Raw genomic sequence first — 57671 nt, forward strand, 5'->3', positions numbered from 1 at the left:
CTACAACTGGCTGAGACCACATCAATTCAATGATGGTTTAGCACCTGCCAGGGCAGAGGAAAAACTTTATCCACTGTCCGGAATCAGTTGACCACTACAGCGGGAAGACGTGTTGGGATGGGGGAGATGCGTTCTTTCTGTCGTCATCCTCGCGAAGGCGGGGATCCATTGGGTTTTTCGTTTGGCGAGTGAGTCGAAGTCTGCCGCGAGGCCGTATGGATTCCCGCCTTCGCGGGAATGACGGGGTGGAGGCGGGAATGACGGGGTGGAGGAGGGAATGACGGGAGTGGAGGAGGGAATGATGAGAAGGGGGGCGAGAATGACCGGTGCGGGGCAAGAACGACGGGCTTGAGGTGGGCACGGTGCAGCTGAAATGACTGGCCGGCGGGACGATGAGGGTAGGCGGCTTTGGGATCCATGCCCCTGGGCCGCTTCCTCGTTCTTTCTCAGCGTTTGTTAAACCGCTCCACCAATGCCGCCTGCTGCGCAGCAGTACTTGCCAACTCATTGCTCAGCACCGCACTGCGTTGGGCTTGTGTCGCCGTGGTGTCGGCCAGGCCGGAGATGTTGTTGACGTTGCGGTTGATCTCCTCGGCAACGGCGCTCTGCTCTTCGGCTGCGCTGGCGATCTGGCCGGTCATGTCGTTGATGCGTTCGATTGCAGCGCGAATGCCGTCCAGCGCCTCGTCTGCTTCTATCACCTGAGCAACGCCGCGGTCAGCCTGTTCGTGACCGGCGCGCATGGTGTCGACCGCGCGTTTTGCCGCCGTCTGCAAGTTGCCTATCAGGCCGTGAATCTGTTCGGTGGAGTCTGCGGTGCGGCTGGCAAGGGCGCGGACTTCGTCGGCGACCACGGCAAACCCGCGGCCCTGTTCGCCGGCACGGGCGGCTTCAATGGCGGCGTTGAGGGCGAGCAGGTTGGTCTGGTCGGCGATGCTCTTGATCACATCGACAACCTTGCCGATTTCCTGTGCGTCGCTGGCCAATTGCGATGACACCGTGGCGGCGGAACTGACGGAGGCAGAAAGAATCTCGATGGCTTCGCGCGTTTTGCTGGCGACAGCTTTGCCGTGCGCGGAGAGCTGGTTGGCATCGCGGGTGGCTTCAGCGGTGCGCTGCACATTGCCGGCAACTTCCTGTGTGGCAGCGGCCATTTCGTTGATCGCGGTAGCGACCATGTCAGTTTCAATGCGCTGCTGGTTGAGGCCGTCATGGCTGCGGGTAGCCAGTTCACTGGCTTCAGTCGCTTGAGCCTTGAGCTGTTCGGCGCTGTCCAGTACGCGGGTCAGGCAGGTTTGCAGACGTGCTTGCTGGCTCAGAAGCGCCATTTCGATTTGGCCGGTTACCCCTTGCTGGGAGGTGTACATGGTCGCGAGCAGGGGATCATCGATGCTGTTATCCGCGACCGACAGGGCGCGCTGCAGACCCTGGTCATAAAAGGCTTTCAAGGCAAAGCCAGCCGGCAGTGCAATGGCCGCGGCCAGGGCAATGCCCCAACCCTCAAGGAACATGCCGACTGCAGCGCCGCCTGCGGCAATCGTGACGGCGGGCAATACACCGCGAATGATATTGCCCCAATCGATGACGACGGCTTTATTACCCTTGTTCAGGCGGTTATACAGCGCTTCCGCTCGGGCGACCTGTGCCTGATTGGTTTTCACCCGCACGGATTCATAGCCTACGGCCTTGCCGTTCTCCCAGATGGGAGTGACAAACGCATTTACCCAATAATGATCACCGTTTTTGCAACGATTCTTGACTATGCCCATCCAACTCTTACCGCTCTGCAAGTAACTCCACATGTGGGCAAAAACTGCGGCGGGGGTATCTGGATGGCGGACCATATTATGCGGACTGTTAATCAGCTCATGGCGGTCGTACCCGCTGACGGCGACGAAAGCATCATTGCAGTAGATGATTTTGCCTTTAAGGTCAGTAGTGGAGATCAGGCGTTGCTCGGCACTAAACGTCCGTTCCCGCTGTGTGACTGGCTGATTGTTGCGCATTAGGGTTCCGTATCTGGTTGTTCGGCTATGCTTTATATCGGCCTGTGCTCGTGCATCTTGAGCGAAGGTTGCGGTATCTGGCATGGCCATTTAGGGTGAAGCATAGCCAATATGATAAGCGGCACTCAGTCGCCGGCCGATAAAGGAGATAACTATGTCTGATGTAAATAGCCTGGGTACGCTCAGCACATTGAAAGTAGGCGAGCATGAGTATGCCTACCATTCGCTTCCCAAGGCAGCAGAACAGTTAGGCGACCTGAGCCGACTGCCGACCTCATTGAAGGTTTTGCTTGAGAATCTGTTGCGTCACGAGGACGGTAAAACGGTCACGCGCGATGATATTCAAGCGATGGCCGACTGGCTGAAGAACAAAAAGTCAGACCGTGAGATCCAGTATCGCCCAGCACGGGTGTTGATGCAGGACTTCACTGGCGTTCCCGCGGTAGTCGATCTGGCCGCCATGCGCGATGCGGTGGCGCGGGCCGGTGGTGATCCGCAGCAGATCAACCCCCTGTCGCCTGTAGATCTGGTGATCGACCACTCGGTGATGGTGGATCACTTTGCCGATGACAGCGCCTTCAACGACAACGTCGAGATGGAAATGCAGCGCAACGGCGAGCGCTATGAATTCCTGCGCTGGGGTCAGAAGGCGTTTAATAATTTTCGCGTCGTGCCGCCGGGCACGGGTATCTGCCATCAGGTGAATTTGGAATACCTGTCCCAGAGCGTCTGGGCTGAAGAAAAAAACGGTAAGCACTGGGCCTATCCGGACACGCTGGTGGGCACTGACTCGCATACCACCATGGTTAACGGCCTGGGCGTGCTGGGCTGGGGGGTCGGTGGTATCGAAGCCGAGGCAGCCATGCTCGGCCAACCTGTATCCATGCTGATTCCCGAGGTGGTCGGCTTCAAGCTGACCGGTAAACTGCGCGAAGGCATGACCGCTACCGATCTGGTACTGACCGTGACGCAGATGCTGCGCGGCAAGGGTGTAGTGGGCAAGTTTGTTGAATTTTATGGTGATGGGTTGGCGGAACTGCCACTGGCAGACCGCGCGACCATTGCCAATATGGCGCCGGAGTACGGTGCTACTTGCGGCTTCTTCCCGGTGGATGATGAAACCATGCGTTATCTGCGCCTGACCGGTCGCCCGGATGACGTGGTCGCGCGGGTAGAGGCTTACAGCAAGGCTCAAGGCATGTGGCGCGAAGCCGGGCATGAGCCCGAATTTACCGACAGCATGCACCTGGACATGAACGACGTCGAAGCCAGCCTTGCCGGCCCGCGTCGTCCGCAGGATCGCGTAGCGCTGGGCGATGTGCACAAGGCCTTTGATGAACTGCTGGGCCTGCAGATTCGGCCGGTGGATAACGAACAGTCGCGGCTGGAAGGCGAGGGCGGTGGTGGGACCGCAGTAGGTTCTACCAGCGAGGATGCCCTGGTGCAGCTCGACGGCGAAGAGCATGTGCTCAGCCACGGCGCTGTGGTCATTGCAGCGATTACGTCCTGCACCAATACATCCAACCCGACGGTCATGATGGCCGCTGGTCTGGTGGCGAAAAAGGCAGTGGAGCGTGGTTTGCAGCGCAAGCCTTGGGTCAAGTCTTCGCTGGCGCCCGGTTCGAAGGTGGTAACGGATTACCTGCTCAAGGCCGGTCTTACCGAATACCTGGATGAGCTAGGCTTCAATCTGGTCGGCTACGGCTGCACCACCTGTATTGGTAACTCCGGCCCGTTGCCAGAGAGCATTGCCAATGCGATTACCGAACATGATCTGGTGGTGTCTTCCGTGCTGTCGGGCAACCGCAACTTTGAAGGCCGGGTGCATCAGCATGTGAAAGCCAACTGGCTGGCCTCACCGCCACTGGTGGTGGCTTACGCGCTGGCGGGCAATACGCGGATGAATCTGACCGAAGAGCCGTTGGGCTTGGATAAGGACAACAAGCCGGTGTTCCTGCGCGATCTGTGGCCAAGCAATGCTGAGATTGCCGAGGCCGTGGCCCTGGTGGAAGACAGCATGTTCCGTGAGCGCTACGCCGATGTGTTCAGCGGCGACGAGCATTGGCAGTCTATTCCGGTAGCCGAGGGCAAGACTTACGCCTGGAAAGAGGACTCCACCTATGTGAAGAATCCGCCGTATTTCGAGCAGATCGACCAGCCGATCCAGGCGCTCAAGCCGGTGAACCAAGCGCGTGTCTTGGCCGTGTTCGGCGACTCGATCACTACAGACCATATCTCCCCTGCGGGCAATATCAAGGCCAGCTCACCTGCTGGTGAATATCTGCAAAGCCTGGGTGTGAATCCGGAAGACTTCAATTCCTATGGCTCGCGCCGTGGCAATCATGAAGTGATGATGCGCGGTACCTTCGCTAATATCCGTATTCGCAACCGCATGCTGGGGGGTGAAGAGGGCGGCGAGACCATCCATGCGCCAAGCGGCGAACGGATGTCCATCTATCATGCCGCGATGCGCTACCAGCAGGATGCGACGCCATTGGTGGTGTTTGCGGGCAAGGAGTACGGGACCGGCTCCAGCCGCGACTGGGCAGCCAAGGGTACCAATCTGCTAGGTATCAAGGCGGTGATTGCCGAGAGCTTCGAGCGTATTCACCGTTCCAACCTGGTAGGCATGGGCGTGCTGCCACTGCAATTTGTGGATGGGCAGAACGTTGGCGCGCTGATGCTTGATGGGCACGAAGTGGTTGATATCGAGGGTATTGATGACAACCTGCGGCCCGGCCAGACGCTGAACGTGACTGCCACGCGGCCTGACGGCGAGAAGGTCAGCTTCAAGGTGCTGTGCCGTATTGATACCGGCAATGAGATCGACTACTTCAAGGCCGGTGGCATTTTGCACTTTGTATTGCGCGAGTTGATTGCCGAGGGGTAAGGCGGTCATTCAGTTGGCCCGGCGGTTGGGTTCAGCCGCCGGGCCAAACAAAAAAGCCGAATGGATCCCCGCTTTCGCGAGGATGACGGGGCTTGGTGCGCGCGCCTCGTTGTTCCCATCCCCCACTGGCATCCCTAGCCCCCACACATTCCCGCATTCACCTCGTCATTCCCGCGCAGGCGGGAATCCATACGGCCTGGTGTTTTGGGTCAGTGGTTGTGCCAGACGGAAGTCCGCTTGGATCCCCGCCTTCGCGGGGAGGACGGGGAGTTGGCGCGCCCACCTCGTCGTTCCTGGATACTCAACTCGTCGTTCCCCGCATCTCACCTCGTCATTCCCGCGAAGGCGGGAATCCATTTTGACCTTGGCATGGTTCGCCAGCAAGCCAGCCTCAACTCCCGGCCGGCTCAAGCTCAATCTTATACAACCCATTATCCACATCAGATGTGAAATATACTGTGCCGTCAGCCGCCACCGCGACCCCAGTCGGAATCCCGCTGGGCGGCATGCCGGGGCCGGCGGGGAAGCCTATGGGTAGATTCTCCGCCAGGGTGCTACGTTCACCGGTTTCAACATTCAAACCTATCAGACGCTGCGCGGCGGTTTCCGCGATAACGAAATTCCCATCGGCGGTCTGTGCCAACCCCTCCGGCATCAGCAGGCGTTCGGCAACACGCTTTACTTCACCGCTGGCGGGATCCACTCGGGTCAGGAACCCCGCAGCTTCAGTCAGATAAATCTGTCCGTCCTGGCCCAGAATCATCTGTACCGGACCTTGTAGTCCGTCGGCTAGCGTACGTTTGTTATCCAACTCGGCACCACTGAGATGCACCAGTGATCCGCTTGCCAGCTCGCTAACCACGATGCTGCCATCGGGCAGTTCAATGGCATCGGAAGGGGCGTTCAAGCCGTGGATCAGTCGGATGGTGCTGTGACCATCCCGGTCGATAACCTGAAGGGTGCCGGTGGAGAAACTGGTCAGCAGTAGCCGCGTTTTACCCAGACCAACTGCGATGGGGTACTCGACGTCTGAACCATGTGCGCGACGAATATCATGCACCTCGCCGGTGGTTGTATCTACCGAGCGAAAGGCGAACACATCGCTGACGTAGAGGGTTTTGCCATCTTCCGCCAGCGCAATACCCGCAGGTACCGCCAGCTCGCCCTGAGTGATAACGCGCACTTCGCCGGTGCTCGGGTTGACCTGGGAAATGCCATTATCCGCCATGTTGGAAACGTATATGCGGTCCTGTGCATCGATGGCCAGGTTGTCCAGCGCGGTGTCGAGCTCAGCCACCAGCTCGGTGTCACCGGTGGCGATGTCTACACGCATCAACTGGCCGCTTAAGGTGTCGACCACATAGAGGTTGCCCTTGGAATCGAAGTTCACCGCAGCCGGGGTGCCGAAGCCGTCAGCCACCGTTTTCATCTCGCCATCTACCGGGTTGATCTTGACGACTTCCCCTTTGAACCATAGCGGGCCATACACCCAGTCATCCTTGCCTACTTCAAAACCATTGAAGCCGCCCATGTCTTTCTTGATCAAACGCGGTTCGGACTCACCCTTGACGTCAATCTCCCAAAGCGCGTCGCCGAGGAACACCTGGCTGGCGAACAGTTTGCCGGTTTGCTGGTTGAAAGCGATGGAGTTGATGCCTGGCTTGCCTTCAGCGAGGACGCGTACAGGTGCATCGTCATTTTCCCGATACAACACCTGGCCTGAATAAAAGCCGGTCCAGGCCATCTCGCCATTCGGGCCGATAGCGATGTCATCCGCCTGGCCCTGGTCTGGGCCGATAAAGGTGCTGACCTCGCCATTGTCCGGGTCTACCTGATAAATACTGTTGCCGACCACACTGCCTGCAAGGAGGCGACCCTGATGGTCCACCGCCAGGCCGTGCACGCCTTTGAATTCGGACGGGGCGACGAGGGGCTGAGGTGCTGAGTAGGAGGAGGCGAAGGCGCTGGCGGAGATCAGGCTGGCCAGAAGCGTAATGGAGAAAGTGGCTTTCATGGGGCGTCCTTGTTTTTAGTGTAATTGCTCTATCTTAGCTGGGAATTTTGCTAAGGGTGGGTTTTATGGGCGGGATTGATGATGGGGGATAGGGCGGGGTGAGTGATTGGGGAGGCCGTTCAAATGGATTTCCCTTTTCGCGGGAATGACGTTGGGCGGGAATGACCCGGGCGGGAATGGTCTGGGTGGGGAAGGAGTAACGTTGGGCGAGATGAAGGTGGGGTGGAAATGGCGGAGTGAGGGCTGCGGTTGCTTTTGGGGGGTATTGGAAGCGCGGTAGCTACGGGTTGATACCACGAGCTAACAGCACCGTCATCCTCGCGAAGGCGGGGATCCATTTGGCTTCTCGGCTGGCTGACATGGTGATGTGAGCTGCGAGACCGCTTGGATTACCGCCTGAGCGGGAATGACGGGGCGGAGCGGGAATGACAGTGGGCGGGAACGACGTAAGCGGAAATGACGGCGTGGGGCGGAGCTCGGGGGGGCGGAAGGGCGGGTTAAACATCCTCGCCCAAAAAGCCACCCGACTGCCGCGCCCACAACTGCGCATAAAGCCCGCCCTGGGCGAGCAATTCAGCATGGGTGCCGTCTTCGATAATCCGACCCTGGTCCATCACAATCAGCCGATCCATTGCCGCGATGGTAGACAGACGGTGAGCGATGGCGATGACGGTCTTGCCTTGCATCAGGGTATTGAGGCTGTCCTGAATTGCGGCTTCGACTTCTGAGTCCAATGCCGAGGTGGCCTCGTCAAGAATCAGAATAGGCGCGTCCTTGAGCATCACCCGGGCAATCGCGATACGCTGGCGCTGGCCGCCGGAGAGTTTGACGCCGCGCTCACCCACGTGCGCATCGAAGCCGGTGCGGCCCTTGGCGTCTTCCAGTTCGGCGATGAAGTGATCTGAGCGCGCCTGCCTGGCGGCCTTGATCAGCATGGCTTCGTCAGCATCGGGGCGGCCGTAGAGAATGTTGTCGCGTACCGAGCGGTGCAGCAGCGAGGTGTCCTGGGTGACCATGCCGATATGCTGGCGTAACGACTCCTGGTTGACCTCGGCGATGTTCTGACCGTCGATCAGAATGCGTCCGCCTTCGACATCATGAAAACGCAGCAGCAGATTGACCAGGGTTGATTTGCCGGCGCCTGAGCGGCCAACTAGACCGATCTTTTCGCCGGGTTTGATGGTCAGGTGTAGGTCGTCGAATACGCCCTGGTCCTTGCCGTAATGAAAGAGCACGTGATCAAAGCGAATCTCGCCGCGCTCGACCTTAAGCGCAGGGGCGTCTTCCACGTCCTGTACGATCTGCGGCTGGGAGATGGAGTTGATGCCGTCCTGCACGGTGCCGATATTTTCAAACAGCGCCGACAGCTCCCACATGATCCACTGCGACATGCCCCAGAGTCTCAACACTAGCCCGGTGGACACCGCGACCGCACCAATAGTGGCGGCTTCATTCAGCCACAGCCAGATCGCCAAGCTGGTCACGCTGACCAATAGCAGACCATTGAGCATATAGAGCAGGAAGTTGACCTGGGTGACCAGGCGCATTTGCCGGTACACCGTGACCATAAAACCGTCCATGCCTTCGCGGGCATAGGTCGATTCGCGCCGTGAGTGGGAGAACAGTTTTACTGTCTGGATATTGGTATAGCTGTCGACAATCCGACCGGTCATCACCGAACGCGCATCGGCCTGACGCTCGGCGACCTTGCCCATCTTCGGGATATACACGCGCATCAGCAGCACATAGCCGAGCATCCAGGCGATCATCGGCAGTGTCAGGCGCCAATCGGCGATGCCGACTACCAACAGCGTGCCGAGGAAGTAGACCACTACGTAGTTCAGCACGTCGATCAGCTTGATCACGCATTCACGCACGGCCAGCGCGGTCTGCATCAGCTTGGTCGCGATACGCCCGGCGAATTCATCTTGATAGAAAGCCATCGACTGCTTGAGCAGATAACGGTGCACCAGCCAGCGGATGCGCATGGGGTAGTTGCCCATCAGCGTCTGGTGGCTGACCAGCGAGTTGCTGAGAATCATCAGCGGCAACAGCAACAGCACTATCAGCCCCATGCCAACCAGCTTCCAGCCTTCGTTCTGAATAAAGGTCTCGCGGTTCTGTACCGAGAGCCAGTCGACGATGTTGCCAAGGAAGCTGAATAGCCACACTTCAGTAATCGCGATCCCGGCCATCAGCACCGCGGCAATGCTCAGATACAACCAGCTGCCGCGGGTGAAGTACATGCAGAACGCCAGCAGCGTGCGCGGCGGCTCCTGGGGTTCGTCCGAGGGGAAGGGGTTCAGTCGTTGTTCAAACCAGCGGAACATGAAATGGCCTGTGCGGGTGCGGCGAGGGGGCCGGTATTATGCGCGGTCGTGTTGGGCTGGCTCAAGAGTACAGATGGGTTCGCATGTGCAGGACTGTACTGGTTCACCTTCATTCTGTGAGGTGATTCCGGTCTTTGGCTGGGTGTGGGGGTAGGATTGGGTTTTGCTGACAGGGAGGTCGGGTATGAGGTTGCCTGCGGTTTATATGATGGCTTCGGGTATACAGGGCACGCTGTATATCGGGGTGACGTCGAATCTGGTGCAACGGGTTTGGCAGCATCGGGAGGGTGTTGCTGACGGATTCACTGAGCGTTTCGGGGTGAAGAGGTTGGTCTGGTATGAGATGCACGAGACGATGCAGGCGGCGATCGGTCGGGAAAAGAGTTTGAAGAAGTGGAATCGGGCGTGGAAGGTGCGGCTTATTGAGGAGCGGAATTTGGCTTGGCGGGATTTGTGGGAGGAGATTTGCGAGTAGGGGGTATTTGGATGTGATCCTCAGAGAGCTTGGCGGTCTACAGGGGTGGGAACATAAGTCTGTCTGATACACCGCTTGGATTCCCGCCTGCGCGGGAATGACGGGGTAACAGGAAAGTAGGGTGGTATGCCTGAGCATCTGGTGATTCCCGCAAATTCGCACAGCTCCAGTTCAAACAATCTCTGGCCATATCTCCAGCACCGTCATTCCCGCGCAGGCGGGAATCCAAGCGGACTGTGAGCTGACGCAATTGCCCCTGAGCCGCCTCGATCAACTTACCGCCGCGCGTTCTTCAACGTTTCCGCAATCATAAACGCCAACTCCAGCGACTGGTCCGCATTCAACCGCGGATCGCAGTGCGTGTGGTAGCGGTCCGACAGGCCGGCTTCGGTTACCGGGGTGGCGCCGCCTATGCATTCGGTGACGTTTTGGCCGGTCATCTCGATATGGATGCCACCCGCCCAGGTACCTTCGGCCTCGTGCACGGCGAAGAACTGTTCCACTTCCTTGAGAATGCTGGCGAAGTCGCGGGTTTTGTAGCCGCTGGAGGCTTTGATGGTGTTGCCGTGCATCGGGTCAGAGCTCCACAGCACCTGCTTGCCTTCGCGTTCGATGGCGCGCACCAGCTGCGGCATATGCGCTTCAACCTTGTCTGCACCCATACGCACAATCAGGTTCAGCCGGCCCGGATCGTTTTCCGGGTTGAGCACGTCGATCAGCCGCAGCAACTCTTCTGGATCCGTGCTGGGGCCGGTTTTGACTCCGATGGGGTTATTGATGCCACGCATGAATTCCACGTGGGCGCCGCCGGGCTGTCGCGTGCGGTCACCAATCCAGAGCATGTGCGCGGAGCAGTCATACCAGTCGCCGGTGAGGCTGTCCTGGCGGGTGAAGGCTTGTTCGTAGTTCAGCAGCAGCGCTTCATGCGCAGTGAAAAAGGAGGTCTCGCGCAGCTGTGCGCTGTGTTCCAGGTCGACGCCGCAGGCGCGCATAAAGGCCAGGCTTTCGTCGATGCGGCTGGCGAGGTTCTCGAAGCGGTGGCTGGTCGCGGAGTTGGCGATAAAATCCAGGTTCCACTGATGCACCTTGTCCAGGCTGGCAAAGCCGCCGGAAGCGAAGGCACGCAGAAGGTTCAAAGTGGCCGTGGCCTGGTGGTAGGCCATTAACAGCCGTTGCGGATCGGGGGCGCGGCCGCCGGCTTCGAAGGCTATATTGTTGATGATGTCGCCACGGTAGGCGGGCAGGGTCAGATCGCCCTGGGTTTCATCATCGGCCGAACGCGGTTTGGCAAACTGCCCGGCCATGCGCCCAACCTTGACTACCGGGCAGCTGGCGGCAAAGGTCATGACCACAGCCATCTGCAGCAGTACCTTGAAGGTATCGCGAATCTTCGGTGCGGAGAACTCGGCAAAGCTTTCGGCGCAGTCGCCGCCCTGCAACAGGAATGCGCGGCCCTGGGTGACTTCAGCAAACTGGCGGCGCAATTCACGCGCTTCCCCGGCAAATACCAGCGGCGGATAACTCGCCAGCGTGCTTTCAACCTGCGCCAAAGCATCGGCATCGGCATACGTGGGTTGCTGAATGATCGGTTTGCTGCGCCAGCTGTCGGGGGTCCAGGGTGCGGTCATGTGGTCTCTTGAATTGGGTATTGAAGTGCTGCAATGGTACTCTGAGTCATGACATTCAGACAGCCCATCCCTTTTTTCAAGCGTGTTTTCAACGCTTTGAGGCCTTTTTCGATGAGTAATGAAGAGAGCCTGCTCGAAGCCATTCGTGACGATTACGGTGTGCTGCGTGTAACCGAATCGGAAGGTTACCGCTTTCTGTATTTTGGCGAACAGACCGAGCAAAGCTGCTGCTTTGAGGCGGATCCCGCCTGGTTGGAGTACGACTACACGCGGGCCATGTTGCTTGCGCTGTATTGGCAGAACCGGCCGCAGCAAGTGACCTTGCTCGGACTGGGCGGTGGCAGCCTGGCTAATTGCCTGCTCAAGCATTTTCAGCCGCAACAGGTGACTGCTGTGGAGTTGCGCCCGGCGGTGGTAGATGCGGGTCGCAAGTGGCTGGGCTTGAGCGAAGATCCGCGGCTCGAAATCAAGATTGGCTGCGCGGAGCAGTACATCAACGAATCACCGGCCAGCTGCGATCTGCTGTTTGTTGATCTGTATATGGAAGGGGGTATTTCGCGCTTGCAGCTGCAGGCCGAATTCTTCCAACGCTGTCACCGGGCACTGCGGCCCGGCGGGTTGCTGGTCATCAATCAATGGCAGCTGGGCAACACTGGTAACCCCTATGCCGGGCGCATGCTGGAGCAGCTGTTTGGCGACAAGTATCTGCAGGTGCCGGTCGAGGAGGGCAACATCCTGTTATTCATACCCGCCAGTGGGCAGTTGTTTCTGGAAAAGCTGGCATTACGCAGCTGGGCGGATGATTTGGAGGCGCAGCTGGGTTATTCGCTGCGCCCGTATATCGAGGCGCTACGCCGCGCGAGCGATGCGCCGGTTATCGACTAATCCGGCTCAGCCCCGAGCGACAGGGCGCTGTGGGTCGGTAATCCATTCACTCCAGGAGCCCGAGTACAATTTGGGTTCTGGCAGTCCGGCCTCGACGGCGGCGAGGATGTTGTGGCAGGCGGTTACGCCGGACCCACAGTAACTTACCAGTTCTTTTCCGCTGTCGTGCCAGGGCGCAAAGCGGGTTTTGAGTTGTTCCGGCGTTAACCAGCGTCCATCGGCGAGTGTGTTCTCGGCGCACGGCAGATTGGCCGCACCAGGAATATGCCCGGCGACCGGGTCCAGCGGTTCCACCTCGCCGCGATAGCGTGCTGGACCGCGGGCGTCGAGCAACTGCAGCGATGAGTCCTCCAGGCGCTGGGCAATTTCCGCTGCATCAATCAGCTTGCTGTTATCCGCTTGGCCTTGAAAATTGCCTTCTGCCGCCGGGCGCGGCGTTTCCTGGCTTACCGGCAGGCCAGCGGTAGTCCAGGCCTGAAACCCACCGTCCAGGACCTTGACTCTTGTATGGCCAAGCCAGCGCAACGACCACCACAGACGAGCAGCAAACAAACCGGCGCCGTCGTCATAGACCACCACCTGATCAGCATTATTCAGGCCGATGCGTTGCAGCCGCGCTTGCAGCACCTCTGGATCGGGAAGCGGATGGCGCCCGGTGATGCCAGGAACGACCTTGGCAGACAAGTCCTTATCCAGATGCATATAGCGCGCGCCGGGAATGTGGCCAGCGGCATAATCGAAACGACCCTGATCCGGTTGGTCCAGTGAAAAGCGGCAATCGATCAGGCATAGCTTTGGGTCATCAAGCAGTTTTGCCAGGGCGTGGATATCGATAAGCTGGGACATGTGCCGGTCTCCTGAAGAAGCTGATTGGCCAGTGTAGCTGCATATGTGTGGTGGCAGCGCACTATTGGTGAGAACGTCATATTCTGCTACTTCGTCCTGATTCTGGCTTACCTGCCATATGGGTCGCGAGCATGCATCGCTATGCTGGAGAACGGTTGCATGACCAGCTCAGCCAAACTGTCGAGCCAAGGAATCTGGTCAACCTGTTCATTCAACGGCAGTTAATCGACGAAAGGAGGCGACATGCCCGGCCCGCTGGAATCACTGAAGATCCTCGACTTCTCCACGTTGTTACCCGGCCCCTTTGCCTCGCTGATGCTCGCCGACATGGGCGCCGAGGTGTTGCGCGTGGAATCACCCGAGCGCGTGGACCTGGTGCGCATGTTGCCGCCCCACGTAAACGGGGTATCCACCAGCCATGCCTACCTCAACCGCAACAAGGGCTCCATCGGGCTTAATCTCAAGGCTCGCGAGGCGCAGGCGATCGTGCGCGGATTGATTGCCGAGTACGACATCCTGATCGAGCAATTCCGTCCGGGTGTGATGGATAAACTGGGCGTGGGCTATGAGGCGCTCAAGGCCATCAATCCGCGGTTGATCTATGTGTCTATAACCGGTTATGGCCAGACCGGGCCCTATCGAGACCGCGCCGGGCATGACATCAACTACCTGGCGCTGTCCGGGTTGGCCAGTTATACCGGCAGGCGGGATGATGGGCCGGTGCCGCCGGGCATGCAGGTGGCGGATGTGGCCGGTGGGTCGCTGCACGCCGTGGCGGGCCTGTTGGCAGCCGTGGTGCATCGTGAGCGCACTGGTGAAGGTCAGCATGTGGACATCAGCATGACCGATTGTGTATTCAGCCTGAATGCCATGGCGGGAGCCGCGTGCCTTGCGGCCGAGGTGGAACCCGAGCTGGAAGGCACCATGCTCAATGGGGGCAGCTTCTATGATTACTATCGCACCCGAGACGGTCGCTGGATGGCCGTCGGCAGCCTCGAACCGCAATTTCTGAAAGCATTGTGCGAAACCCTGGGTCGGCCGGAATTGGCGGCTACCGGTTTGTCCGCCAGCAAGAGTGATCAGCAAAAGCTCAAGGCCGAGCTCACCACCGCGTTCCTGCAGCATGATTTCAGCCACTGGTGCGAGCAGTTTGCCGGGGTGGATGCCTGTGTTGAACCAGTGCTGTCATTGAAGGAAGCCGCACGACATCCGCAGCTGGTGGCTCGTGGAGTGGTGCAGCAGGTGCCGGTTGGCGACGTCATGCAACCGCAAATGGCCTGCCCGATCGTATTCGGTAGTGGTGCGAGTATCCCCAGGCATGGTGGTAAGGCCCTGGGCGAGGATTCGGAACGGATCCTGTTGGGCATGGGTCTAACGCCAGAGGAAATTGCTGCCTTGCGGGCAGCCAGGGCGGTCGGCTAAGGCTGGCGATACACAAGATGCGCTGTTGAGAAGCATCCGACCAATGGTCCTGAATTTTTCCTGATGCTGGCCGATAACCACTCATTAGCCGGACATCCAATGCGGGTGTTCATTCACTGGATATGCATCCGGGAGAAGGTATCGATGACTCAATTCAACTCCATTCAGCCAGGTATGGTGCGTCAGAACGCATCCACGTCCAACTGCATGCCGCGCCTTGATCCGCAGCAAACCCTGGCTAATCGGTTGGCCGAACGACTGGGCCTGGAAAAGGCCAGCTTGAACGGCAAGGCAGACGATTTTGCGCCAGCCAAGGTTGCTGAACGTATTCTGGGGTTTATCGGTGGCCGGCTGGAGTCGCAGAAGGCCGCGGGCGCGGACACTACCGAACTGCAGAAAATGTATGACCAGGCCGCGAAAGGCGTAGAGCAGGGCTTCAAAGAAGCACGCAAGATTCTCGATGGCATGGGGGTGCTGGGCGGCAACATTGCCGCTGATATCGACAAGACCTACGAGCTGATTCAGACCGGCATGAAGGACATGGCCGAGCGTCTGCTACCGCAGGCGAGCGACGCAAACCAGCCCTCGTTGTCGGCCAATGCCAGCCGTTTCGAGGCGCAGTCCCAGACTTTTGATCTGTCCGTCACCACGCGCGAGGGTGACCGTTTGCGTATCAGCGTGGCTCAGGCGTCGTCCAGGGCATCCAGCAGCCAGGTAGAGGCGGGTGGCACCCAGGCGCAGGGTCAAAGTATCCAGGTTGGCGGCTGGCAGGTGGAGGTCGAAGGCGATCTGAACGATCAGGAACGCAAGGCGCTGGAGCAGTTGCTCGGCGAAGTACAGGGCCTGTCGGATCAGTTTTATTCTGGCGACTACGCAGGCGCCTTTGACCGCGCGTTGGAACTGAACCTGGACGGCGGGCAGTTGGCGTCCATGTCACTCAACCTGACGCAGACCAGTGTGCGCCAGGTGAATGAAACCTATGGTCGGGTAGCTGGCCAGGAAGCGCCTTCCAGTGCGGTGAACAGCGACCTGCGTGAATATGCCGATGGTTTGCTTGAGGCCCTGCGCACGGCCAACGACCTGACCTCGTCACCCAGCGATTTGCTGCGTGATCTGCTCAAGGGCGGTATGGCGATGGACGACCGCTTTGACCAAGGCCGGCTGGACAAGGCCATGAGCCTCAACGATCTGTTACTTGAAGGCCTCAAGGGGCAAGTCGAGAACCCTGCCGAGCAGGCAGTTGACAGCGAGTAAGTTTGCTGGCGTTTGTCTGCGGGAGGTCGAGGCGATCAGGGGCATGCCCTGGGTAGTCTTCGGAAGGTCAGAATGGATTCCCGCCTGTGCGGGAATGACGGAATGGCGTGAATGACGGAAATAGCAGAAGTGCTGGAAATGCCGGGAAAAGGAATCAGCTGTGAAACGCCTGCTGGCCGGTGAAATGCAGCAAGTGGCCGCAGCGGCGGCATTGATATTGCCTGCCACGTTGCACCCAGGCATGGCGCTGCGGGGTGAAGTGCACCTCTGCCGGGCAACCACAGCGGTAGTAATAGCGGGTGCCACGGCGTTTGACCGGGTAATCATGGCAGCGTTGCGCGGGTAGCTGGAACAGCCCGGTCATGATGCTCTGCCATTCCGGCCCGTGCGGACGGATGCGTGCACCGAACAGTTGATCGGCGAGCAGGTGCGCTACTTCGTGCGGCACCGTTTGCTGCAGAAAATCTTCACTGTGATCGCGATACATCTGCCCATTGAAGCGCAACAGGTTGCGGCCCAGATAAGCGACACCGGCGCGCTGCCCGCGCAGGTCAATATCCACCCGCGGACGTGGAAAGCGGCGATTGAACCGGGTTTCCGCGAGCTGGTAGCAGTGTTCGAGACGCGCCATGAGTTTATCCATGGGGCGCATTATAAGATGAGGGCGCGGCCTGGCAACGCCACAGGGTCAAAAAATACCGGCTTCAAGACCGGCGGCCACGGTCAGCCCCAGTTCTTGCGCTTGCGCAACAAAATCTTCCTGCCAGTCACCTTTGAATACTACAGGCTCCTGTACCCATTCCCAGCGCAAGCCAGTGACGATACTTTGCACCGCGCGGCGGGTGCCGGTCCCGTCCAGGCCTGCACGAATGTACAGAGCGCAGGGCAGGCCCTGCTTTTGCTCCAGTACCGGGTAGTAGCATCGGTCAAAAAAGTCCTTCAGCGCGCCGCTCATATAGCCCAGGTTCTCGGTCGTACCCAGGATGATCGCATCGGCCTGCAAAACGTCGTCCGGCTGCGCCTCCAGCGGTGGCTTCCAGCTCACGTTTACGCCGCTTACTTCAGGATGACGCGCACCCTCAAGGACCGCCTCGACCAAGCGCCGGGTGTTGTCCGACGGGGCATGGGCAACGATCAGCAAATGCTTTTCAGTCATGCGGCTCTCCCATAGTCGATGGCATGTGCGCACTCAGGCTAGACCTGGCACGCGGCGAGGGACGCCTAGCGCCGATTACCCCATACCTTGGCCACTGCGCGTTCGGTACCCAGCCAGGCGACCACGATGGCGAAAAGTCCGACCAGACAGAACACGCCAATAGGTACATATACCGCAACATCAATCCCGCGCGGGATAAACACCGCCAGTGCGGTACCCAACCCGAGAAATAGCAGACCAACCACCCATAAAATCAGCCGTGCTCGGGGGGTGTAGGTATACGCTTGATCCCCACCTTCAAGGGGCGTGAGCAGGGGGCTGAACAGTCGGCGGGCAAAATTATTCACGCTGTGCATGGCGGGTCCGTGATGCAGATAGGGCGGTTGATGGTGCCGCCAGTGTAACGCCTTGCAGCGGCTGAATTGAAATATTGTTGTGCGGATTAGCGGTGGCGGGCGCCTGCTCGATGGGGTATGGTTTTTTCATAAGAGCCAGAAATACTTACTATTTTCGATCAGCTTAGAGCTGACAGCACTTTTGCACCCCCTCTGTCTGGAACCGATAGCAACCCATAAGGACTCGGCTCCATGATGATCATATTGCTGCCTATTGCAGCATTGTTGTGTGGTATCGCCCTGCTGTTGCTGGGCACCGGTTTACTCAATACCTTGCTGGCCCTGCGCGGCAGTGGCGAAGGTTTTGCAGACCAGACGCTGGGCCTGTTGGGCTCGGCTTATTTTGTTGGTTTTATTGTTGGTACCTGGCTATGCCCAAAGCTTATTCGGCGCATGGGGCATGTGCGTGCGTTCGGCTTTTTTGCCGCCGCCGCTGCCGCATCAGTGCTGATCCATGTGCTGTTGATCGATGTTGGCGTATGGCTGTTCCTGCGTGTGCTGACCGGTACCGCTCTGGTAGGGATCTATACCGTCATTGAGAGTTGGTTGAATACCCAGGCGCCGCCGGAGCGACGCGGACAGGTATTCGCGATCTATATGGCGGTGAACCTTGGGGCGCTGGCACTGGCCCAGCAGTTGTTGCGGCTGGACAGCCCAATGGGCTTCAGCCTGTTTGCGGTCGCTGCCATTCTGATCATCGTCGCACTGATGCCTGTGGCCGCCACCAAGCTGAGCCAACCGGTCATAAGCGATACCCCCGGGCTGTCTCTCAAGCGCTTGTGGCTTGCCGCTCCGGTAGCCTGCGCTGCAGCGACATTGTCAGGTCTGGCCATGGGCGGATTCTGGGGGCTTGGTGCGGTTTACGCCGGACGCATGGGCATGGATGCGACGCAGGTAGCAGGTTTCGTATCTGTAGTGATCGTGGCTGGCGCGCTGTTTCAATGGCCGATGGGCATTCTTTCCGATCGGGTAGATCGGCGGCTGGCATTGGCGATTATCGCCGGGGTTGCCGCCGCCGGCGGAGTCTGTATGGCGTTATTCGGCCCGATGGGACAGTGGCTGCTGGTCGCTGCCGCGCTATTCGGCGGTGGCGCATTTGCGGTTTACCCTGCGGCCGTTGCGCATCTGATCGACCACCTCCATCACGAAGATATTCTCTCCGGCAACGCTTCGTTATTGATGCTGCATGGCGTTGGCGCTGCGGTAGGTCCGGCGCTGGCCGGCTGGCTGATGGGGCTCACCTCGGCCATGGCGCTACCGCTGTTCTTTACGCTGATGTTCGGGCTCTGCGGGCTATATGCGCTGCAGCAATCGCGGCTGGGCAAGGACCGCATCGTCGATAGCGCAGCACATTACGTGCCCATGGTTCGCACGTCGCCAGCCGTGCTGGAAATGATGCTGGAAGACGCGGAAACCGACATCTCGCCTTCAACCGCTGACAGCGAGTCTACAATTAAACCGGCAGCCAACAGGAGTAACGCCGATGATTCTGGCAACTGATCTTGATGGAACCTTCCTCGGCGGTGATCCTGACAACCGCCAACGTTTATATCAGCTGATCGACGCGCATCCTGACATCCAGTTGATTTTTGTCACTGGTCGCGGCCTTGAGGTAGTGGTGCCGCTGTTATCGGACCCGGCGATTCCGCGCCCGGATTACATCATCTGTGATGTTGGGGCGACGCTGGTCGACGGCCACACGTTGCAGCCGGTGTACCCGCTGCAAAGTGAAATCGAAGCCACCTGGCCAGGTGAGCAGGTGGTAGCGGCGCGCATGGCCGAGTTTCCTGGAATTGATCGGCAGACGGTGCCGCAGCAGCGGCGCTGTTCTTACTTCTGTGATGCGGGAGCGGTAACGGAGGAAGTGCGCGAGGCTGTCAAAGCGCTGGGTTGCGATCTGCTGTATTCCGCTGATATGTACCTGGACTGTCTACCTGCAGGGGTGAACAAGGGCAGCACCCTGCGGCGCTTGATTGAGCATCTTGCGGTGTCCGAAGACGAGGTGTTGGTCGCGGGTGATACCTTGAATGACCTGTCGATGTACGAGCAGGGCTTCAAGGGCGTGTGCGTTGGTGAGTCCGAGACCGCGCTGCTTGATGCCACGGCAGACCGCGCCAAGGTTCTGCATGCGCGGTTGAGTGGCTGCGGCGGCATCCTTGAAGCCTTCGGGCATTTTGGCTTTCTTGGCCCGCAAGGGGTGTCTTCCGAACTGCCGGAGCTGAGCATCAAGGGCAAGGCCGACCTGGTCATGGTCTACCACCGCCTGCCTTATGAAGAGGCCATGGAAGAGGGCAAGCTGGTACGTCGACCGCACACCTCGCCGAACGGTATTCTGCCCACGCTGATGAGCTTCTTTTCCGGCGAGCAGCGCGGCTCCTGGGTGGCCTGGTCGATCCACGATCCGCGCCAGGGTCGGGTGTTTGAGGTGCATACCAAGGTCGATGATGAGCGTTATCCGAATCTGGTTGCAGCACGGGTGGCGCTGACCAAGGAAGAAGTCGACGTGTTCTACAAGCGCTTCTCCAAGGAAGCCTTCTGGCCCACGTTGCACACCTTCTGGGAGCGGGCGATTTTCCGCGAGGAGGATTGGGCGGTATTTCTCAAGGTGAACCGTCTGTTTGCCGAGCGTACTGCGTCCGAGGCGGCTGAAGGCGCGGTCGTCTGGCTACACGATTACAACCTGTGGATGGTGCCGGCATTTTTGCGTCCGTTGCGCCCGGACCTGACTATCGCGTTCTTTCACCATACCTACTTCCCCTCGGCGGACGTGTTCAACGTGCTGCCCTGGCGCCGACAGATTATCGGCAGCCTGCTGCAGTGCGATTACATCGGTTTTCACATTCCCCGGCAGTCGGAGAACTTTGTCGATGTGGTGCGCGGCGTAGCGCCGGTAGAAGTGCTGGAAACCCAGGGCTGCGCGCCGCGGTTTCTCACCTATGGTTGCGCGGTCGGGCTGGACAACATGACCCGGACCATGGCTGTGCATGGCCGGCATATCGGCCTGGGCGCGCATCCGGTGGGGCTGGACGTAGGCCGGGTTGCAAGCGTGATTGACGAGCCCGAGTGCCAGGCACAGATGCAGGAATTGCGCGAGCAGCTGAAAGGCTTACGCGTGGTGCTCTCGGTTGAGCGGCTGGATTACACCAAGGGCATTCTGGCCAAGCTGCTGGCTTTCGAAGCACTATTGGACGCGCATCCCGAGCTGATTGGTAAAGTCTCGCTATTAACCATCTGCGTCCCGGCAGCCCGCGAGATGACCATCTACGAAACGCTGCTGGCGCAGATCGAACAGGCGGTGGGTCGCATCAATGGCCGGTTCTCGCGGGTTGGCTGGTCACCGGTGCAGTTCTTCTACCGGGCCTTTCCGTTCCGCGACCTGATTGCCTATTACCTGATGGCTGACGTGATGTGGATTACGCCGTTGCGCGATGGTCTCAATCTGGTTGCCAAGGAATACGTCGCTACCCAGGGCTTGTGCGAGGGTCGCGGTGTACTGGTTCTGTCCGAGTTTGCCGGCGCGGCGGCCGAGCTGCATGGCGCCTTGCTGACCAATCCGCACGATCCGCATGATATGCGCGATACGCTCTATCTGGGGTTGACGCTCGGGCGGGCTGAGCGCGAAGCGCGCGTACGCGAGATGTTTGGCGTGGTGCAGCACAACGATATCAAGCGCTGGGGGGATGAGTTCCTGCAGGCCGTCAAGGATAGCCGCCGTGAAGGTGAGGCGTTTCTGAACAAGGGTTAAGACAAAACAAGGGTTAAGACAAAACAAGGGAAGGATTGAGGGAAGGAGTTGAAGAATGGGACTGGGAAACCTGTTCGCGCCCTGTGGCGCGAACAGGTAATTCGCTATTACAGCTGATCTATCTGATAGATAACCGTGGTGCCGCTAACTTCGTTACCCACCACCAGCAGAGCTTCACCACTTGGAGAGTCCGCTGCGGGTACGAAATACAAACCTTCCGGGCCCAGGTCGCCGACTGCTGCCAGGTTGGTTTCCGGGTCCAGCTCGAAATCTTCACGGGTGCTGAAGTAGTCTTCGAAGGCGGGCGCCTGCGGGTCGGTTATATCGTAAACCATGATGCCGCCCATGCGCTCCAGACCAATAAAGGCGAAGGTCTTGTCGCCCAGTTGACCCAGGGCAATACCTTCAGGCTCGGGGCCTTTGGCGTCGCTGCGACTGTCGAAGGCATCGCCCTCATCGTGACCGGTATTGAAGTAGTCCACGCAGGGGATATCCCGGTTGCTGCCGGCAAAGCAGTCGGCGCTGGCCAGATATTGCTCGAACTGATCACCGGAGTCCCATACCAGAGCACCGTTTTCATCCCAGATCGCGAATGAACGGGCGCCGTAGGAGTAGAGCTTGTCGTACATCAGGCGATCACCAGTGGGATTCTCGGTGCCGGTGGTGTCGAACATCACCGGGCTGCCATCGCTGTTCTTGCGGTAGCCATCCACCCAGGTGATGTTCAGACGGCCGAGGGCGTCATCCTCACGGCAATCGCCTGGCTCACCAGCAGAAGCGCCGCAGTAACCGAATACGTCCGGGTTCAGCAATGCACCAGCGCCTAGCTCACGCAACTGTGGAGGCAGGTCATCACCGGCGCGACGGTCAAAGCCGTTGGCATGCACCAGATGCTTGACGCGGAACTCTTCAACAAAACCCTGGCTGGCATCACCGGCCCAGTACAGGTCATTGTCTTCGCCCCAGGCTCTGGCATCGCCTTCGTTGGCAGTGACAATGTAAGTGCTGCCGTCCAGGTTATAGCTGGCGATGGCATCCGGATGATAGATACCCACCACGCCCGGCCAGGTGCTGATGTTCAGCACGCTGTCCTCGTCGCTGGCATCAATGCCATTACCGGCAACACCGTAATCCTTGAAGCCTAGTGGCAGGATATCGGTCACCTGCGCGTCGGCAATATTGATCTTGGCCAAGGCGTTGTTTTCCTGCAGCGCGACCCAGGCGGTGCTGCTGTCGGTGGCGACGGTGATGTACTCAGGTTCCATGTCCTGGGCGACGCTGGCGCCAGGGCCGTAAATGCGCACACCAGCATCTCGCAGCGCGTCGGCTTGCGTGTTGTAAGCGGTGAAATCAGCAGTGCGCACGTCACCCATGGTGCCGCCGTCCAGTGCAATGATGCTCACCGAGCCTTCAGGATCAACGCTGTAGTCATCACTGGGTTCGCCTTCGTTGGCGACCAGCAGATACTCTCCACCGGGTGTGAAGGTGAGCATGTCTGGCAGAGCGCCAACCTGGGTCGAGTCGATCAGTTGCAGCGTTGTCGCATCATATATGGCGGCAAACCCAGGGTCGGTCTTGCTGGCTGCTTCAATAGCGATGGCGAGAAAGCCGTTGTGGTAGGCAATGCTGTTGACCACGGCGCCGGCGGCGATGTCTTCGACCGTCAGGCTGCCAGTCCGCGCCGGGTTGGCCAGGTCACGTGCATCGAGCACATCAACGCTGCCATTCAGCGCGTTGACGACGAAAATTTGCTGGTTTTCAGGATCATAAACCGGGATTTCAGCGGCGCTGACACCAAACTCGTTGGAGCTGTAGCGGCCCTGGAAGCTCAGTGCAATGCTCTCTGGCGTTGTGACCGGATCGGTAACGGGGGGTGGAACGGCAACGCCATCATCATCGTCATCATTGCTGCCAGAATTGCAGCCGGCGAGCGCAGCAATCAACGCCACGGTGCTGGTGGCCATCATCCACTTTTTCATGTCTTTATCCTTGGATTGTGAAAGACGTTATTGATACGGCAGAGTGATGACAAACTGATGGCGACTTCTTTTCAGTATGATGACCGTCATGCTTGGCCGCCATTGGGTTGGGGCGGCCGAGGCTTTGGTCTAGACTGGCGGCATGGCTGATATCACTCCCGACGCATTACTCCCTGCCGGTTTCGAGGCCGAGCTGCTGACCTTGCTGGCAGCGCGACCGGACGGCATCGACGAATTTGCCTTGATTCGCGAATTGGCGGCGATGTTCCCCGACTCGCTGTTCGCCGCTCCAGATGTGCTGCGCGAGCCACTGAGCTTATTTCAAGCGCATTTTCTCCTGTTCCACGTGCTGCATCGGTTATCTGATCGGCTGGCAAATGAGCGTTTGGAAATTGAGGTGCATGCGTTGCGGATCCGTTTGCTGTCGCGGCGGGGTGGGGGCGATGGCATCGTCACGCCAGACCCGTTGCGCGCTTACTATCTGGACTGGAATCAATGGCTGACCACTCAGGGCGACGACGTGGAGAAATTGCTTCAGGGCTTTCGTCAGGGACCCTTCTCAGTCCCGGAGGATGAGCTTGCGCAGGCGCATGGGGTATTCGAATTGCCAGCGCCATCCAGCGCCCATCAGGTCAAGCAGCGCTATCGATCACTGGTGCAACAACATCACCCGGACAAGGGCGGTGAGACGGCCAACATTCAGGCGGTGAATCAGGCTTTCTTAATACTCCAACGCTATTACGGGAAAGCTTGAAGTCGCGAATCACTCTAAGCAAAGCAGCACATTGGCAACAAATTTGTCTATAGTCGATGGCAAGGGAATGCGGCAAACGGTCGCACCTGGACACCCGCTGCCGGCGCTACCTCACCACTGCAATCAGAGGTGAAAAAGGTCAGGACCGCGGGAATGAATAATAATTTCGGAGAACTGACCATGATCCACCACGTAGTGGGGTTGTTCACCCATCCTGACCAGGAATGGAAGGAAATCAAGGGTGAAGAAGAAACCATAGGCCACATGTACTTGACTCATGTGCTACTGCTCGCTGCCATTCCGGCGGTGTCAGCTTATATCGGTACTACCCAGGTAGGCTGGGCGATCGGCACCACTGAAGCGGTCAAACTGACCACTGCCAGCGCACTGTCCATGACGGTTCTTTCCTACCTGGCGATGCTGGTCGGTGTCGCGGTAATGGGCGCCTTCATTCACTGGATGGCGCGCACTTATGATTCCAGCCCTTCCATCAGTGACTGCATCGTATTTGCCGCTTACACCGCCACGCCGCTGTTTATTGCCGGCGTCGCAGCGCTGTATCCGAGCCTGTGGTTGGCCATGTTGGTGGGTACTGCCGCCATCAGCTACACCGTTTACCTGCTATACCAGGGCATTCCGATTTTCATGGATATTCCGCCGGAGGAGGGCTTCATGTTCTCCAGCTCGATTCTCGCCGTAGGCCTGGTAGTACTGGTCGCGATGATCGCTACGTCGGTTATTTTCTGGGGCATGGGCGTGGGTCCAATCTACGTCCGCTAGTGCCTCTGCGGGGTCCAAACCCCCTGCCGATTGAAAGATCGGCAGGGGGTTTTGTTTTTTAGCGTGAGCATTTCCGGCTAAAATAGCGGTTTTTCTCGCCGGAGTTCCCATGGCCAGCCTGAGTGTCAACCAGAACAAGTTGCAGAAACGCCTGCGCCGCCAGACCGCGGAAGCGGTGACCGATTACAATATGATCGAAGACGGCGACAAGGTGATGGTCTGCCTGTCCGGTGGGAAGGACAGCTACACCTTGCTGGATATGCTGCTGCACCTGCAAAAGGTCGCGCCCATTCGCTTTGATCTGGTCGCGGTGAATCTGGACCAGAAGCAGCCTGGTTTTCCTGAAGAGGTACTGCCAGCGTACCTCCAGGCATTGGGGGTGGAATACCACATCCTTGAGCGCGACACCTATTCGGTGGTGATGGAAAAAGTGCCGGAGGGTAAAACCACCTGTTCTCTGTGCTCGCGCTTGCGCCGCGGTAACCTGTACACCTATGCCGATGAAATAGGCGCGAATAGGTTGGCGCTCGGGCACCATCGTGACGACATTGTCGAAACCTTCTTTCTCAACATGTTCTACGGCGGCAGTCTCAAGGCCATGCCGCCCAAGTTGCGTTCCGATGATGGCCGCAATGTGGTGATCAGACCGCTGGCTTATTGTAATGAGAAGGACATAACCGCGTACGCCGAGCTGCAGGCATTCCCGATCATCCCGTGCAACCTGTGCGGTTCGCAGGAGAATCTGCAGCGGAAGGTGATCAAGGAGATGCTGCAGGGCTGGGAGCGCGAAAGTCCCGGGCGGGTGGAGAGCATCTTTCGCTCGTTGCGGCACATTCATCCGTCGCAACTGGCTGATACCCAGCTGTTTGATTTTGCCAATCTTCGTGTTGATGAAGCGGCGACGCCACGCATGGTCAAATTGATGAATCTGTGACGTGACAAAGCTGTTATTGCCTGGGGGCCTAGATGCGTGACTATCGCTGGTTACACGAGTTCTGCCTGAACCGTTTTGGCTCTGCCGCTGCGTTGGAAGCGCGGTTGCCAACGCCGCGCAGCCCTGAGGCATTGCGCCAGATAGCCGACGACCGCTATCTCTCCACGCTGGCTTTGCGGGTATTCCGCGCGGGTTTGAAGCATAGTCTGGTGGACGCCAAGTGGCCGGCCTTCGAACAAGCCTTTTTCGGTTTCGATCTGGATAAGGTCGTGTTGATGGGCGGGGAGCATATCGAACGCCTGATGCAGGACGCGCGTTTGATCCGGCACCTCGGCAAGCTCCGCAGCGTACCGCGCAACGCGCAGATGCTGATGGATATACGCACGGAGCACGGTAGCGTCGGCAACCTGATTGCAGATTGGCCGGTGACGGATATCACTGGGCTCTGGCGATTGCTCAGCAAGCAAGGCAACCAGTTGGGAGGGCTCTCTGCACCGCGTTTTTTACGCATGGTCGGCAAAGATACCTTTGTTGCAACCGACGACGTCGCCGCAGCGCTGAAGGCCCAGAATATTGTGGATAAGAAGCCAACCAGCCAACGGGATCTGGCCGCTACCCAGGCGTTTTTCAATGAATTGCACGCGCAAAGTGGCCGACCTATGTGCCAGTTATCTGTCATGTTAGCCAGCACCGTCAATAATTAAGCGGGTCGAATTTTGGGAAATAAGTTGACTATCAGGGACTTGAGCGGCATGGTTCAACCATTGTCACACTTGCCGGTAGTCCCTATGCGCGTAAAAGCTCTCGCTGTTCTGGTCATGCTTGCCTTGTTGGCAGGGTGTTCCAGCGCGCCCAAGCCGCGCACTGCGGCCACCTCGACTCCCGCCTGGAATACCTCTACTGACTCCTCCTCGGCCTCATCCAGGTCAACTAAATCACCCAGATCAACCTCTAACTACGCTCCTCTGGTGCGCACTTTGCCGCCAATCAATCAGGATGTGGTGTTCCACGCCATCAGCCTGGTGGGCACGCCATACCAATATGGTGGCAGCACGCCGGAGACCGGCTTTGATTGCAGTGGCTTGATCAACTATGTTTATCGCCAGGCTGTGGGCATGGCGCTGCCGCGCACTACTGCGGGCCTGAATGCGCTCTCTGCGGAAAACCCGGCTGTGGGTGCTCTGGAGCCGGGTGATCTGGTGCTGTTCGCGATGAACGGTGGCAACCGCGTTAACCATGCCGGTATCTATGTCGGCGATGGGCGTTTCCTCCACGCTCCCAGTAGTGGCGGCAAAGTCCGGATGGACAGTCTGCAGGCCAACTTCTGGCAGCGCACTTATACCGGCGCTCGCCGGGTACTCGAGTAATCCTGCTGCGTTTTTACCCCTCGTTTATTTGACGCTCCATATCGGATTGCGCTTGTAGTTTTATACAGGCGTGGCCGAGCTGTCGTGGAAATGTCATTGCCCCGTCACCGTCGTGTCATGAAATCACCCTAGCGTTGCATTGTGAGTTGCAATACAGCGGCTCGCATTATTGCAAAAGGTGATCATATGCCGCCGAACCTATCTCAACCGGCGATGCTGACGGTAGACAAGCTGGGAGTAATCTATCCTGGCGGCGTGGAGGCATTGCGCTCTACTTCTGTGAGCTTTCAGCGTGGCGAATTCACTGTGTTGCTGGGCTTGTCTGGCGCAGGTAAATCCACTTTGCTGCGTACGCTCAACCATCTGGTAACCCCCACTAGTGGGCAGGTCTTGTCCAGCGAATTCGGCCAGCTAACTGACGCCGCTAATCTGCGTCAACATCGCCGCAAAACGGCCATGGTCTTTCAACACCATCAGTTGATTCTGCGGCACAGCGCGCTGGACAACGTGCTGACCGGACGCCTGGCGTATCACGGCACCTGGCGCAGTTTCTTTCCGCTGCCACGTGAAGATCTGCAACTGGCTCTGCATTGCCTTGAACGTGTAGGTCTTGCCGACAAAGCGCTGATGCGCGTTGACCAGCTGTCCGGCGGCCAGCAACAACGCGTCGGTATCGCCCGGGCACTGGCGCAGCAGCCGAGCATGATTCTGGCGGATGAGCCGGTGGCGAGTCTTGACCCAGCCACATCGGAAAAGGTGCTTTCACTGCTCAAGCGGATTTGCAGTGAAGACGGCATTACTGCGGTTGTTTCACTGCATCAGCTTGAGTACGCACAGCGTTTTGCTGACCGGATTATCGGGCTGGCGAATGCACACATCGTTTTTGACGCAACCCCTGAGGAGCTCAACGATAACCAGTTGGCGCGCATCTATGATGGCCATCGCCGACCCCAGCCGGCTGAGACTGCTGCCTCCGCATTACCTTCCAATGCTGTTACTGAACTGGAGATTGTACCATGAAACTGTTTCACACTGTTGTTCTTGCTGCAGGTTTGACCTTTGGCGCAGCCCAGGCTGCGACGGCCGCTGATGCCAATCCGGATACGCTGAAAGTGGCCTTGCTCCCGGATGAAAATGCTTCCGAGCTGATCAAGCGTAATGAGCCGTTAAAGAACTATCTGGAAGCCAAGCTGGATAAGCAGGTCGAGCTGATTGTCACCACCGACTACTCGTCGATGATCGAAGCCATGCGCTTTGGTCGCATTGACCTGGCTTACTTCGGCCCATTGTCTTACGTGCTGGCTAAAAGCAAGAGCGAGATCGAGCCATTTGCGGCCATGGTGATCGACGGCAAGGCAACATATCGCTCAGTCATCATTGCCAACGTGGAGTCTGGGGTCGAGACCTACGCCGACCTGAAAGGACGCAAAATGGCTTATGGCGATCGCGCTTCCACCTCCAGCCATTTGATTCCCAAGACGGTTTTGGAAACAGCCGGTCTTAGCGAAGATGAGGATTACGAGCAGCATTTTGTCGGCACTCATGATGCTGTCGCGGTGAACGTGGCCAATGGGAATGCGGATGCCGGTGGACTGTCCGAGGTGATTTTCAACCACGTCTCAGAGAGCGGGCTGATTGATCCCAGCAAGGTCAGGGTGCTGGGTTATAGCGGCGAGTTTCCACAGTATCCCTGGGCGATGCGTTCGAACCTGGATGCTGATTTGAAAGACCGTATTGCCGGCGCCTTTATCAGCCTGGATGACAAGGAAGTGCTGGGCAACTTCAAAGCGGAAGGCTTTGCGCCAATTAAGGATGCCGACTATGACGTGATCCGCGAGATGGGCAAGCTCCTGAAGCTCGATTTTGCGACCATGTAAGGAGTGACCATGCATATGCAACCTAGCGCCTCAATACCTCAGCCAGTCGACGAGCAGCAGGGCGTGCTTGAGCAATACAGCAAGGGTTGGAAGCGCCGCCTGCTGCAGTTACTGGTCGTGATGGGTATTGTGCTGATCGCTGCCTGGTATGTCGGGCTGCTCAACGCCGGTACCCTTGCGGAAGGGATCCCGGCGATCATGACCTTGGCCGGGGAATCCTTTCCGCCGGATTTTCGCAACGCGGCCGACTGGTTTCTGCCGCTGGTGGATACCCTGGCGATGAGTATTGCCGGCACAGCCGTGGCGGTGTTGTTCTCGGTGCCGCTGGCATTTCTCGCAGCGCGCAATACCTCGCCCCACCCATTGGTGTTTCAGGTTGCACGCGTACTGCTGAACGCACTGCGCTCGGTACCAGAGCTGATCATGGGCATCATCTTTGTGGCCGCCGTGGGTTTTGGCGCGTTGCCGGGCGTATTGGCGTTGGGTCTGCATTCGATCGGCATGGTCGGCAAGTTTTTTGCTGAAGCGATCGAGCATGTGGATGAAGCCCCGGTAGAGGCGGCCAGAGCGGCGGGGGCCTCGCCATTGCAGGTGCTCTATCACGCGGTGCTGCCTCAAGTCATGCCGCAGTTCGCTGATGTTTCCATCTACCGCTGGGAATACAACTTCCGCGCGTCTACGGTCATGGGCATGGTTGGCGCGGGCGGAATCGGCTTTGAGCTCATGGGCTCGCTGCGCATCATGCAGTACCAGGAAGTGTTCGCCATTCTGTTGGTCATCCTGTTGATGGTCACCCTGGTTGACGCCCTCAGTGGCCGACTGCGTAAAGCATTCAAATAAGAGCTTTTTATGAAACCACGTTTAGTCATAACGCACCGTGTACACCAGGAAATCCTCGACATGCTGGCGCCACATTGCCAGTTGATTACCAATCAAAGCGATAACACGCTGCCGCCGGAAGAAGTCCTGCGCCGGGTCAGCGATGCCCAGGCGATGATGGCATTCATGCCGGACCGCGTCGGCGCTGACTTTCTCGATGCCTGTCCGCATCTGCAGGTGATCGGGGCGGCGCTCAAGGGCTTCGATAACTTCGACACTCAGGCATGCACCGAGCGCGGTGTATGGTTGACCTTTGTGCCGGACCTGCTGACAGTGCCGACCGCAGAATTGACAGTGGGACTGACGATCGGCTTGTTACGTCAGGTCAGGGCCGCTGACGCCCATGTGCGCACAGGGCAGTTCCAGGGCTGGCGGCCGCAGTTTTACGGGCTGGGTATCGAAGGTACGCGTCTTGGCATCATTGGCATGGGTGCGATCGGTCAGGCCCTGGCTCAGCGCTTCAAGGGCTGGGGTGCGCAGATTCGCTACAGTGAGATACAGCCGTTGGATAAGGCGCAAGAGACGGCGCTGGAGATGCAACACTTCGCGTTGGATACGCTGCTCGAGGAGTCCGACGTGGTGATCCTGGCATTGGCATTGACGCCCAAAACGTTGCACACGCTGAACGCCGCGCGACTCGCGCAGATGAAACCTGGGGCGTTTCTGATCAATCCCTGCAGGGGCTCGGTCGTTGATGAGAAAGCCGTATTGAACTCGCTGCAAAGCGGACACCTGGCGGGCTATGCAGCCGATGTATTCGAAATGGAAGACTGGGCTCTGGAAGGGCGGCCGCGCTGCATTGATGCGGACCTGCTGGCCCACCCCAATACCTTGTTCAGTGCCCATATTGGATCAGCCGTCAGCCGCGTTAGGTTGGCGATAGAACGTCGCGCGGCGGATAACATTTTGCAGGTCTTGCTGGGCGAGGAGCCGCAGGACGCGGCTAATCGGCCGGTCAATCCGCGGGCGGTCGTATGTTGAACCTCACCTGGATCAATACCTTGGTAACCTTGTTTCAGCAGGGCAGTTTCAAGGCCGCAGCTGACAGCCTGGGGTTGGCCCAGCCTACGGTCACCCAGCATATACAGAAGCTTGAGGAGCAACTGGGTATCGCCCTGGTGCAGCGCGGTCGCAGTGGCTGCCATCCCACTGCGGGGGCGCAGCGGTTGATGCCTTTTGCCGTAAGCATGCTGAGCCTGAACCAGCGTGCACTGGCAGCGGTGCGTGGCGAGCAGTGGAGAGTCGGTGCCAGCTCCAATATCGGCATCTATCTGCTGCAACCACACGTCCGGTCATTTTTGGCTGAGCAAGGCGATGCCGCACTCGACCTGGTGATCGACAACAATCCGACTATTGCGCAGAAACTGAGCCAGGCTGAGATCGATATGGCGATAATGGAGTGGTGGCAGCCGCTCGATGGCTTCGAGTCCCGGCCGTGGCGCAATGAGCCGGTGGTGGTAATTGTGCCGCCGGATCATCCGTTCGCCTGCCTGACAGAGATTACGCCGGAGCATCTCGCCGGTATGGCACTGATCGGCGGAGAATCCGGAACGGGCACCGGGCGGCTGCTGGCTGAGTTCTTCGCACGCGCTGATCAGCTCCCCAGCGTGTCCATGCAATTGGGCAGCACCGAAGCGGTCAAGCAGGCGGTACGTGCCGGGCTGGGTATTTCGCTGGTGCTTGCGTCTACTGTGACGCAGGAGGTGGAGGTGGGTGCACTCTGTGCTATTCCTCTGGCAGGGGCTGGCCTGAACAAGGAACTGATGCTTGTATGGCGCACGACCGCCGGAGCCCAGGTGCCGCATTTTATCCAGCATCTACTCGCCAGCCCGGCGCCTCATTCCAGCGCTACGAATAGCAGCGTCAGGCCGTTGTAGAGTGCGTGGGCGGCAATGCACAGGATCAGCTGGTCGTATTTCCAACGTAGCCAGCCGAGCAGGGCACCGAGCAAGGCAATCACCAGCACGCCGCCGGGGCTGTAGAAACTGTGCATCAACGCAAAGATCAGCGTGGTTACCGGCAATGCCAGCCAGATGCCCGGGCGGGTGCGTTGCAGTGACTTGAATAACCAGCCGCGGAAAACCACTTCTTCGGCGAACGGCACCCAGAGGATGGCGATCAGCAGCCCGGCTATCAGGCGCGGCCAGGGTAGATCGAGCAGCGGAGTAATGGCCTGTGGCCGATTGGGCGCATCGGGCTCCAGTGCAATGGGTAGGCGGATATCCAGCCAGCTGGCGAGCGGATCTGCGCCCAGCACCATGGCAACAGCAAACAGGCAGGCTAGCAGCAAACCGGGCAGCGAGAGGCCGGCGCCCCATAGCCAGGGCATCGGCTGACGCGGTGAAAGTAACCAGGCAATAATCAGACTACCCAGAATGACTAACCCGGCAAACAGCGCATCCAGCAGCAGAAATTGCGTATCGATATGCCAACGGATCCCGCTCAATTGCATCAACAGGGCTGCGGCATGATGGCTGAACAGGGCGAGCAGGGCATAGGCGATGGCCAGCCGTGCCAGGATCAGAGCATCGTCCAGGGCATGCCTGCTATCCGCGGGTAGCGCCAGGTGGTGCTTCACGCGGCAAATCGACCAGGTGATTGCAGGTCACTACTGTTACAGCGGCTTGATGCGTTCATGCAATTTTCCTGAGTCAGCCAAGTCGAGAAATTCATCACCGAGCCGCTGGCTCTCGGCCATGGCGGTGCGCCAGTAACGCTGGCGACCAGCGTCATCGCCAAGAAAGCGATTAAAGTCGCGCCGATCCGGCAACTTGCCGAAGGGTAACTTGGCGAGATAGTCGCGCGAGGGCGACATCAACAATACGTTCTTCAGTTGCTCTAGATTACCCCGACGCCAGGGCAGGCTCTTGTCGAACCAGCCAGGAACAACGCGATCAAGAAAGTGCGGGTAGAGCACCACGCCGGGGGCCTGGTAAGGCAGGTCGAGGTGATAGTCGAGCAAGCCGCCATCCCGATAGACGCCAAGGCGAGCACCGGGAATATCGCGTACGCCCTGCATCACCCAGGGGATGGCGCCGGAGGCCATCAACGCAGAGCGCAGGTTGCCGGTGTTTAAACTGATGTGCTCACTGGGAAAGTCGACCAGGTCAGCCAGCGGCGGACGCTGCCGCGGATCATGCAGGATTACCCGTTCGAAATAGCGCTTCAGATGTCGGCGGCCCAGCAGGTTGGCGCCAATCACCCCGCCCAGCCCTAGGCCCAGTCGCGAGCGCGTATCGTGTTGCAGCAGGCCCAGGCTTTTCACCACCATGACGTTCAGATGGTACTGGGGGTTGTGCAGAATGCTGTGCGCATCCTCACCCAGCAGCTCGTCCAGCATCACTCCGCAGCGCTGGCTGATCTGCGCCATACTGATGCCCTTGGGAAACTGCATGCTCGTGTACAGCTCGCCGAGCCGACGAAGACCCTCTACCGGATCGGGCAAGCAAGCGCTGGCAAACCGCCAACTGCCAATCGATGCGCCAATCAGGCTGCGCGGTTGTGGCGTGCGCGGCAGCCAATCACCGAACAGGGCCAGATCCAGACCCTGAATGCCCAGCGCCTTGGGGCCGCCGGCAGCACCGGGGATCATGTGAACGTCAGCCGGCTGCAGCCCTTGCTCACGGATATGCACCAGTGCCTGATGGCCGGCGCGTAGTTCCAGTGCCGGGGATGAAATATGTATTGCGGTCATGCGGTATCCTTGTTGCAGCCTGTTTTTCCAGGACCGACCGTTTTTAAGTTTGGCTTCAGCTTGGGGTACTAGTATGCAAGCGTACTCAAACAACGGAGATCTATAGTATGAAAAATCTTATCGCAATGTCCTGTGCTGCTGTTCTGACTCTTGGTAGTGCTGCTGTGTTGGCCGATGATGTACGCATTGATGAAGCTCAAAAGCTGGTCACTGACGGTACCATTCAGTCTTTTGAAAAGTTGAACGAAAAAGCCCTGGCCACTCAGGCCGGCACCATTACTGATACCGAGCTGGAGCAGGAATACGGCCGTTATATCTATAAAGTCGAGATCCGCGATGCCCAAGGTGCAGAGTGGGATATTGATATGGATGCTACCAATGCTGAAATTCTCAAGAATGAAAAAGACAGCTAATCGTTCCTGCAGTAACCAGAAAGCCGCCTTGCGCGGCTTTTTCTGTTGGGCGCTGTTAAGTCTGTCGCTCGGCTGGGCCACAGTCAGCTACGCGGGCCGGGATATCGATCAGGATGAAGCCTTGTATCTGGTCGAGCAGGGAGTGGTTAAACCTCTGCAGGAATTTCTCGACGATGCGCTCGAACGCTTCCCCGGACGCTTTCTGGAAGCGGAGCTGGAGTGGGACGACGGGCGCTATGTCTATGAGTTGGAAATCGTCACCAAGGCGCACCGGGTTTTGGAGCTGGAATACGATGCGGTGACTGGCAAGCTTTTGGATGTTGATGAGGAAGATTGATGCGGTTGTTACTGGTGGAGGACACCGTCGAGTTGGCGGACAGCTTGTGTGCTGTGCTCAAGGACGGTGGTTATGCGGTTGACTGGCGTGCCGACGGGCGCGATGCGCTGATTCTGGGTGAGCAGGAGCCTTACGATCTGTGCATTCTGGATCTGGGTTTGCCGGGGATGGATGGGCTCGAGATTCTGACGCGCTGGCGCGCCGCCGGAGTCGCCTTGCCGGTGTTGATACTGACCGCCCGCAGCAATTGGAGTGAGCGAGTCGAGGGCTTGCGCGCTGGCGCGGATGATTATCTGGTCAAACCCTTCCACTCCGAGGAGCTGCTGCTGCGGGTGCAGGCATTGCTGCGGCGCAGCCACGGGCGTCAACCGCAAGCGTTATTGCAGGCGGGCGGTCTGGCGCTGGATGAAAGCAAGCAGCAGGTGTCTGGAGCAGGTCTGGACGCTGTGCAACTGTCTGCTACCGAATTCAAGCTGCTGCGCTATTTCATGCTGCACACTGGCCAGTTATTGTCGAAAACGCGGTTGGCCGAGCATCTGTATGAATATGAAAGCGAACGCGATTCCAACGTGATCGAAGTACAGATCAATCACCTGCGTCAAAAGGTCGGTCGCGAGAGTATCCAGACCCGGCGTGGGCAAGGTTACATATTTAGCGGGCGCGCGCAGTGAAAAGTATTGGCCGGCAACTGGGCCTGGGGTTGATTGCGATCATGCTGGCCACCGTCGTGCTCGTGGGGCAGGGTAGTGTCTGGCTGTTCGATCAGGCCCTGCGCGGCTACCTGACTACGGTGCTGCAGCGTGAGACCGATAGCCTGCTGACCGCCCTGCGTTCCGGTCCCGACGGGTTGTATCTGGACGTGCAGCGGATTGATCCGGATTATCAGCGGCTGTATTCAGGGCGCTATTTTGTCATCGACGCCGGCGAGCGCTGGCGCTCGCGCTCACTCTGGGACACCCGTCTGCCGCTGGACGCCGAAGGCCTGCACAACACCCTGGTAGCTGGCCCGGATGATCAGCAATTGCTGGTTTGGTCCGGGCGCTACGAGCTGCCGGAAGAGTCGGTGCGGATCAGTGTTGCCATCGATTACCTGCCATTGCTCAAAGCCTTTGATCGGACCCGCTGGCTTATCTGGGGGCTGGGCGGGGTAGCCATTCTGATCAGCCTGCTGGTCCAGCAACTGCTGCTCAGGCGCGCTCTGCTGCCGCTGCGTCGCGCGCGAGGGGAGTTAGCCGAGTGGCATGTTGGCAAGCGCTTGCAGCTCAGCGAAGAAGTGCCGGAGGAACTGCAGCCTTTGGTCGCCGAGATCAATCACTTGGGGCGCCAGGTGGAGCAGATCATCAAACGATCGCGTAGTGGCCAGGCTGACCTTGGCCATGCGCTGAAAACGCCGTTGGCGGTATTGGAAACACTAGTAAGCGAATGCTCCGGACGCCTGCCAGAGGACAAGGTGCAAGCGCTGAAAACTCAATTGGTGTCCATGCGCGGGCAGATGGAGCGCGCCTTGCAACGCGCCAGACTGGCGCCGGAAAGCCAGGCCGGGCGACGTTTTAACGCCGCTGAGGATCTACCCTGGCTGCTGGAGTCACTGGAGCGCATTCACGGCGACAAGGTGCGCATGCAAACCTTGATTCATCCTCAGGCGGCTGCGGACTGGCCGTTTGAACGTGAAGATATGCTTGAGCTGTTGGGCAACTTGCTGGATAACGCCTGCAAGTGGGCAGCGACAACAGTGCAATTCGAATGCGCGCTGAACCACCAAGAGCTGATCTTGCATGTCCGTGATGACGGTCCCGGCGTGCCGGAAAAGGACCACGTACGCATCCTGCGTCGGGGGCAGCGGCTGGACCAAACCGTCAACGGCCAAGGCCTGGGTTTGGCCATTGTCGGTGATCTGGTCGAGGTCTACCGCGGGCAGGTAACCTTGGCAGAGGCCGCCCTGGGCGGCCTCGAAGTAACCGTGGTGCTGCCCTGGCAGAACTGATCCGTGGCCAGGTTGATCAGATCAACGCGGTATCGATATCCACCAGCAGCAGATGTCGGCTGTTGTCGATGAACAGCCCTGAGGTGATGCAGTACTGGTTGGTTGTGGCGTCCCGATAGCGGTTGGACAGAATCACCCTGCTGTCTTGCCCGGCTTCGGCGAGGATCTGATAGAAGTAGGGGCGCCAGGACCAATTGTGATCCAGATAGCGGGGGTCAGCCTTCCAGCTATTGTTGGTCCATTCATAGTTTGGCGAAATCTGCGTGCCATGGGCGTCGCAGAGAAAGCAGCGCAGTAGCCAGGGGTAGGATTTGGGCGAGGGCAGGTCCGTCGGTTTGCCGCCCTTGGCCAGCCATTTTCTTAAATCGCCGAAGAGTACCGAGAGCGAGTTGCGCAGCTCCATCAGTTTCGCGCGCTCTGCCAGCTTGCCTGCCGCGTAGTCATCACGCATGCGTGAGAACTCAGCTTTTACCGCATCCGGCGGCAGGAAGTTCTCTGCCGGGCGGGCAAACAGGTAGCCCTGCACATAGCGCGCGCCACATTCCAGAGCAAAGTGCAGCTCCTGTTCGGTTTCCACTCCTTCAGCAATGATCCAGCAGCCACTCTTTTCCGCCATCAAAGCCAGCGCCTTGACGAAATCACCGCTATTGCCGTTGCCGCTGGCCGCCTGACGAAATAGCTGTATATCCAGTTTGAGAATATCCGGCTCCAGTGCCAACACGCGATCCAGCATGGAATAACCGGCACCAAAGTCGTCTATCGCAATGCGGATGCCGGCTTCCCGATAGCGGCGTACGGCTTCCTTGAGTTCCTGCAGGTCTCCTTGCAGCTCAGTAATTTCGAATACCACCTGCTCCGGCGGCAGGCCTATTTCTTCAAGAAGTTGCAAGCTGGGCAGGGGCTTGCCCGGCTCCAGTCGGCTGACCCATAGCGGCGAGATATTGATGCTGATGAAGCCATCGGGGTTGTCCCTGAAGGCTTCCAGAGCCATGCGCCGAATCGTTCTGTCCAGGTCCAGCAGATCGTCAGGGTCGACACCAGGGTCGGTGAACAGCGGGCCAGCGCTGACAATCTGGCCCTGTTCGTCGCGCAGTCTGGCAAGGGCTTCGTAGCCAGCAATGCGACCGGTGGCGGTATCGATCAGCGGTTGAAAAAACGGCAGTGGTTGACCATTGAACACAACATACTCCAAGTGAGAGGGACAGCGGCTGGGCGGTGCATGCAAGATTATAGCCAAGGGAAATGAAAGCGGCGGCTTTACCGGGATTAGACGGCCGCCTGACTTTGGTGGAAGTCTTTCCTGTTTGTTATTGGTGCGTGGAAGACCGTCTTGGTATGACGTTTGCACTCTTGTGGTGAGTTATTGCAGATGGCGCGCACGATTATGGTGCCAATCCATGTGATCAGTAACCTACACCCTTAATAAATGTCTGAAAAACATAGAAAAAATTCACCAGACAGAATTTATGCTTAATTCCTATTGGTGTCGCGCTGGTGTGATACGCACCATTTAGACGCTGGAGCAGGGATTTATGCATTTATCTGGTGCGTTTTTCATATAAAAGAGGCTCGCTATGGAAAACTTGCACAGCGCTGTGGAAACACTGATGCATGGCGCCAACACCATGTTCATTCTGATGGGCGCGATTATGGTTCTGGCCATGCACGCCGGCTTTGCGTTTCTTGAGGTAGGCACTGTACGGCAAAAGAACCAGGTTAACGCGCTATCGAAAATCATCAGTGATTTTGCCATCTCGGGCTTGGCGTACTTTTTCATCGGCTATTGGATAGCTTACGGCGTCACCTTCTTTGAGGGGGCCGAGGCGCTGACTGACCAGAACGGTTACTCGCTGGTTAAATTCTTTTTCCTGATGACCTTTGCTGCGGCCATCCCGGCGATCATCTCTGGCGGCATTGCCGAGCGCGCACGCTTCGCGCCCCAACTGGTGGCGTCGCTGCTGATAGTCGGCTTTATCTATCCATTCTTCGAAGGCCTGGTATGGAACGGCAACATGGGCTTTCAAGGCTGGCTGGAGGCAAGCTTCGGCGCGCCGTTCCATGATTTTGCCGGCTCGGTTGTTGTGCATGCGGTCGGTGGCTGGTTGGCGCTGGGCGCGGTGTTGATGCTGGGTGCACGGCGCGGGCGCTACCGCGACGGGCATGTGGTGGCCATGCCGCCATCTAATATTCCGTTTCTGGCACTGGGTGCCTGGATCCTGACCATCGGCTGGTTCGGCTTTAATGTGATGTCGGCGCAAACCATCGATGGGATCAGTGGCCTGGTAGCCGTCAATTCGCTGATGGCGATGGTTGGCGGTACGTTAGCCGCGCTGCTGGTTGGCCGCTTCGACCCTGGCTTTTTGCACAATGGCCCGCTGGCAGGCTTGGTGGCGGTATGCGCCGGCTCGGACATCATGCACCCGATCGGTGCGTTGGCCACGGGTGCGATTGCTGGCGGGCTGTTTGTCTGGACCTTTATCCTCACCCAGAACAAGCTGAAAATCGATGACGTGCTGGGTGTATGGCCCCTGCACGGACTGTGTGGCGTCTGGGGTGGTGTAGCGGCAGGTATCTTCGGCACGCAGGCGCTGGGCGGTTTGGGTGGTGTCAGTCTTGCTTCCCAGGTGGTCGGATCGCTGGCTGGTGCCATTTTTGCGCTGGCAGGCGGTGTTTTGGTTTACGGCGTGATCAAGGCTACCGCGGGTATTCGTCTGAACGAAGAAGACGAGTTCATGGGTGCGGATTTGGCCATTCACAAGATTGGGTCTGTTTCGGACGATTGATTGCTGCTGGTATCAGGCCTTTTCTGGGTTGTGAGGAGTCCGTGTAGGGGCGCCGCTGGCTGTTAGCCTGTGCGCGACACGCTACAAGCCATCCATGGGGCTCGGCGGCGCACATCCCTGTGCGCCGCCGGTACGCGCACAGGCTAACAGCCACCGACGCCCGAGAGCATTGTGCTGGCTGGATCGACAGAAGCTCTTATAAGCTGCAGCTCGGAGTAAATTTGCCGATTTTGACTTGGCCCACTCCAGGACCGTCAGAGCACAGGGATGTGCGATGACGAGCCCCAGGGATGGCTTGGAGCGTGTCCTGGAGTGGGCCAAGTCAGGATCGGCATGGCTCACCAACCCGAGCCAATCGCTTTTCAAACTAGATCGAGAGCACAAAAAAAGCCCGAGCATTGCTCGGGCTTTTCTGCATTACAAAGATGGTTACATCAAAGGAATGGTGTAGTTGACGATCAGGCGGTTTTCATCCAGATCGCCAGTTGCGGCATTGGAACGGACCATCGCATTACGCCATTGCAGCGCAACGTTCTTGAGCGGGCCGGACTGGATGGTGTAGGTGAAGTCGATATCACGTTCCCATTCCTTGCCTTCACCACCGCCGACAGCGGTAAAGTTGTCGCCGCTAACGTAGCGGATCAGACCCTTCAAACCGGGGATGCCATATTGGGCAAAGTCCAGATCGTAGCGTGCCTGCCAGGATTTTTCGTCTGAGCGGGCAAAGTCCAGAATCTGAATATAGTTGGCGATATAGGGGTTGTTTTCGGCAAGGTAGGGGAACGCGGTGTCACCGTCGCTGTGCTGATAGCCGAGGCGGAACACGTGTGGGCCCGTTCCGGCTGAGAGCATAATCGACTTCATCTGGTGATCGATATCGAGCGGCTGATTGCCGTTGTCGGACGTATCAAAGTACGCCAGATTGGCACCCAACGCCCAGTCACCCAGACTGACCGTCTGAATCAGGTTAACCAAGTTCTGCTCGTACACATCGTCCAGTTCGCCACGCCACAAACCGAGGGTCGAGCCGATTTCAGTAAACTTGTAGGTACCCCCCAGGTAGTTGAAACGATCAGAAGTACCGCCCACAGTCGCGCCGATGTCCTGACGATCCGTACTGGCGCGGTAGTTGACCTGGCGCAGCTGGCCGGCCTGAACATCCAGGTTTTCGATCTCACCCATGCTCAGGGCGCCGCCGGTATAAGTCTGTGGCAACAGACGGATGTCGCTGGCCTGGGCTATCGGAATGGTCGGGAACAAATTACCGACCTTGAGGACGGTGTTGGAGGCCTTGGCTTTTACCGTGCCGGTAATGTGGCTGTAACCATCCGGGCCTTCGTTGCCAAAAGCGCTGGGCAGCAAGCCGGTACCGGCAGTGTCGTCCTCGGAGTGGAGCTTCAGACCCGCTGCGCCATAAACGTCAAGGCCAAAGCCTACTGCGCCTTGCGAATAACCTGATTCGGCTCGCAGGATAAAGCCCTGTGCCCATTCTTCAGCCTTCGAAGCAGCGCCGGGTGGAGTAGAGCGGAAATCGCGATTGAAATAGAAGTTGCGCAGTTGCAGCGAAGCTTTGGTGTCTTCGACAAAGCCGGCCGCGTTGGCGGTGGTGGCAAGCGGAGCTGCCAGAGTAAGGGCCACAGCAGCGGCCAGGGCGTTGGTCTTCACATGCTTCATTATTGTTCTCCTGGTGTGATCAAGTGCAGGCCGGTGCTCGCCGGGCGCGGAAACAAATAAAGCACTTAAGCAGGAGATGCTCTCTAAGACATTCGTCGAACTGTCATAATTCGGCCCAGACCGACCCTCGAGAGGCTGATCGACCTCGCGGCGAAACAGTTGTTCTTGACGGCTCCATGCCGCTGGCGATAGCGCGAACTGTGATCGCCAGCGGCTATTAGACTTTAGCAGGGGGCCGCACCTTCAGTCATAAAAGCGCGGTGGGTGGGCTCACATGCCGTTGGCGAAATCCGGATTGCTCATGTCGATTTCACTGCGCAAAGGTTTGAGCGCCTGAGCATAGCGCAGCAGGATATCCAGGTTGTAATCCATTCGGGCGCGAATGCGGCGGTCATCCTCAGCGACCGGTTCAGGCATGTTCAGCACGTTCTCCACGTTGCGCACGATCAGGTGTTCGGGGATGTAGCAAAGCCGGCAATTCTTGTAGCTGGAGGCACGCAGTTCGCTGATCGGATAGGCGCCGCCAACGCCAGAGGAAATGCCGCCCAACATCGCCGGCTTGTGCGCCAGCTGCGCCTTGGTTGCATACAGGAAGAAGTTCTTGATGGCCGGACAGGCCATGCCGTGCCATTCGGGAGCAAGAATCACCAGCGCATCGGCCTTGGCCAGTTGCTTTTCAAACATGCTCCAAGGGCCAGTATCCTCTGCAGGCCACAGCGGTAACGGATAGTTGCCCAGGTCGATTACCGATACGTGTTCGGCATCCAGTTGATGCTGACTGATCAGCGACTGGCGCATAAAACGCGCTACTTTGGCGGTCTGGCTGTTGCTGCGACTGCTGCCGGCGACAATGGCGACATTAAGCATGGCGCGTCCTCTGTAATGGATGATGCGCGACATGCTAGCGCTGCTGGCGGCAGGGCAATAGCGCAAAAAAGTGATCGAAACTATCGAAGGAGTCTGACCGGCACTTTTGCCCCGGCCTTTTTGACAGTTCTCGCAGCTTACGGCAGAGTACGCGCCCTTCGGCAATTGCCTTCCTTCCTTGATATGAGAACTGGACAATGAACGCTGTGATAGCCGCTGTAGCGGTGATGCTGGCCCTGAGTCTGTGCCGTGTGCATGTAGTAGTCGCGTTGATCATCGGCGCGGTAGTCGGTGGCCTCATGGGTGGCCTGGGCCTTGAAGCCACGTTGGAGGCCTTTCAGGGCGGCCTGGGCAAGGGCGCCAATGTGGCGCTGAGCTACGCCCTGCTGGGGGCCTTCGCGGTGGCGATTGCCAAGTCCGGTCTGGCCCATGCGCTGGCGGACAAGGCCCTGATTCTGGTCAACCGCCAGCAATCGGGCGGGCAGGGCATGTTGCGTGGGCTGTTGCTGATGGTGTTGCTGGCGGTGGCGATCTCTTCACAGAATATCCTACCTATCCATATCGCCTTCATCCCACTGCTGGTGCCGCCTTTGTTGTTTGTCATGGCCCGGCTCAAGCTGGACCGCCGATTGGTCGCCTGCGTCCTGACCTTTGGCCTGATCACACCCTATATGTTTCTGCCGGTCGGCTTTGGCGGGATTTTTCTGAATGACATCCTGCTGGCGAACGTGGCCGAGAGTGGCAGTGAAATCGAAGGTGTGAACGTGATGCAGGCCATGGCCTTGCCGGCACTGGGTATGCTGCTGGGTTTGGGCGTAGCGGTGTTTATCAGCTATCGCCGGCCACGTGAGTACGATGTGACACCAGTAGAGACGGTCGAGCGCCTGGAGAAAGGCTACAACCCGCGCTCGCTTTTGGTAGCGCTAGTGGCGGTGGTCGCCGCCTTTGCGGTGCAGCTGTGGCTGGACTCGATGATCATTGGTGCGCTGGCCGGGTTTGTGATTTTTTCCATCTCCGGTGTGGTGCGCTGGCGTGAAGCCGATGACGTCTTTACCGAAGGCATGAAGATGATGGCGATGATCGGTTTCATCATGATAGCCGCGGCTGGTTTTGCCGAGGTCATGCGTGCTACCGGGTCCATTCAGACGTTGGTGGACAGCTCGGCGGGCATCATCGGTGATAATCGCGCGCTGGCTGCATTGCTGATGCTGCTGGTGGGTCTGCTGATCACCATGGGTATCGGGTCGTCATTCTCGACCATCCCGATCATCGCGGCGATTTATGTTCCGTTGGCCATGCAGCTGGGTTTCAGTCCATTGGCCATCGTCGCGCTGGTGGGCACTGCGGCCGCACTGGGCGATGCCGGCTCGCCCGCGTCAGACTCAACTCTGGGCCCGACTGCGGGTTTGAACGTAGACGGTCAGCACAACCATATCTGGGACACGGTGGTGCCAACCTTCCTGCACTACAACCTGCCATTGATTGCCTTTGGCTGGTTAGCGGTGATGGTGCTCTAAAGGCCGCTTGAAGCTTCCGGGTCTAGATCCGGAAGCGACTCACCAGACCGTCGATCTGCTTGCCCAGCTGGGTCAGATGCTGGCTGGCTTCGGCGGTTTGCTGCGCACCTTCGGTGGTTTCGCGGGCCAGTTCGGCCGCTTCGGTCACGTTGCGGTTAACGTCTTCGACCACGGTTGACTGTTGGGTGGTGGCACTGGCAATCGAAGCGTTCAGCGCGACCATCTGCTGCATGGAATGGGCAATCTGTTCCAGCGCAGCACCCGCAGCATTCACCTGTTCGACGCTCTGCTCGGAATACTTGTCGCTCTGATTGATCACGTCGACCACCACCTGGGTATTGGTCTGCAGTTTGCTGATCATGTTGTGAATTTCTTCGGTGGACTTCTGCGTGCGCTGAGCCAGGTTACGCACCTCATCAGCAACCACGGCAAAGCCACGACCCATTTCCCCGGCCCGTGCCGCCTCGATAGCCGCGTTGAGTGCCAGCAGGTTGGTCTGCTCGGCGATGTTGCGGATAACGTCCAGTACCGAGGTGATCTCGTTGGCATCGCTGGACAGGGTTTCCATATGCTGCACGGCGGTCTTCACGCTGCCAGACAAATGCTGGATCTGCTCGATGGTTTTCTCTACCTGAACGCGGCCGTTGTTGGCGCCTTCATTGGCATTTTCCACTTCCTGAGCGGCGGCGTTGGCGTTCTGCGCGACGTCCTGCACACCATAGGTGATCTCGTTGATCGCGGTCGCCATCAACTCCATACGTTCGGATTGGCTGGTCATGCCGCGCAGGCTGTTATCACTGATCTGGTCCAATTGCTGGCCCGCGCTGATCAACTGTCTGGCACTGTCGCCTAGCTGTTGCACAATGCCGCGCAAATTGGCGGTGAAGGTGTTGAAGTGCAGAGCCAGCAAGGACAGCTCGTCTCTGGCGTCATCATCGAGTTTACGCGTCAGGTCGGCTTCGCCGCTGGCAATGTCACGCATGGCCTCGACCACGCGGTTCAGCGGTTTGGAGATGCTGCTGCCAATGACGAACAGAATAGCGATCATGACTGCGGTAATGCCGGTGATAATCAGCAGCAGACGGATCACCTCATCACGGAACTTGGCCTCCATATCTTCGATAAAGATGCCGGTACCGACCATGTAATCCCAGGGTTTGAAATGCTTGAAGGCGGCGATCTTGTCCTGGCCTACATCTTCACCGGGTTCCTGCCCGGGGCGGGTCCAGGTGTACTCTATAAAAGCGGTGCTTTGCGTACGGGCCATGTTGACCATGTCAACGATGACGTTACTGCCGCCGGTGGAACTGTTGATGTTGCTCAGGTCCATGCCTTCGGTCTGTGGCGCCATGGGATGCATAATCATGACGTTGTCCATGTCATTGACCCAGAAGTATTCTTTTTCGTCATAGCGGAGCCCGCGCAATGCGGCCAGCGCTTGCTGACGAGCCTGTTCGCCGGTTAGCTCGCCGCTGACTTCCAGGCTGTGGAAATACGCCATCATGTCATGGGCGCTCTCCACCAGATGGGTGGCCTTGGTAATCTCCGCCTGGCGAAACTCTTCACGCATGCTCAGAAGCGAGACCACGGCGAGCAAGGTCATACTTGCCAGCGCAACGATGAGTATCAACCAGATCCTTTGACTGATCTTTATCCGGCGCAACAAATTCATCTACAACCTCCAGGTTACCGCGGCCAACTGCTATTTTTATTAAGGGTCTAATGACCTGACACATCCTGCAATCTATGTCGGCAGCCGGAGGAAAAACCTGAGCGATATTTTCTTGGCGCCAATGATGTCAATTTGACGGCATTTGCGCTTTGATTCAATAGGCATTGATCTGTATAGCTGGCATCTATCGAGCACTATTGGCCAAAGCGTTATGGGCTGATTTCCAGCAACCGCTGACGATGCCGCACCTGTTGCCCGGCGCTGACCGCGACGCTGGAGATAACGCCGTCGCAGCCGGCTTTGAGCTGATGCTCCATTTTCATCGCTTCCATCACCATGAGCAGTTGCCCGCGGCTGACCTGATCACCTTCGCTGGCAAGTACGCTGACGATGGCGCCGTCCATCGGTGCATGCAGGCTGTTGCTGTCGGATGACTGTGCAGTGCTGGCTGGCCGCTGGCTGGCATCCCGTAACGTCAGACTGCCGTTTTCGCCCTTGAGCCAGATCTGCTGACCATCGATTCGATAGGCCAGGGGCATGCGCACGCCGTCGAGCTCAATCCAGGATGGCGGCTGATCAAGAGCTGGTAACTTGAGTTCGAGCAGTTGCTCGCCGATGCGGGCCTGCATCAAGCCGGGGGTAGTGGGGGCTTTCGGTGTGAGATAAACCGGATATATTTCGCCTGCATGCTCAAGCAAGTAGCGGCTTGGCAGACTTGCGCTGTTGCTCCAGCCCGGCATCCGGTAGCGCGCGGCGGACTGTTGAAAGAGAAGGGCCGCTGCCATTGCCAGTTCCGGAGCGGAGGGTGGTTGCGGCGTCAGGCTCGGGTCTGCGGCGAATTGTTCGGTGGTCAGCGCGGTGGTCGCCTCGCCTGAAATAAAGGCGGTGCTTTGCAACAGGTTGATCAGGAAGCGCTGGTTGGCGACAACGCCCAGCAGCACCGACTGCTCCAACGCGCGAATCAGTTTCAGGCGGGCCTCTTCACGGCAGTTGCCGTGGGCAATCACCTTGGCGAGTAGCGGATCGTAAAAGGAACTGATGATCTGGCCTTCTTTCAGGCCGTGATCCACCCTTACGCCGGCACTATCGGTGGGCTGCCAGCAGCGAATCTGGCCGGTCTGCGGGATAAAGTCGCGGGTGCTGTCTTCGGCGTACAGGCGCACTTCCATAGCATGACCTCGCAGGGCTATCTGCTCTTGCTGCAGCGGCAGCGGGCGCCCTTGGGCTACGCTGATCTGCCAGGCGACCAGATCCACACCCGTGAGCATTTCGGTCACCGGATGCTCGACCTGCAGGCGCGTATTCATTTCCAGAAAGTAGAAATCACGCTGCTCGTCGAGCATGAACTCCACTGTGCCGGCGCCATAATAGTCAACGCTGGCGGCGGCCTTGACTGCGGCATCGCACATGCGTTGGCGCAGTTTGGCGGTCATCACCGGGCAGGGCGCCTCTTCGATGACTTTCTGATGGCGGCGCTGCACCGAGCAATCACGCTCGCCCAGGTGCAAAAGATTGCCGTGCTGATCGCCAAACACCTGCACCTCGACATGCCGTGGCCGCAGCAGTGCTTTTTCCAGAATCAGTTCATCACTGCCAAATGCGCTGAGCGCTTCCGAGCGCGCACTGCGAAGTTGTGCGAGCAACTCGCCGGGTTCGCTGACCAGGCGCATACCGCGACCGCCGCCACCGGCGCTGGCCTTGATCATCAGCGGATAGCCAATTGATTGGGCGTGCTTGCTCAGGGTCTCGTCATCCTGTGCGGCGCCTTCGTAACCGGGGATGCAGGGCACGCCAGCGGCGAGCATGGCGATCTTCGACAGGCGTTTGCTGCCCATCAGGCGAATGGCTGCAACCGAGGGACCGATAAAGCAGATATTCGCCTGGGCGCAGGCCTCGGCAAAATCGGCGTTCTCGGAGAGAAAGCCATAGCCTGGGTGGATCGCGTCGGCGCCTGTGCGCTTGGCCGCAGCAATGATTGCCTCGATATTCAAGTAAGACTGGTTGACCTGCGCCGGGCCGATACAGATCGCTTGGTCAGCCAGCTGCGGATGCAGGCTGTCGGCATCTGCCTCGGAATAAACCGCTACGCTGCGATAGCCGAGAGCGCGCACGGTGCGCAGAATGCGACAGGCGATTTCGCCACGGTTGGCGACCAGTATGCAGTTGAAGGCGCTCATGCGGATTCCTTGGGCATTCGATTATTCAGCCCAGCTGGGCGGTCTTTTCTGCACTAATGCCTGGGTGCCCTCGGCGCCTTCGGCTCCGGTGACGGACTCGGCAAAGGCCTCGGCTGCCTGGTCGAGCAGGCTGTGCATCGACTGCTCGCCGCAGGCCAGTAACAGGTGTTTGGTACGGGCATTGGCCTGGGGTGCGCATTGGCGGATCTGCTGCAGATAGCTGTCGAGCTGCATTTGCAAGTCCTCGCTATTGTTCTCACTGTGGTGCACCAATCCCAGACGTAGCGCTTCGTCGCCATTGAAGCGGGCGGCGGTCAGCGCCAGGCGACGGGCCTGGGTCAGGCCGATGCGCTTGACCACGAAGGGTGCGATCTGCGCAGGAATGACACCCAGGCTGGTTTCTGGCAGACCGAAGCGGGCATCCTCCAGGCACAAGGCAATATCCGCTATGCAGGCCAGACCCAGGCCACCGCCCAGCACCGTACCTTCCAGCACCACCAGCACCACTTGCGGCTGTCGCTCGGCCAGCTCCAGCAGACGGCCGAAGTGCCTGTTCAGTTCGCGGTAGGCGTTCTGGCCAGTGGCTCTGGCGTTGGCCATGTCCTTTATGTCGCCGCCGGCACAGAAATGACCACCGGCGCCGCGCAGAACGATGGCCCGTAGCTGCTCGTCATTGGCGGCGATGGTCAGGGTATCGATCAACTCTTCAAGCATCGTCAGGTTCATGGCGTTGCGGCTGTCTGGCCGATTCAGGGTGATTTGCAGCACGCCGGGCTGCTGGTCCAGCAGTAACGTCTGGCAGGCAGGGTAGGTCATCACTGGGTGCCCTCACGCTGGGTGGGTGAGGCTGGCCGTTTGCCGGGCAGGGTGCCCATCAGCTTGCAGATGATGCCGAGCATGATTTCATCGGCACCACCGCCGATGGAGACCAGGCGCACGTCGCGATAGGCGCGGGCGACCGGGTTGTCCCACATATAACCCATGCCGCCCCAGTACTGTAGGCAGGCGTCGGTCACTTCACGGCCGAGTCTGCCGGCCTTGAGTTTGGCCATAGAGGCCAGTTGGGTGACGTCCTTGCCGGCCACGTATTGCTCGGTGGCCTGGTAGACCAGAGCGCGCAGGCATTCGATCTCGGTTTGCAGTTCGGCCAGGCGGAAGTGAATCACCTGGTTGTTGATCAGCGGCTGGCCGAAGGTCTGGCGTTCCTTGCAATAGGCGATGGTGCTGCCGATGCAATGCTCCAGGCCTTTGAGGATATTCGCCGCGCCGAACAGACGCTCTTCCTGGAATTGCACCATCTGCATCATGAAGCCGGCGCCTTCCTGACCGAGCAGGTAGCGCCGGGGCACGCGCACGCTGTCGAAAAAGACCTGCGCCGTTTCCGAGCTGCGCATGCCGAGTTTATCCAGTGGCTGGCTGAGACTGATGCCAGGGGTGTTCATCGGTACCATGATCAGCGACTTGTTGCTGTGCGGCTTGCCGTCGGAGGTGTTGGCCAGCAGACAGATGAAGTCCGCCGAGGGCGAGTTGGTAATCCACATCTTGCTGCCGTTGATCACATAATCATCGCCGTCCTTGCGCGCTGTGGTACGGATGCTCGCGACATCCGACCCGCCGCCGGTTTCCGATACACCGATACAGCCGACCCATTCGCCGCTGATCGCCGGGCGCAAAAACTCTTCGCGTAGCGCATCCGAGCCAAAGCGCGCCAGGGCCGGGGTGCACATATCCGTCTGCACCCCAATGGCCATAGGCACGCCGCCGCAGTGGACGGTGCCGAACTCTTCTGCGGCAACGATCGAATAGCTGTAATCCAGCCCCATGCCGCCATAGGCTTCAGGTTTGGAGATACCCAGCAGGCCGAGATCACCAGCCTTGCGGAAAAGCTCATGCATGGGGAAAGTGCCGGCCGCCTCCCACTCATCAACATGGGGATTGATTTCCCGGTCGATAAATTGCCTGATCGTGCGGCGCAGGGCGTCATGTTCTTCGGTAAACAGCATGGGATGATCTCCGGTTACAGGCGGGCAACGCCAAAGGTGTTGGGGGACAGCGGCCGGGCCGCCGCTTCAGCGCAGATATCCAGCAACAGGCCGAACAGCGTGCGGGTGTCGCGCGGGTCGATCAGACCGTCGTCCCAGAGGCTGGCAGTGCCATAGAGCGCGGTGGATTGGCTATCGAGCTTCTGCGCGGTCGCCTGCTCAAGCATATCCAGCATCGCCGGGTCGGCGGTCTTGCCGTCCCGGGCGTGTTTGCCTTCGGTGACGATGCGCAGCACCTTGCCGGCCTGCGCGCCGCCCATCACCGCGGTGCGGCTGTTGGGCCAGGCGAAGATAAAGCGTGGATCCAGGCCGCGGCCGCACATCGCATAGTTGCCCGCACCGTAGGAGCCGCCGACGACTAACGTAAGCTTGGGCACGCGGGCGTTAGCCACCGCCTGGATCATCTTCGAACCATGTTTGATCACACCCTGGCGCTCGGCTTCGGTGCCGACCATAAAGCCGGTGGTGTTGTGCAGAAACAGCAGCGGGGTATTGCTCTGGTCGCACAGCTGGATAAATTGCGCGGCTTTGGCTGCACCCTGGGGCGTGATCGGGCCGTTGTTGCCGATCAGCCCGCAGCGGTGCCCATGGATACTCAAATGACCGCAAACGGTTTGACTGTCGAACTCGTTCTTGAACGGCAGAAAGGTCGACGCATCGGCGATGCGGGCGATGATCTCGCGCACGTCATAGGGCGTTTTCGGATCGGCAGGCACGACGCCCAGCAGCTCTTCAGAGTCATGCAATGGCGCCTCCCAGGGCTGGGCGACAGCCTGCGGTAAGCGTTCATTCCACGGCAGGCTGGCGAGAATATCGCGGGCCAGGCGTACGCCGTCGGCGTCATCCTCGGCAAGATATTCCGCGGTGCCGGCGACTTCGGCGTGCATCTGCGCGCCGCCAAGTTGCTCCTCAGTGGCGATCTCGCCGGTGGCGGCCTTGAGCAGCGGCGGGCCGGCAAGGAACATTCGCGCCTTGCCACGTACCACCACGACATAATCCGACAGCCCTGGTTGGTAAGCACCGCCGGCGGTGCTGGAGCCATGCACCACGGTGATCTGCGGGATGCCGGCGGCGGACAAACGCGCCTGGTTGGCAAAAGCCCGCGCGCCTTCGACGAAAATCTCCGCCGCGTAGCTCAGGTTGGCGCCACCGCTTTCTGCCAGCGTAATTATCGGCAGTTTGTTTTCAGCTGCGATCTGCTGCAGGCGCAGTGATTTTTTCAGTCCGCTCGGTGAGATAGTGCCGCCCTTGATCGCGCTGTTGTTGGCAATCACCAGGCAGCGCACCGCTGATACGTAGCCGATGCCGGCGATCAGCCCGCCGCCGGCCAGGGTGCCGTCCTTGTCGTCATGCAGCTTGTAGCCGGCCAGCGCGCAGAGTTCTATAAAGGGGGCGCCGGGGTCCAGCAGCAAACCCAGGCGTTCACGTGGCAATAACTGACCGCGTTGTTCGAAACGCGCCTTGGCCTGCTGGGCCTTGTCCAGCACCTGCTGCTCGACGCTGCGAAAGCTGTCGATGGCGGCCAGCATGGCGTCGCGGTTGGCAGCAAAATCACTGTCAGACGGATTGATTTGCGATTCCAGAATGGGCATATCAGTCACCCTCTTTAAGCACGTCGGGGGTCACTGCGCGGTGGAAACCATCGAAAGGCGCATTGTTTTTTGCTGCCGGCAGCGGCCATACCGCGTTGCCCAGGCTGGCACCGCCATCAATGCGCAAGCTCGCGCCATTGATAAAGGCGGCTGCCGGGGAGAGCAGAAAGATAATTGCCGCCGCCACCTCTGCTTCGGTGCCCAGACGCTTGAGCGGCACGCCGTCTTTCAGGCGCGGGATGATTGCCTTCATGGCGCCGTCATAGGTGTCCATGCCGCTGGAGGCGATCCAGCCTGGGGCGACGGCGTTGACCGTCACCCCGGCATGCGCCCATTCAAACGCAGCGGTCTTGGTGAAGTTATCCATACCGGCGCGTGCTGCGCCCGAGTGGCCCATGCCCGGCATACCGCCCCACATATCGGCGAGCATATTGACGATACGCCCGCCGGTTTTGCACATACTCTGATTGAACACCTCGCGGGCGACCAGAAAGCCGCCGACCAGATTGGTCCGCATAACGGTCTCGAAGCCCTTCTGGCTGATCGCCGCTAAAGGCGAGGGGAACTGTCCGCCAGCGTTATTGACCAGTCCATGAATCGCGCCGTGTTCTTGCACCAGGGTCGTAACTAACTGGCGCACGGATATCTCCTCGCGGATGTCACAGCGCTGCCAGGATGCCCGCCCGCCGTCTTCAATGATTTCGGCGCAGGTGTCTTCCAGTTTCTCCGGCTGCCGACCTACCAGCACCACGTGGGCGCCTAGCGAGGCCAACTCGTGGGCGGTGCAGCGACCGATCCCGCTACCGCCGCCGGTGACTACGATAGTCTGATTTCGAAATAAGTCGGGCTTGAAGATGCTGCTGTAGCTCATTGGTTTTTATCCCGTTATTGTTCTGATCAAGCACGTTGGTCAAGCGTGTTGTTGAAGTAAGTCGGGCGGAATGCTGATCGGGATTTCCAGCAGCTGCTGGGCGAAAGCCTTGCCCTGCGGATCGATGCGCAAGCTGGCCACGCCGCCGCCGCCCAGGCTGTTTTCCAGTAGAAAGTTCAGACTGTGGCTGCCGGGTAGATACCAGCGGGTTACCCGACCGCGCTGCGGGTCCAGTACATGGGCCATCCACTCGGCGACTGCCTGCTCGCTCAGAGCCGCTGCGATCCAGGACAAATACTCCGCTCGCCGGGCCATGACGCCGATATTGCTGTGGTTGCCTTTGTCGCCGGAGCGAGCGACGGCCAGCTGCATCAAGGGCACCTGCATCAGCTTGGCGGTTTCCTTGAGGGGTGGTGCGGGTCCCGTTGCGGTCGATACCGGCCCGGTTGAGACGGCTGCCAGGTCAGGCAGCCCCACCGGCGAGGTCTGCCCATTCAATTGCACGCTGAGTTCGCAATCGGCTTTGTCGATGAGAAAAGAGAACAGTCGAATCATCGGGTATACCGTCGGTCGGCCGCCGACGATGCCGGTCAAGCCCGGTGCCATGCCGGTCGCGGCCTGGGCGATCTCTCGGGAGAACAGCACCAACGCCTGCTTGTTGGTATGGCTGACCGCCATTTTGATCACCACCTCCCGAGTGTCGCCCCGGCGCGCTTGGGGGCCGTAGGTAGCCTCGCTGCCGAGTAGCTCGATATCCACCCGGCGGTAATCTTCCCAGCCACGTTGGCTAAACATCTCTCGGGTTCTGTTGATAATCGCCTGACTGACGCGTTCCGCCTTGGCCACGGCTTCTACCCCGGCCATCAGGCAACTCGCTGTGCACTTGAAACCATCAGGCCAGGTAGCGCTGACTTTGTACTGGTCGGTGGGCGCGCGGCCCTGGGCTCCAGTGACTTCAACCAGATTTTCCGCGGCTTGCCTGAGCTTGACCGCGGTGAAATCGCAGATGACGTCAGGCAGCAGATAGTTACCGGGATCGCCGATTTCATACAGCAACTGCTCGCCTACCGTCAGTGGACTGATCAGCCCGCCACTGGCGGCGGGCTTGCTGATCAATATGCGCCCCGTCTGGTCTATCTCAGCAATGGGAAAACCGATGTGCTCAAAGTCGGGTACTTGCTGCCAGTCGGTAAAGTTGCCGCCAGTGCATTGCGCGCCGCACTCAATCAGATGCCCTGCCAGTGCTGCCTGGGCGAGGCGGTCGTAATCGTCCCAGGCCCAGCCGAACTCATGCACCAGCGGCGCGCTGACCAGTGCGCTGTCGACGATACGGCCGGTGATGACAATATCGGCGCCCTGTTGCAGGGCGGCGACAATCCCGGGTGCGCCCAGATAGGCATTGGCGGAAACGCATACAGCGGGGAGCGGGTCGTCACTGAACATGTCCTTCAGCCCCCGGTTTTTAAGCCTAGGAAGCTGAGGGCGCAGATCGTCTCCCAGTAGCACGGCGATATTCAGGGTTACACCAGCGCGGAGACTGGCTGCCTGGAGGGCGGCTGCACAGGCTTGCGGATTGATGCCTCCAGCGTTACTGATGACCTTGACGCCGCCTGCGGCCAGTTGCGGCAGGAGGGGCTCAAGGACCTCGACAAAGTCGGTGGCATAGCCGGCGTCGATGTTTTTCATCTGGGCGCCGGCCATGATCGACATGGTAATCTCGGCCAGGTAGTCAAACACCAGATAATCCAGCTGCGCGCCATTCACCAACTGGGCTGCCGCAGTGGATGTATCACCCCAGAAGGCACTGGCACAGCCTATGCGTACAGCTTTATTCATGTGCTTCTCCGTTGCAACTGAACTCACCTTACCAAGCAAGCGCTTGGTTTGAAAAGTCATGATGAATAGCGTTTAATGCCTCCCACTGACGTTTGGCGTAAATGCCATCTTTCCTTCCTGAATCTAGAGAGCCTGATGCAGCACAGCGCCCCTGAAAATAACCAAAAAGTACTTGGCGAGCTGATGGCCGCTGGGCTGTTGACCGACCCGGCTACGCCGCGTGGCCGGTTACTGCAAGCCTCCGCACATCTGTTCAGCAGCAAGGGTTTTGAGCGCACCACGGTGCGTGATCTGGCCGCGGCGGTTGGCATTCAGTCGGGCAGCATCTTTCATCACTTTAGAAGTAAAGACGACATTCTGCGGGCGGTGATGGAGGAAACCATTCACCGAAATACTGCGCTGATGCGCGTGGCAATCGAAGGTCTGGAAGACCCGAGGGAGCGCCTGCTGGCGCTGATTCGCTGCGAGCTGCAATCGATCATGGGTGGTACCGGGGAGGCCATGTCGGTCCTGGTCTATGAATGGCGTTCGTTATCCGAAGAAGGTCAGTTACTCATTCTGGGGCTGCGTGATATCTATGAAGGCGTCTGGCTGGATGTGCTGCAGCAGGCTTATGAAACAGGTCTGGTAACGGTGGAACCTTTTGTCCTACGCCGTCTGCTGACTGGTGCTTTATCCTGGACCATCACCTGGTTCAACCCTCAAGGGCAGATGAGCCTGGACGATTTGGCCGAAAAGGCCTTGGAAATGCTGACCTGTTCCGCGAATAAGCATTCGTTTTAGCGTATCGTAAACACTTGCTGGCATTGTGGCATCAGGCCACTTTTATCCATTATGTGTCACGAGTCATGTCGCATTCAAAGCGCCTCTGAACAGATTGCGTTTGGTAAACCCATTTTGAAAACAGTACGTTATTTATTTTTATTGGCTGCCTTGGGGGCTACGCTGCTGCTCTCCGTGCTGGCGCCCAGAGCTTACGCAGAGCCTGTTCAGGTAAAGGTGGGCGGTTACAGTTTTCCACCCTTTGTTAATCGGCCAGCCGACGGGCAGTGGTCTGGTTTGACGCTGGACGTAATAGCCGCCATGAACGCGCTGCAGGACGACTATCAGTTTATGTTTTTTTCTACCTCGGCCAGCCGCCGTTATCATGATTTTGATAATAATCAGTACGACATAATGCTGTTTGAAAGTCCGCACTGGGGCTGGCAAGGCAAGTCGGTTGTTAGCTTGCACGGCCCCGTAACCGGGCGTGAGGTCTTTATTGCCAAGGCCGCCGAGGGTCGCGGGCAGGACTATTTTGCTCAGCGGCAGGGCAAGCGAATAGCCCTGTTCAGCGGTTATCATTACGCTTTTACAGGCTTTAACCCCGATCGAGATTATTTGCGCAAAGAGCATGGGGCAGCGATGACCTTCTCCCATGAAAGCATCATTCAAATGGTATTGCGTGAGCGCGCGGAGTTTGGGGTAGTGACCGAAGCGTTCCTGCAACAGTATCTGGCTCAATACCCGCAGCATCAGGGCCAGTTGCTGGTCAGCGAAAAAGCCGATCAGCATTACCGACACGCACTGATCATGCGTCGGGGCTCGGCTCCCGGCATAAGCTATATGGATGATCTGTTTCAGCAGTTGAGAAACCAGGGTGAGCTCTCACGTCTGCTGGCGCTACATGGCTTAGCTGACGCCGACTGAGTCTGTACGTTTTATGGAAATAGGCTAAAATGCCGCGTCCGTTCAGAGTGAAGCGGACAGGTTGATAGGGGGCACTTATGCCGAACTGCCCTGTCTACCCAGTACTCTCTTCAAAGGATTCCCCATGCAATCAGCTTTTAAAACGTCTTTTGTGGCCGCCCTGATGACGGCCAGTATCGCCTTTGCCGGTGCTCTGCATGCGGAGCCCGAAGAGAAGAAAAAAGGTAAACAGAGCTCGGAAGAAGTGCAGATCGACAACAAGGTCGTCGTCGGCTGGATTGAGAAGGGTCGCATTCTTCCTGAGCACACAGCGGTCAAGATCAAGGTCGACTCGGGCGCGCTCACCTCATCCATGCATGCCGTCAATATTGAAGATTTCAAGCGCAAGGGTAAGCAGTGGGTCCGCTACGACGTCCCGGTGAAGGATGCTGACACTGGCGAATTGATTGAAATGGAGTTCGAGCGCCCGGTCTTCCGGCGCATTCTGGTACGTGGCGCCGGTGGCGAGGATCGTCGTCCCGTGGTCAAGATGTCGATCTGCATGGGTGACCGCGTCTATGAAGAGCAGTTTTCCCTGCGTGATCGCGGCGACATGACCTATCCGGTGTTGATTGGCCGTCGGACTATTGAGCATATCGGCCTGATCGATGTGTCACGCACCTTCATGCTGCCGCTGGAATGCTCCAAATCGGATGAAGAAGAAGAGCGTGACAAGCAGGAACGCATCAAGGATGACGAGGCGTTGGATAGTGACGTCGATGCACCTGAAGAAGTAGAGGAAGAGCACGAAGAGTAATCTTCAGTAGCATACTGACTACGTGCTCTTGACCAGCATGTGGTGAACGTCTTTATTGACTCACCACATGAGGTCATCCGGTACCTGAAAGGCAGCGTAGGGGTCATCCTCTGCCGGGGCCTGCTGTTCCACCTTGGCAATATGCACGGGCCACTGCGGCGCCCGTTCACTGACCTTGTGCGCGATCTCAACCGGGATCAGTTCAAAGTTGCCTGACATCCGAACCACGCCCAGCTGGCCTCGGCTCAACTTGCCAAATTGCTCTTCGGTGACATAGATCTTCTTGATCTTGTTCTTGCTGGCGAACTGGTAGGCGGTCTCACCGCCGGCCCTGTCCAATTTGTTCTGTTCGATCAACTGCTTGGCCTGGGCCTCACGTTCCTTGCGTGCAGCGTCGTCCTTGCGTTGCTGATTGAGGGCGCGGTCGCGCTCGGCCTTCTCTGCACGGGCTTTCTCTACCGCAGCAGCTGAATCATAAGACTTTTCCGGTTCGTTTTTCGCGGCTTTCTTTTTTGCCCGCTGGGCTTGTTTGAGCTTCTTCTCGTCGACCAAGCCGGACTTGAGTAACTGAGCTTGCAGTGAATTGACCATACTGGGGAGCTACCTGCCTCGAGCGGTGAATAATAAAGGGCACATTCTAACGTCAATCCTGCTCTTTTTCCCGCGCTTCCTGTGCTTCAACTTCAGCCTGCCGCGCCTTGATTCGCTTCATTTTTTCCTTGCTGATGGGCATTTTGTAAGCAGTTATGTAGACTTTATAGAGTGCACCCGCGACGGTTAACACCGCGAGTACTACGAATATCCAGCCAATTAAAGACATGAGCATTTTCCTCTGGGCAGTTGTCCATAGCTTCATGATGCTCAACACCCGTTAACAAGGCAAATTATGCTTGCACCCGAGTTGGCCGATACTCTGCGCGGCCGCATGCCCATGCTCTGGCTTAATCCTGGTAGCCGCAGCCTGGAAGATCCTTTATCTCCCGATCTGGTTGATGCCGCTGAGCGGCGGTTGCTGCGTGCCGCCCCATTGCTGGCAAAGATATTGCCCGGCTTGGCTGGTAGCGATGGCCTGATCGAATCGCCGCTAATGGATGCGCAAGCCTTGCGTGATGCGCTGGGCGGTCAGTCACGCTGGCTGTTCAAGGCGGACAACCGTCTGCCGGTCGCGGGCTCGGTGAAAGCCCGGGGCGGGTTTCATGAGGTGTTGGAGTTTGCGGAGCAAGTCGCCCTGAGCCACGGATGGGATGGAGTCAATTTCGCCGACCTGGCTGAGCCGCGCTGGCGCGCCTGCTTTGCTACCTACCAACTGGTGGTGGGTAGCACCGGTAACCTGGGTATCAGCATCGGGCTGATGTCCCGCGCGTTGGGGTTTGCTGCCCAGGTGCATATGTCAGATGACGCCAAGCAATGGAAAAAACAGCTGCTGCGTGACCAGGGCGTAGATGTCGTGGAGCACGCCGGTGACTACGCCAAGGCGGTCGCTGCCGGTCGGGCCATTGCCGAAGCCGATCCGCAGGCGCATTTTGTCGATGACGAGCGCTCTCTTTCGCTATTTTGCGGTTACGCCGTGGCCGGGCGGCGCGTCGCGGCGCAGTTGGCGGAGCAGGGTATCGAAGTTAACGCCGCCAACCCACTTTTGATCTATCTGCCCTGTGGCGTCGGTGGCGCACCAGGGGGCATTACCTATGGGCTCAAGCAGGTGTTTGGTAACAATGTGCACTGCTTTTTTGCCGAACCACTTGAATCGCCCAGCGTGTTGGTGCAACTGGCGTCCGGTGTGCGTGATCCGATGTCGGTGCACGATATAGGGCTGAGTAACCGCACGCTGGCTGATGGTTTGGCGGTAGGCCAGGCCTCAATGCTTGCGTCGACCTGCATGCAGGATCGTCTGGCGGGGGTGTTCACCGTGCCGGATACGTCGCTAGGCTATTATCTCGAGTTGGCCTGGGAAAAGCTGGGCGAGCGCGTCGAGCCCTCGGCAGCGGCGGCCTTTCCCGGACCTGGCTGGATCACCGGCTCGCAGGCGGGCCTGCAGTGGTGTGCCCGGCATCAGGTTGATCCTTCCCGAGCGACCCACATCCTTTGGTGCACGGGCGGCAGTCTGGTGCCTG

At 58.6% G+C, this 57671-nt stretch carries 50 protein-coding genes (1 of these 50 running past the window's edge); 27 read left to right on the forward strand and 23 right to left on the reverse strand.

Annotation, left to right across the window (positions count from 1 at the left end):
• Positions 1-446: 446 nt before the first annotated feature.
• Positions 447-2006: a methyl-accepting chemotaxis protein gene (locus DT594_RS13495; protein ID WP_149333171.1), complete on the reverse strand. Its 1560-nt coding sequence runs from the start codon at positions 2004-2006 to the stop codon at positions 447-449.
• Between the two features lie 154 nt (positions 2007-2160).
• Here DT594_RS13495 and acnA point away from each other — a divergent pair, with 154 nt between their 5' ends.
• Positions 2161-4896 carry an aconitate hydratase AcnA gene (gene acnA, locus DT594_RS13500; protein ID WP_149333172.1) on the forward strand — a complete coding sequence of 912 codons (2736 nt, stop codon included), beginning with the start codon at positions 2161-2163 and terminating at the stop codon, positions 4894-4896.
• A gap of 391 nt (positions 4897-5287) precedes the next feature.
• On the opposite strand, the gene DT594_RS13505 is transcribed toward acnA, so the two are convergent.
• Positions 5288-6910 (reverse strand): Vgb family protein, encoded by a 1623-nt coding sequence (locus DT594_RS13505; RefSeq protein ID WP_149333173.1) that lies wholly within the window; start codon positions 6908-6910, stop codon positions 5288-5290.
• Positions 6911-7407: 497 nt separating this feature from the next.
• A complete protein-coding gene (locus DT594_RS13510) occupies positions 7408-9240 on the reverse strand; it encodes an ABC transporter ATP-binding protein (RefSeq protein ID WP_149333174.1) in 1833 nt (610 codons plus the stop codon).
• Positions 9241-9424: 184 nt separating this feature from the next.
• Here DT594_RS13510 and DT594_RS13515 point away from each other — a divergent pair, with 184 nt between their 5' ends.
• On the forward strand, positions 9425-9715 hold the full coding sequence (locus DT594_RS13515; RefSeq protein WP_149333175.1) for a GIY-YIG nuclease family protein: 291 nt from the start codon (positions 9425-9427) through the stop codon (positions 9713-9715).
• Between the two features lie 275 nt (positions 9716-9990).
• Here DT594_RS13515 and DT594_RS13520 read toward each other — a convergent pair whose 3' ends face one another.
• Positions 9991-11343 (reverse strand): class II 3-deoxy-7-phosphoheptulonate synthase, encoded by a 1353-nt coding sequence (locus DT594_RS13520; RefSeq protein ID WP_149333176.1) that lies wholly within the window; start codon positions 11341-11343, stop codon positions 9991-9993.
• Positions 11344-11454: 111 nt separating this feature from the next.
• On the opposite strand from DT594_RS13520, the gene DT594_RS13525 reads away from it, so the two are divergent.
• Entirely contained in the window at positions 11455-12228 is a 774-nt protein-coding gene (locus DT594_RS13525) for a spermine/spermidine synthase domain-containing protein (RefSeq protein WP_178091526.1), read from the forward strand.
• Positions 12229-12234: 6 nt separating this feature from the next.
• Here the strand turns inward: DT594_RS13525 and DT594_RS13530 are convergent, their stop codons facing one another.
• Positions 12235-13074, reverse strand: a complete 840-nt coding sequence (locus tag DT594_RS13530; protein ID WP_149333178.1) for a sulfurtransferase — start codon at positions 13072-13074, stop codon at positions 12235-12237.
• Between the two features lie 243 nt (positions 13075-13317).
• Here DT594_RS13530 and DT594_RS13535 point away from each other — a divergent pair, with 243 nt between their 5' ends.
• Positions 13318-14496, forward strand: a complete 1179-nt coding sequence (locus tag DT594_RS13535; protein ID WP_149333179.1) for a CaiB/BaiF CoA transferase family protein — start codon at positions 13318-13320, stop codon at positions 14494-14496.
• A 144-nt stretch (positions 14497-14640) separates the two neighbouring features.
• Positions 14641-15750: a DUF5610 domain-containing protein gene (locus DT594_RS13540; protein WP_246164640.1), complete on the forward strand. Its 1110-nt coding sequence runs from the start codon at positions 14641-14643 to the stop codon at positions 15748-15750.
• A 154-nt stretch (positions 15751-15904) separates the two neighbouring features.
• On the opposite strand, the gene DT594_RS13545 is transcribed toward DT594_RS13540, so the two are convergent.
• The 3 genes from DT594_RS13545 to DT594_RS13555 all read right to left on the reverse strand — a co-directional run bounded on the left by DT594_RS13545 (position 15905) and on the right by DT594_RS13555 (position 17262).
• Positions 15905-16381, reverse strand: a complete 477-nt coding sequence (locus DT594_RS13545; RefSeq protein ID WP_246164641.1) for a SprT family zinc-dependent metalloprotease — start codon at positions 16379-16381, stop codon at positions 15905-15907.
• Between the two features lie 57 nt (positions 16382-16438).
• Positions 16439-16906, reverse strand: a complete 468-nt coding sequence (locus DT594_RS13550) for a flavodoxin family protein (protein WP_149333181.1) — start codon at positions 16904-16906, stop codon at positions 16439-16441.
• A 65-nt stretch (positions 16907-16971) separates the two neighbouring features.
• Positions 16972-17262: a hypothetical protein gene (locus DT594_RS13555; RefSeq protein WP_143520327.1), complete on the reverse strand. Its 291-nt coding sequence runs from the start codon at positions 17260-17262 to the stop codon at positions 16972-16974.
• A gap of 231 nt (positions 17263-17493) precedes the next feature.
• Between DT594_RS13555 and DT594_RS13560 the strand changes: the two genes are divergently transcribed.
• Both DT594_RS13560 and ggpS read left to right on the forward strand, forming a co-directional pair.
• Positions 17494-18801 carry an MFS transporter gene (locus DT594_RS13560; RefSeq protein WP_149333182.1) on the forward strand — a complete coding sequence of 436 codons (1308 nt, stop codon included), beginning with the start codon at positions 17494-17496 and terminating at the stop codon, positions 18799-18801.
• Positions 18785-21046, forward strand: coding sequence for a glucosylglycerol-phosphate synthase (gene ggpS / locus DT594_RS13565; protein WP_149333183.1), 2262 nt, complete (start codon positions 18785-18787; stop codon positions 21044-21046). Before DT594_RS13560 ends, ggpS begins: the two co-directional genes overlap by 17 nt.
• Before the next feature lie 107 nt (positions 21047-21153).
• On the opposite strand, the gene DT594_RS13570 is transcribed toward ggpS, so the two are convergent.
• Positions 21154-23025 carry a choice-of-anchor I family protein gene (locus tag DT594_RS13570; RefSeq protein WP_149333184.1) on the reverse strand — a complete coding sequence of 624 codons (1872 nt, stop codon included), beginning with the start codon at positions 23023-23025 and terminating at the stop codon, positions 21154-21156.
• A gap of 142 nt (positions 23026-23167) precedes the next feature.
• Here DT594_RS13570 and DT594_RS13575 point away from each other — a divergent pair, with 142 nt between their 5' ends.
• The 10 genes from DT594_RS13575 to DT594_RS13620 all read left to right on the forward strand — a co-directional run bounded on the left by DT594_RS13575 (position 23168) and on the right by DT594_RS13620 (position 31493).
• The gene (locus DT594_RS13575; protein WP_149333185.1) at positions 23168-23779 is read left to right on the forward strand and encodes a DNA-J related domain-containing protein; all 612 of its coding nucleotides are present in this window, start codon (positions 23168-23170) and stop codon (positions 23777-23779) included.
• A gap of 180 nt (positions 23780-23959) precedes the next feature.
• The gene (locus tag DT594_RS13580; protein WP_149333354.1) at positions 23960-24559 is read left to right on the forward strand and encodes a Yip1 family protein; all 600 of its coding nucleotides are present in this window, start codon (positions 23960-23962) and stop codon (positions 24557-24559) included.
• A gap of 109 nt (positions 24560-24668) precedes the next feature.
• Positions 24669-25493, forward strand: a complete 825-nt coding sequence (gene ttcA, locus DT594_RS13585) for a tRNA 2-thiocytidine(32) synthetase TtcA (protein WP_149333186.1) — start codon at positions 24669-24671, stop codon at positions 25491-25493.
• Positions 25494-25525: 32 nt separating this feature from the next.
• On the forward strand, positions 25526-26197 hold the full coding sequence (locus DT594_RS13590; protein WP_149333187.1) for a DNA-3-methyladenine glycosylase I: 672 nt from the start codon (positions 25526-25528) through the stop codon (positions 26195-26197).
• An 84-nt stretch (positions 26198-26281) separates the two neighbouring features.
• Positions 26282-26860: a C40 family peptidase gene (locus DT594_RS13595; protein WP_149333188.1), complete on the forward strand. Its 579-nt coding sequence runs from the start codon at positions 26282-26284 to the stop codon at positions 26858-26860.
• A gap of 186 nt (positions 26861-27046) precedes the next feature.
• Complete coding sequence (phnC, locus tag DT594_RS13600; protein ID WP_149333189.1) at positions 27047-27880, forward strand: phosphonate ABC transporter ATP-binding protein; 834 nt, start codon at positions 27047-27049, stop codon at positions 27878-27880.
• On the forward strand, positions 27877-28737 hold the full coding sequence (gene phnD, locus DT594_RS13605; protein ID WP_149333190.1) for a phosphate/phosphite/phosphonate ABC transporter substrate-binding protein: 861 nt from the start codon (positions 27877-27879) through the stop codon (positions 28735-28737). The genes phnC and phnD overlap by 4 nt, the downstream gene beginning before the upstream one ends.
• Before the next feature lie 9 nt (positions 28738-28746).
• Entirely contained in the window at positions 28747-29577 is an 831-nt protein-coding gene (gene phnE / locus DT594_RS13610) for a phosphonate ABC transporter, permease protein PhnE (RefSeq protein ID WP_425460559.1), read from the forward strand.
• A 9-nt stretch (positions 29578-29586) separates the two neighbouring features.
• Positions 29587-30597, forward strand: coding sequence for a phosphonate dehydrogenase (locus tag DT594_RS13615; protein ID WP_149333191.1), 1011 nt, complete (start codon positions 29587-29589; stop codon positions 30595-30597).
• Entirely contained in the window at positions 30591-31493 is a 903-nt protein-coding gene (locus DT594_RS13620) for a LysR family transcriptional regulator (protein ID WP_149333192.1), read from the forward strand. Before DT594_RS13615 ends, DT594_RS13620 begins: the two co-directional genes overlap by 7 nt.
• Here DT594_RS13620 and DT594_RS13625 read toward each other — a convergent pair.
• Positions 31454-32194, reverse strand: a complete 741-nt coding sequence (locus DT594_RS13625; protein ID WP_149333193.1) for a CPBP family intramembrane glutamic endopeptidase — start codon at positions 32192-32194, stop codon at positions 31454-31456. The two genes, DT594_RS13620 and DT594_RS13625, sit on opposite strands and share 40 nt — an antisense overlap.
• Positions 32195-32230: 36 nt before the next feature.
• On the reverse strand, positions 32231-33310 hold the full coding sequence (locus tag DT594_RS13630) for a patatin-like phospholipase family protein (RefSeq protein ID WP_149333194.1): 1080 nt from the start codon (positions 33308-33310) through the stop codon (positions 32231-32233).
• A 107-nt stretch (positions 33311-33417) separates the two neighbouring features.
• On the opposite strand from DT594_RS13630, the gene DT594_RS13635 reads away from it, so the two are divergent.
• Genes DT594_RS13635 through DT594_RS13650 form a run of 4 tightly spaced genes read left to right on the forward strand, consistent with a single transcriptional unit; the run spans position 33418 to position 36044 of the window.
• Complete coding sequence (locus tag DT594_RS13635; protein ID WP_149333195.1) at positions 33418-33723, forward strand: PepSY domain-containing protein; 306 nt, start codon at positions 33418-33420, stop codon at positions 33721-33723.
• Complete coding sequence (locus DT594_RS13640) at positions 33707-34060, forward strand: PepSY domain-containing protein (protein ID WP_149333196.1); 354 nt, start codon at positions 33707-33709, stop codon at positions 34058-34060. Before DT594_RS13635 ends, DT594_RS13640 begins: the two co-directional genes overlap by 17 nt.
• Positions 34060-34731, forward strand: coding sequence for a response regulator transcription factor (locus tag DT594_RS13645; protein ID WP_149333197.1), 672 nt, complete (start codon positions 34060-34062; stop codon positions 34729-34731). The genes DT594_RS13640 and DT594_RS13645 overlap by 1 nt, the downstream gene beginning before the upstream one ends.
• A complete protein-coding gene (locus DT594_RS13650) occupies positions 34728-36044 on the forward strand; it encodes a sensor histidine kinase (RefSeq protein WP_149333198.1) in 1317 nt (438 codons plus the stop codon). The genes DT594_RS13645 and DT594_RS13650 overlap by 4 nt, the downstream gene beginning before the upstream one ends.
• A 16-nt stretch (positions 36045-36060) precedes the next feature.
• On the opposite strand, the gene DT594_RS13655 is transcribed toward DT594_RS13650, so the two are convergent.
• On the reverse strand, positions 36061-37224 hold the full coding sequence (locus DT594_RS13655; protein ID WP_149333199.1) for an EAL domain-containing protein: 1164 nt from the start codon (positions 37222-37224) through the stop codon (positions 36061-36063).
• A 394-nt stretch (positions 37225-37618) separates the two neighbouring features.
• On the opposite strand from DT594_RS13655, the gene DT594_RS13660 reads away from it, so the two are divergent.
• Positions 37619-38827 (forward strand): ammonium transporter, encoded by a 1209-nt coding sequence (locus DT594_RS13660; protein ID WP_149333200.1) that lies wholly within the window; start codon positions 37619-37621, stop codon positions 38825-38827.
• A gap of 429 nt (positions 38828-39256) precedes the next feature.
• On the opposite strand, the gene DT594_RS13665 is transcribed toward DT594_RS13660, so the two are convergent.
• Both DT594_RS13665 and DT594_RS13670 read right to left on the reverse strand, forming a co-directional pair.
• On the reverse strand, positions 39257-40492 hold the full coding sequence (locus tag DT594_RS13665; protein WP_425460564.1) for an OprD family porin: 1236 nt from the start codon (positions 40490-40492) through the stop codon (positions 39257-39259).
• A gap of 279 nt (positions 40493-40771) precedes the next feature.
• Positions 40772-41368 (reverse strand): NADPH-dependent FMN reductase, encoded by a 597-nt coding sequence (locus DT594_RS13670; RefSeq protein ID WP_149333356.1) that lies wholly within the window; start codon positions 41366-41368, stop codon positions 40772-40774.
• 197 nt (positions 41369-41565) lie between these two features.
• Between DT594_RS13670 and DT594_RS13675 the strand changes: the two genes are divergently transcribed.
• Positions 41566-42885, forward strand: coding sequence for a Na+/H+ antiporter family protein (locus DT594_RS13675; protein ID WP_149333202.1), 1320 nt, complete (start codon positions 41566-41568; stop codon positions 42883-42885).
• Positions 42886-42907: 22 nt separating this feature from the next.
• Here DT594_RS13675 and DT594_RS13680 read toward each other — a convergent pair whose 3' ends face one another.
• From DT594_RS13680 to DT594_RS13710, 7 genes are all read right to left on the reverse strand, one after another.
• Positions 42908-44557 carry a methyl-accepting chemotaxis protein gene (locus DT594_RS13680; protein WP_096344830.1) on the reverse strand — a complete coding sequence of 550 codons (1650 nt, stop codon included), beginning with the start codon at positions 44555-44557 and terminating at the stop codon, positions 42908-42910.
• A 209-nt stretch (positions 44558-44766) separates the two neighbouring features.
• Positions 44767-46734, reverse strand: coding sequence for an acetyl/propionyl/methylcrotonyl-CoA carboxylase subunit alpha (locus DT594_RS13685; RefSeq protein WP_149333203.1), 1968 nt, complete (start codon positions 46732-46734; stop codon positions 44767-44769).
• A 21-nt stretch (positions 46735-46755) separates the two neighbouring features.
• Positions 46756-47553 carry an enoyl-CoA hydratase/isomerase family protein gene (locus DT594_RS13690; RefSeq protein WP_149333204.1) on the reverse strand — a complete coding sequence of 266 codons (798 nt, stop codon included), beginning with the start codon at positions 47551-47553 and terminating at the stop codon, positions 46756-46758.
• Positions 47550-48737: a citronellyl-CoA dehydrogenase gene (gene atuD, locus DT594_RS13695; RefSeq protein ID WP_149333205.1), complete on the reverse strand. Its 1188-nt coding sequence runs from the start codon at positions 48735-48737 to the stop codon at positions 47550-47552. The genes DT594_RS13690 and atuD overlap by 4 nt, the downstream gene beginning before the upstream one ends.
• A 14-nt stretch (positions 48738-48751) precedes the next feature.
• Positions 48752-50368 (reverse strand): geranyl-CoA carboxylase subunit beta, encoded by a 1617-nt coding sequence (gene atuC / locus DT594_RS13700; protein ID WP_149333206.1) that lies wholly within the window; start codon positions 50366-50368, stop codon positions 48752-48754.
• Position 50369: 1 nt separating this feature from the next.
• Positions 50370-51239 carry an SDR family oxidoreductase gene (locus tag DT594_RS13705; protein WP_149333207.1) on the reverse strand — a complete coding sequence of 290 codons (870 nt, stop codon included), beginning with the start codon at positions 51237-51239 and terminating at the stop codon, positions 50370-50372.
• A gap of 39 nt (positions 51240-51278) precedes the next feature.
• On the reverse strand, positions 51279-53075 hold the full coding sequence (locus tag DT594_RS13710; RefSeq protein WP_149333208.1) for an acyclic terpene utilization AtuA family protein: 1797 nt from the start codon (positions 53073-53075) through the stop codon (positions 51279-51281).
• Positions 53076-53210: 135 nt separating this feature from the next.
• On the opposite strand from DT594_RS13710, the gene DT594_RS13715 reads away from it, so the two are divergent.
• The 3 genes from DT594_RS13715 to rloA3 all read left to right on the forward strand — a co-directional run bounded on the left by DT594_RS13715 (position 53211) and on the right by rloA3 (position 55560).
• Positions 53211-53858: a TetR/AcrR family transcriptional regulator gene (locus DT594_RS13715; RefSeq protein ID WP_149333209.1), complete on the forward strand. Its 648-nt coding sequence runs from the start codon at positions 53211-53213 to the stop codon at positions 53856-53858.
• 114 nt (positions 53859-53972) lie between these two features.
• Entirely contained in the window at positions 53973-54764 is a 792-nt protein-coding gene (locus DT594_RS13720; RefSeq protein ID WP_178091527.1) for a substrate-binding periplasmic protein, read from the forward strand.
• Positions 54765-54888: 124 nt separating this feature from the next.
• Complete coding sequence (gene rloA3 / locus DT594_RS13725; RefSeq protein WP_231703218.1) at positions 54889-55560, forward strand: retropepsin-like aspartic peptidase RloA3; 672 nt, start codon at positions 54889-54891, stop codon at positions 55558-55560.
• A gap of 60 nt (positions 55561-55620) precedes the next feature.
• Here rloA3 and DT594_RS13730 read toward each other — a convergent pair whose 3' ends face one another.
• Positions 55621-56151: a DUF2058 domain-containing protein gene (locus DT594_RS13730; protein WP_149333211.1), complete on the reverse strand. Its 531-nt coding sequence runs from the start codon at positions 56149-56151 to the stop codon at positions 55621-55623.
• A 52-nt stretch (positions 56152-56203) separates the two neighbouring features.
• Complete coding sequence (locus DT594_RS13735) at positions 56204-56380, reverse strand: DUF2897 family protein (protein ID WP_096344821.1); 177 nt, start codon at positions 56378-56380, stop codon at positions 56204-56206.
• Positions 56381-56446: 66 nt separating this feature from the next.
• Here DT594_RS13735 and DT594_RS13740 point away from each other — a divergent pair, with 66 nt between their 5' ends.
• Positions 56447-57671: the 5' portion of a D-serine ammonia-lyase gene (locus DT594_RS13740; protein ID WP_149333212.1), read on the forward strand. It continues 32 nt past the right edge of the window; the window shows 1225 of its 1257 coding nt (coding positions 1-1225); its start codon is at positions 56447-56449; the stop codon falls past the right edge of the window.

The organism is Halopseudomonas laoshanensis, assembly GCF_008365385.1.
In the GTDB taxonomy this organism is placed as follows: Bacteria; Pseudomonadota; Gammaproteobacteria; order Pseudomonadales; family Pseudomonadaceae; genus Halopseudomonas; species Halopseudomonas laoshanensis.

Excerpts from the sequence above, each read along its gene's own strand:
- DT594_RS13495 (WP_149333171.1), bottom strand. The coding sequence starts at position 2,006 with ATGCGCAACAATCAGCCAGTCACACAGCGGGAACGGACGTTTAGTGCC.
- acnA (WP_149333172.1), top strand. The coding sequence starts at position 2,161 with ATGTCTGATGTAAATAGCCTGGGTACGCTCAGCACATTGAAAGTAGGC.
- DT594_RS13505 (WP_149333173.1), bottom strand. The coding sequence starts at position 6,910 with ATGAAAGCCACTTTCTCCATTACGCTTCTGGCCAGCCTGATCTCCGCC.
- DT594_RS13510 (WP_149333174.1), bottom strand. The coding sequence starts at position 9,240 with ATGTTCCGCTGGTTTGAACAACGACTGAACCCCTTCCCCTCGGACGAA.
- DT594_RS13515 (WP_149333175.1), top strand. The coding sequence starts at position 9,425 with ATGAGGTTGCCTGCGGTTTATATGATGGCTTCGGGTATACAGGGCACG.
- DT594_RS13520 (WP_149333176.1), bottom strand. The coding sequence starts at position 11,343 with ATGACCGCACCCTGGACCCCCGACAGCTGGCGCAGCAAACCGATCATT.
- DT594_RS13525 (WP_178091526.1), top strand. The coding sequence starts at position 11,455 with ATGAGTAATGAAGAGAGCCTGCTCGAAGCCATTCGTGACGATTACGGT.
- DT594_RS13530 (WP_149333178.1), bottom strand. The coding sequence starts at position 13,074 with ATGTCCCAGCTTATCGATATCCACGCCCTGGCAAAACTGCTTGATGAC.
- DT594_RS13535 (WP_149333179.1), top strand. The coding sequence starts at position 13,318 with ATGCCCGGCCCGCTGGAATCACTGAAGATCCTCGACTTCTCCACGTTG.
- DT594_RS13540 (WP_246164640.1), top strand. The coding sequence starts at position 14,641 with ATGACTCAATTCAACTCCATTCAGCCAGGTATGGTGCGTCAGAACGCA.
- DT594_RS13545 (WP_246164641.1), bottom strand. The coding sequence starts at position 16,381 with ATGGCGCGTCTCGAACACTGCTACCAGCTCGCGGAAACCCGGTTCAAT.
- DT594_RS13550 (WP_149333181.1), bottom strand. The coding sequence starts at position 16,906 with ATGACTGAAAAGCATTTGCTGATCGTTGCCCATGCCCCGTCGGACAAC.
- DT594_RS13555 (WP_143520327.1), bottom strand. The coding sequence starts at position 17,262 with ATGCACAGCGTGAATAATTTTGCCCGCCGACTGTTCAGCCCCCTGCTC.
- DT594_RS13560 (WP_149333182.1), top strand. The coding sequence starts at position 17,494 with ATGATGATCATATTGCTGCCTATTGCAGCATTGTTGTGTGGTATCGCC.
- ggpS (WP_149333183.1), top strand. The coding sequence starts at position 18,785 with ATGATTCTGGCAACTGATCTTGATGGAACCTTCCTCGGCGGTGATCCT.
- DT594_RS13570 (WP_149333184.1), bottom strand. The coding sequence starts at position 23,025 with ATGAAAAAGTGGATGATGGCCACCAGCACCGTGGCGTTGATTGCTGCG.
- DT594_RS13575 (WP_149333185.1), top strand. The coding sequence starts at position 23,168 with ATGGCTGATATCACTCCCGACGCATTACTCCCTGCCGGTTTCGAGGCC.
- DT594_RS13580 (WP_149333354.1), top strand. The coding sequence starts at position 23,960 with ATGATCCACCACGTAGTGGGGTTGTTCACCCATCCTGACCAGGAATGG.
- ttcA (WP_149333186.1), top strand. The coding sequence starts at position 24,669 with ATGGCCAGCCTGAGTGTCAACCAGAACAAGTTGCAGAAACGCCTGCGC.
- DT594_RS13590 (WP_149333187.1), top strand. The coding sequence starts at position 25,526 with ATGCGTGACTATCGCTGGTTACACGAGTTCTGCCTGAACCGTTTTGGC.
- DT594_RS13595 (WP_149333188.1), top strand. The coding sequence starts at position 26,282 with ATGCGCGTAAAAGCTCTCGCTGTTCTGGTCATGCTTGCCTTGTTGGCA.
- phnC (WP_149333189.1), top strand. The coding sequence starts at position 27,047 with ATGCCGCCGAACCTATCTCAACCGGCGATGCTGACGGTAGACAAGCTG.
- phnD (WP_149333190.1), top strand. The coding sequence starts at position 27,877 with ATGAAACTGTTTCACACTGTTGTTCTTGCTGCAGGTTTGACCTTTGGC.
- phnE (WP_425460559.1), top strand. The coding sequence starts at position 28,747 with ATGCATATGCAACCTAGCGCCTCAATACCTCAGCCAGTCGACGAGCAG.
- DT594_RS13615 (WP_149333191.1), top strand. The coding sequence starts at position 29,587 with ATGAAACCACGTTTAGTCATAACGCACCGTGTACACCAGGAAATCCTC.
- DT594_RS13620 (WP_149333192.1), top strand. The coding sequence starts at position 30,591 with ATGTTGAACCTCACCTGGATCAATACCTTGGTAACCTTGTTTCAGCAG.
- DT594_RS13630 (WP_149333194.1), bottom strand. The coding sequence starts at position 33,310 with ATGACCGCAATACATATTTCATCCCCGGCACTGGAACTACGCGCCGGC.
- DT594_RS13635 (WP_149333195.1), top strand. The coding sequence starts at position 33,418 with ATGAAAAATCTTATCGCAATGTCCTGTGCTGCTGTTCTGACTCTTGGT.
- DT594_RS13640 (WP_149333196.1), top strand. The coding sequence starts at position 33,707 with ATGAAAAAGACAGCTAATCGTTCCTGCAGTAACCAGAAAGCCGCCTTG.
- DT594_RS13645 (WP_149333197.1), top strand. The coding sequence starts at position 34,060 with ATGCGGTTGTTACTGGTGGAGGACACCGTCGAGTTGGCGGACAGCTTG.
- DT594_RS13660 (WP_149333200.1), top strand. The coding sequence starts at position 37,619 with ATGGAAAACTTGCACAGCGCTGTGGAAACACTGATGCATGGCGCCAAC.
- DT594_RS13670 (WP_149333356.1), bottom strand. The coding sequence starts at position 41,368 with ATGCTTAATGTCGCCATTGTCGCCGGCAGCAGTCGCAGCAACAGCCAG.
- DT594_RS13675 (WP_149333202.1), top strand. The coding sequence starts at position 41,566 with ATGAACGCTGTGATAGCCGCTGTAGCGGTGATGCTGGCCCTGAGTCTG.
- DT594_RS13680 (WP_096344830.1), bottom strand. The coding sequence starts at position 44,557 with ATGAATTTGTTGCGCCGGATAAAGATCAGTCAAAGGATCTGGTTGATA.
- DT594_RS13685 (WP_149333203.1), bottom strand. The coding sequence starts at position 46,734 with ATGAGCGCCTTCAACTGCATACTGGTCGCCAACCGTGGCGAAATCGCC.
- atuD (WP_149333205.1), bottom strand. The coding sequence starts at position 48,737 with ATGCTGTTTACCGAAGAACATGACGCCCTGCGCCGCACGATCAGGCAA.
- atuC (WP_149333206.1), bottom strand. The coding sequence starts at position 50,368 with ATGCCCATTCTGGAATCGCAAATCAATCCGTCTGACAGTGATTTTGCT.
- DT594_RS13705 (WP_149333207.1), bottom strand. The coding sequence starts at position 51,239 with ATGAGCTACAGCAGCATCTTCAAGCCCGACTTATTTCGAAATCAGACT.
- DT594_RS13710 (WP_149333208.1), bottom strand. The coding sequence starts at position 53,075 with ATGAATAAAGCTGTACGCATAGGCTGTGCCAGTGCCTTCTGGGGTGAT.
- DT594_RS13715 (WP_149333209.1), top strand. The coding sequence starts at position 53,211 with ATGCAGCACAGCGCCCCTGAAAATAACCAAAAAGTACTTGGCGAGCTG.
- rloA3 (WP_231703218.1), top strand. The coding sequence starts at position 54,889 with ATGCAATCAGCTTTTAAAACGTCTTTTGTGGCCGCCCTGATGACGGCC.
- DT594_RS13730 (WP_149333211.1), bottom strand. The coding sequence starts at position 56,151 with ATGGTCAATTCACTGCAAGCTCAGTTACTCAAGTCCGGCTTGGTCGAC.
- DT594_RS13735 (WP_096344821.1), bottom strand. The coding sequence starts at position 56,380 with ATGTCTTTAATTGGCTGGATATTCGTAGTACTCGCGGTGTTAACCGTC.